At 43.1% G+C, this 57,671-nt stretch carries 51 protein-coding genes and 2 pseudogenes (1 of these 53 running past the window's edge); 48 read left to right on the top strand and 5 right to left on the bottom strand.

The genetic code is table 11. The annotated features are described in order from the left end of the window. From HMPREF1516_RS03830 to HMPREF1516_RS03755, 16 genes are all read left to right on the top strand, one after another. Positions 1 to 659: the 3' portion of a histidine phosphatase family protein gene (locus HMPREF1516_RS03830; RefSeq protein ID WP_000049278.1), read on the top strand. Its footprint begins 34 nt before the window's first position; 659 of the gene's 693 nt are visible here — the last part of the coding sequence; the start codon falls outside the window, past its left edge; the stop codon is at positions 657 to 659. A 159-nt stretch (positions 660 to 818) separates the two neighbouring features. Further along, positions 819 to 3,320: a leucine--tRNA ligase gene (gene leuS / locus HMPREF1516_RS03825; RefSeq protein WP_000011734.1), complete on the top strand. Its 2,502-nt coding sequence runs from the start codon at positions 819 to 821 to the stop codon at positions 3,318 to 3,320. A 173-nt stretch (positions 3,321 to 3,493) separates the two neighbouring features. Further along, entirely contained in the window at positions 3,494 to 3,907 is a 414-nt protein-coding gene (locus HMPREF1516_RS03820; protein WP_000407097.1) for a YjdF family protein, read from the top strand. A 499-nt stretch (positions 3,908 to 4,406) separates the two neighbouring features. Beyond that, on the top strand, positions 4,407 to 5,273 hold the full coding sequence (locus HMPREF1516_RS03815) for an ABC transporter ATP-binding protein (protein WP_000602894.1): 867 nt from the start codon (positions 4,407 to 4,409) through the stop codon (positions 5,271 to 5,273). Further along, positions 5,273 to 6,115, top strand: a complete 843-nt coding sequence (locus tag HMPREF1516_RS03810) for an ABC transporter permease (protein WP_033605850.1) — start codon at positions 5,273 to 5,275, stop codon at positions 6,113 to 6,115. Before HMPREF1516_RS03815 ends, HMPREF1516_RS03810 begins: the two co-directional genes overlap by 1 nt. A gap of 18 nt (positions 6,116 to 6,133) precedes the next feature. Next, positions 6,134 to 6,589: a LytTR family DNA-binding domain-containing protein gene (locus HMPREF1516_RS03805; protein WP_000701940.1), complete on the top strand. Its 456-nt coding sequence runs from the start codon at positions 6,134 to 6,136 to the stop codon at positions 6,587 to 6,589. A 9-nt stretch (positions 6,590 to 6,598) separates the two neighbouring features. Beyond that, positions 6,599 to 7,018 (top strand): DUF3021 domain-containing protein, encoded by a 420-nt coding sequence (locus HMPREF1516_RS03800; RefSeq protein ID WP_000825488.1) that lies wholly within the window; start codon positions 6,599 to 6,601, stop codon positions 7,016 to 7,018. A gap of 94 nt (positions 7,019 to 7,112) precedes the next feature. After that, positions 7,113 to 7,808 (top strand): GNAT family N-acetyltransferase, encoded by a 696-nt coding sequence (locus HMPREF1516_RS03795; protein ID WP_033605849.1) that lies wholly within the window; start codon positions 7,113 to 7,115, stop codon positions 7,806 to 7,808. Positions 7,809 to 7,819: 11 nt separating this feature from the next. Further along, positions 7,820 to 8,236 (top strand): GNAT family N-acetyltransferase, encoded by a 417-nt coding sequence (locus HMPREF1516_RS03790; protein ID WP_033605848.1) that lies wholly within the window; start codon positions 7,820 to 7,822, stop codon positions 8,234 to 8,236. Between the two features lie 488 nt (positions 8,237 to 8,724). After that, entirely contained in the window at positions 8,725 to 9,723 is a 999-nt protein-coding gene (ruvB, locus tag HMPREF1516_RS03785; RefSeq protein ID WP_084647639.1) for a Holliday junction branch migration DNA helicase RuvB, read from the top strand. Beyond that, complete coding sequence (locus HMPREF1516_RS03780; RefSeq protein ID WP_033605847.1) at positions 9,704 to 10,288, top strand: nucleotidyltransferase family protein; 585 nt, start codon at positions 9,704 to 9,706, stop codon at positions 10,286 to 10,288. Before ruvB ends, HMPREF1516_RS03780 begins: the two co-directional genes overlap by 20 nt. Before the next feature lie 209 nt (positions 10,289 to 10,497). Then, the gene (locus HMPREF1516_RS03775; protein WP_033605846.1) at positions 10,498 to 11,256 is read left to right on the top strand and encodes an isoprenyl transferase; all 759 of its coding nucleotides are present in this window, start codon (positions 10,498 to 10,500) and stop codon (positions 11,254 to 11,256) included. 8 nt (positions 11,257 to 11,264) lie between these two features. Next, positions 11,265 to 12,068 carry a phosphatidate cytidylyltransferase gene (locus HMPREF1516_RS03770; protein WP_033605845.1) on the top strand — a complete coding sequence of 268 codons (804 nt, stop codon included), beginning with the start codon at positions 11,265 to 11,267 and terminating at the stop codon, positions 12,066 to 12,068. 15 nt (positions 12,069 to 12,083) lie between these two features. Continuing rightward, positions 12,084 to 13,340: an RIP metalloprotease RseP gene (gene rseP / locus HMPREF1516_RS03765; protein ID WP_033605844.1), complete on the top strand. Its 1,257-nt coding sequence runs from the start codon at positions 12,084 to 12,086 to the stop codon at positions 13,338 to 13,340. Between the two features lie 16 nt (positions 13,341 to 13,356). Beyond that, positions 13,357 to 15,210 (top strand): proline--tRNA ligase, encoded by a 1,854-nt coding sequence (locus HMPREF1516_RS03760; RefSeq protein WP_033605843.1) that lies wholly within the window; start codon positions 13,357 to 13,359, stop codon positions 15,208 to 15,210. Between the two features lie 97 nt (positions 15,211 to 15,307). After that, entirely contained in the window at positions 15,308 to 16,687 is a 1,380-nt protein-coding gene (locus HMPREF1516_RS03755) for a glycoside hydrolase family 1 protein (RefSeq protein WP_033605842.1), read from the top strand. A gap of 38 nt (positions 16,688 to 16,725) precedes the next feature. Here HMPREF1516_RS03755 and HMPREF1516_RS03750 read toward each other — a convergent pair whose 3' ends face one another. Next, a complete protein-coding gene (locus HMPREF1516_RS03750; protein ID WP_000264203.1) occupies positions 16,726 to 17,139 on the bottom strand; it encodes an EamA family transporter in 414 nt (137 codons plus the stop codon). Between the two features lie 215 nt (positions 17,140 to 17,354). Between HMPREF1516_RS03750 and glmS the strand changes: the two genes are divergently transcribed. Both glmS and HMPREF1516_RS03740 read left to right on the top strand, forming a co-directional pair. Further along, positions 17,355 to 19,163 carry a glutamine--fructose-6-phosphate transaminase (isomerizing) gene (gene glmS / locus HMPREF1516_RS03745; protein ID WP_007520760.1) on the top strand — a complete coding sequence of 603 codons (1,809 nt, stop codon included), beginning with the start codon at positions 17,355 to 17,357 and terminating at the stop codon, positions 19,161 to 19,163. Positions 19,164 to 19,333: 170 nt separating this feature from the next. After that, complete coding sequence (locus HMPREF1516_RS03740; RefSeq protein ID WP_232216679.1) at positions 19,334 to 20,326, top strand: LLM class flavin-dependent oxidoreductase; 993 nt, start codon at positions 19,334 to 19,336, stop codon at positions 20,324 to 20,326. A 230-nt stretch (positions 20,327 to 20,556) separates the two neighbouring features. On the opposite strand, the gene HMPREF1516_RS03735 is transcribed toward HMPREF1516_RS03740, so the two are convergent. After that, a complete protein-coding gene (locus HMPREF1516_RS03735) occupies positions 20,557 to 21,414 on the bottom strand; it encodes a 5'-nucleotidase, lipoprotein e(P4) family (RefSeq protein ID WP_033605840.1) in 858 nt (285 codons plus the stop codon). 367 nt (positions 21,415 to 21,781) lie between these two features. Here HMPREF1516_RS03735 and HMPREF1516_RS03730 point away from each other — a divergent pair, with 367 nt between their 5' ends. From HMPREF1516_RS03730 to HMPREF1516_RS03700, 7 genes are read left to right on the top strand one after another with little or no spacing between them, the layout of a single operon-like run. Next, the gene (locus HMPREF1516_RS03730) at positions 21,782 to 22,786 is read left to right on the top strand and encodes a uroporphyrinogen decarboxylase family protein (protein WP_000157315.1); all 1,005 of its coding nucleotides are present in this window, start codon (positions 21,782 to 21,784) and stop codon (positions 22,784 to 22,786) included. 11 nt (positions 22,787 to 22,797) lie between these two features. Continuing rightward, positions 22,798 to 23,001, top strand: a complete 204-nt coding sequence (locus HMPREF1516_RS03725) for a hypothetical protein (protein WP_000837737.1) — start codon at positions 22,798 to 22,800, stop codon at positions 22,999 to 23,001. 2 nt (positions 23,002 to 23,003) lie between these two features. Further along, positions 23,004 to 24,002 carry a uroporphyrinogen decarboxylase family protein gene (locus tag HMPREF1516_RS03720; RefSeq protein WP_033605838.1) on the top strand — a complete coding sequence of 333 codons (999 nt, stop codon included), beginning with the start codon at positions 23,004 to 23,006 and terminating at the stop codon, positions 24,000 to 24,002. 11 nt (positions 24,003 to 24,013) lie between these two features. Continuing rightward, entirely contained in the window at positions 24,014 to 24,892 is an 879-nt protein-coding gene (locus tag HMPREF1516_RS03715; RefSeq protein WP_000037004.1) for a transporter substrate-binding domain-containing protein, read from the top strand. A gap of 32 nt (positions 24,893 to 24,924) precedes the next feature. After that, complete coding sequence (locus HMPREF1516_RS03710; protein WP_000255461.1) at positions 24,925 to 25,617, top strand: amino acid ABC transporter permease; 693 nt, start codon at positions 24,925 to 24,927, stop codon at positions 25,615 to 25,617. Positions 25,618 to 25,620: 3 nt separating this feature from the next. Further along, entirely contained in the window at positions 25,621 to 26,343 is a 723-nt protein-coding gene (locus HMPREF1516_RS03705; RefSeq protein WP_000350567.1) for an amino acid ABC transporter permease, read from the top strand. A 9-nt stretch (positions 26,344 to 26,352) separates the two neighbouring features. Further along, positions 26,353 to 27,117: an amino acid ABC transporter ATP-binding protein gene (locus tag HMPREF1516_RS03700; protein ID WP_000942257.1), complete on the top strand. Its 765-nt coding sequence runs from the start codon at positions 26,353 to 26,355 to the stop codon at positions 27,115 to 27,117. Between the two features lie 202 nt (positions 27,118 to 27,319). On the opposite strand, the gene HMPREF1516_RS03695 is transcribed toward HMPREF1516_RS03700, so the two are convergent. Continuing rightward, positions 27,320 to 31,036 carry a pullulanase gene (locus tag HMPREF1516_RS03695; RefSeq protein ID WP_033605837.1) on the bottom strand — a complete coding sequence of 1,239 codons (3,717 nt, stop codon included), beginning with the start codon at positions 31,034 to 31,036 and terminating at the stop codon, positions 27,320 to 27,322. A 442-nt stretch (positions 31,037 to 31,478) separates the two neighbouring features. Between HMPREF1516_RS03695 and rpoB the strand changes: the two genes are divergently transcribed. The 9 genes from rpoB (at position 31,479) to recA (ending at position 44,696) form a co-directional block, all read left to right on the top strand. Beyond that, positions 31,479 to 35,090 carry a DNA-directed RNA polymerase subunit beta gene (gene rpoB / locus HMPREF1516_RS03690; protein WP_000907158.1) on the top strand — a complete coding sequence of 1,204 codons (3,612 nt, stop codon included), beginning with the start codon at positions 31,479 to 31,481 and terminating at the stop codon, positions 35,088 to 35,090. A gap of 32 nt (positions 35,091 to 35,122) precedes the next feature. Continuing rightward, on the top strand, positions 35,123 to 38,788 hold the full coding sequence (rpoC, locus tag HMPREF1516_RS03685) for a DNA-directed RNA polymerase subunit beta' (RefSeq protein ID WP_033605836.1): 3,666 nt from the start codon (positions 35,123 to 35,125) through the stop codon (positions 38,786 to 38,788). 109 nt (positions 38,789 to 38,897) lie between these two features. Continuing rightward, positions 38,898 to 39,317 carry a nucleoside-diphosphate kinase gene (gene ndk / locus HMPREF1516_RS03680; protein ID WP_000438305.1) on the top strand — a complete coding sequence of 140 codons (420 nt, stop codon included), beginning with the start codon at positions 38,898 to 38,900 and terminating at the stop codon, positions 39,315 to 39,317. A 136-nt stretch (positions 39,318 to 39,453) separates the two neighbouring features. Further along, a complete protein-coding gene (locus HMPREF1516_RS03675; protein WP_084647638.1) occupies positions 39,454 to 40,077 on the top strand; it encodes a hypothetical protein in 624 nt (207 codons plus the stop codon). 85 nt (positions 40,078 to 40,162) lie between these two features. Beyond that, on the top strand, positions 40,163 to 40,606 hold the full coding sequence (gene tsaE, locus HMPREF1516_RS03670) for a tRNA (adenosine(37)-N6)-threonylcarbamoyltransferase complex ATPase subunit type 1 TsaE (protein WP_033605833.1): 444 nt from the start codon (positions 40,163 to 40,165) through the stop codon (positions 40,604 to 40,606). Then, on the top strand, positions 40,596 to 41,117 hold the full coding sequence (locus HMPREF1516_RS03665) for a GNAT family N-acetyltransferase (protein WP_033605832.1): 522 nt from the start codon (positions 40,596 to 40,598) through the stop codon (positions 41,115 to 41,117). Before tsaE ends, HMPREF1516_RS03665 begins: the two co-directional genes overlap by 11 nt. A 4-nt stretch (positions 41,118 to 41,121) precedes the next feature. Continuing rightward, entirely contained in the window at positions 41,122 to 42,162 is a 1,041-nt protein-coding gene (lytR, locus tag HMPREF1516_RS03660; protein WP_000592176.1) for a glycopolymer--peptidoglycan transferase LytR, read from the top strand. 74 nt (positions 42,163 to 42,236) lie between these two features. Next, on the top strand, positions 42,237 to 43,493 hold the full coding sequence (locus tag HMPREF1516_RS03655) for a competence/damage-inducible protein A (RefSeq protein ID WP_033605831.1): 1,257 nt from the start codon (positions 42,237 to 42,239) through the stop codon (positions 43,491 to 43,493). Positions 43,494 to 43,547: 54 nt separating this feature from the next. Continuing rightward, the gene (recA, locus tag HMPREF1516_RS03650; RefSeq protein ID WP_033585774.1) at positions 43,548 to 44,696 is read left to right on the top strand and encodes a recombinase RecA; all 1,149 of its coding nucleotides are present in this window, start codon (positions 43,548 to 43,550) and stop codon (positions 44,694 to 44,696) included. Between the two features lie 119 nt (positions 44,697 to 44,815). On the opposite strand, the gene HMPREF1516_RS03645 is transcribed toward recA, so the two are convergent. Next, complete coding sequence (locus HMPREF1516_RS03645; protein ID WP_000060287.1) at positions 44,816 to 45,370, bottom strand: GNAT family N-acetyltransferase; 555 nt, start codon at positions 45,368 to 45,370, stop codon at positions 44,816 to 44,818. A gap of 109 nt (positions 45,371 to 45,479) precedes the next feature. Here HMPREF1516_RS03645 and HMPREF1516_RS03640 point away from each other — a divergent pair, with 109 nt between their 5' ends. Together HMPREF1516_RS03640 and HMPREF1516_RS03635 are read left to right on the top strand one after the other, a co-directional pair. After that, complete coding sequence (locus HMPREF1516_RS03640) at positions 45,480 to 46,850, top strand: MATE family efflux transporter (protein WP_033605830.1); 1,371 nt, start codon at positions 45,480 to 45,482, stop codon at positions 46,848 to 46,850. Positions 46,851 to 46,945: 95 nt separating this feature from the next. Next, entirely contained in the window at positions 46,946 to 47,662 is a 717-nt protein-coding gene (locus HMPREF1516_RS03635; RefSeq protein ID WP_000532898.1) for a YebC/PmpR family DNA-binding transcriptional regulator, read from the top strand. A gap of 47 nt (positions 47,663 to 47,709) precedes the next feature. On the opposite strand, the gene HMPREF1516_RS03630 is transcribed toward HMPREF1516_RS03635, so the two are convergent. Further along, positions 47,710 to 48,396, bottom strand: coding sequence for a DUF4190 domain-containing protein (locus HMPREF1516_RS03630; RefSeq protein WP_033605829.1), 687 nt, complete (start codon positions 48,394 to 48,396; stop codon positions 47,710 to 47,712). A 193-nt stretch (positions 48,397 to 48,589) separates the two neighbouring features. Between HMPREF1516_RS03630 and HMPREF1516_RS03625 the strand changes: the two genes are divergently transcribed. From HMPREF1516_RS03625 to HMPREF1516_RS03575, 12 genes and pseudogenes are all read left to right on the top strand, one after another. Continuing rightward, complete coding sequence (locus tag HMPREF1516_RS03625; protein ID WP_033605828.1) at positions 48,590 to 49,051, top strand: MarR family winged helix-turn-helix transcriptional regulator; 462 nt, start codon at positions 48,590 to 48,592, stop codon at positions 49,049 to 49,051. Then, a pseudogene (locus HMPREF1516_RS03620) lies at positions 49,035 to 49,394 on the top strand (ABC transporter ATP-binding protein); the annotation flags it as partial. The gene HMPREF1516_RS03625 and the pseudogene HMPREF1516_RS03620, both read left to right, overlap by 17 nt. A 14-nt stretch (positions 49,395 to 49,408) precedes the next feature. Beyond that, positions 49,409 to 49,672, top strand: a pseudogene (locus HMPREF1516_RS09795) (single-stranded DNA-binding protein); the annotation flags it as partial. Positions 49,673 to 49,948: 276 nt separating this feature from the next. Continuing rightward, positions 49,949 to 50,935 (top strand): substrate-binding domain-containing protein, encoded by a 987-nt coding sequence (locus HMPREF1516_RS03615; protein WP_033605827.1) that lies wholly within the window; start codon positions 49,949 to 49,951, stop codon positions 50,933 to 50,935. Continuing rightward, a complete protein-coding gene (locus tag HMPREF1516_RS03610; protein WP_007520713.1) occupies positions 50,935 to 52,251 on the top strand; it encodes a sensor histidine kinase in 1,317 nt (438 codons plus the stop codon). The genes HMPREF1516_RS03615 and HMPREF1516_RS03610 overlap by 1 nt, the downstream gene beginning before the upstream one ends. Further along, positions 52,244 to 52,927 carry a response regulator transcription factor gene (locus HMPREF1516_RS03605; RefSeq protein ID WP_007520712.1) on the top strand — a complete coding sequence of 228 codons (684 nt, stop codon included), beginning with the start codon at positions 52,244 to 52,246 and terminating at the stop codon, positions 52,925 to 52,927. The genes HMPREF1516_RS03610 and HMPREF1516_RS03605 overlap by 8 nt, the downstream gene beginning before the upstream one ends. Then, positions 52,924 to 54,207: an ABC transporter substrate-binding protein gene (locus HMPREF1516_RS03600; RefSeq protein WP_033605826.1), complete on the top strand. Its 1,284-nt coding sequence runs from the start codon at positions 52,924 to 52,926 to the stop codon at positions 54,205 to 54,207. Before HMPREF1516_RS03605 ends, HMPREF1516_RS03600 begins: the two co-directional genes overlap by 4 nt. 220 nt (positions 54,208 to 54,427) lie before the next feature. Beyond that, a complete protein-coding gene (locus HMPREF1516_RS03595) occupies positions 54,428 to 54,865 on the top strand; it encodes a PTS sugar transporter subunit IIA (protein ID WP_033605825.1) in 438 nt (145 codons plus the stop codon). Between the two features lie 43 nt (positions 54,866 to 54,908). Beyond that, on the top strand, positions 54,909 to 55,403 hold the full coding sequence (locus HMPREF1516_RS03590; RefSeq protein ID WP_033605824.1) for a PTS system mannose/fructose/N-acetylgalactosamine-transporter subunit IIB: 495 nt from the start codon (positions 54,909 to 54,911) through the stop codon (positions 55,401 to 55,403). A 27-nt stretch (positions 55,404 to 55,430) separates the two neighbouring features. After that, entirely contained in the window at positions 55,431 to 56,276 is an 846-nt protein-coding gene (locus HMPREF1516_RS03585) for a PTS mannose/fructose/sorbose/N-acetylgalactosamine transporter subunit IIC (protein ID WP_033605823.1), read from the top strand. Then, the gene (locus HMPREF1516_RS03580) at positions 56,260 to 57,114 is read left to right on the top strand and encodes a PTS system mannose/fructose/sorbose family transporter subunit IID (protein ID WP_025172565.1); all 855 of its coding nucleotides are present in this window, start codon (positions 56,260 to 56,262) and stop codon (positions 57,112 to 57,114) included. The genes HMPREF1516_RS03585 and HMPREF1516_RS03580 overlap by 17 nt, the downstream gene beginning before the upstream one ends. Before the next feature lie 90 nt (positions 57,115 to 57,204). After that, positions 57,205 to 57,495, top strand: coding sequence for a hypothetical protein (locus HMPREF1516_RS03575; protein WP_007520704.1), 291 nt, complete (start codon positions 57,205 to 57,207; stop codon positions 57,493 to 57,495). Positions 57,496 to 57,671 lie beyond the last annotated feature (176 nt).

Here is a 57,671-nt window from a genome sequence, read left to right as displayed (position 1 = left end):
GGAAAACGATGTTTAACACGATTGGACGTGCACAAGGATGGAGTGATACGCCTCTAACCGCAGAAGGTGAGTTGGGAATCCATGAACTGGGAATTGGCTTGAGAGAGTCTGGTTTACAATTTGACCGCGCTTATTCCAGTGATTCAGGGCGCACCATTCAAACTATGGGAATTATCCTAGAAGAACTTGGTTTGGAGGGAAAAATCCCTTACCGCATGGACAAGCGCATCAGAGAGTGGTGCTTTGGTAGTTTTGATGGGGCCTATGATGGGGACCTCTTTATGGGCTTGATTCCGAGAATTTTCAATGTAGACCATGTTCATCAGTTGTCCTATGCGGAGCTAGCAGAAGGTCTAGTTGAGGTTGATACTGCAGGCTGGGCTGAAGGTTGGGAAAAACTCAGTGGTCGAATCAAGGAAGGCTTTGAAGCGATTGCCAAAGAAATGGAAGAACAAGGTGGGGGCAATGCTCTCGTCGTAAGCCATGGAATGACCATTGGGACCATTGTTTATTTGATTAATGGTATGCATCCGCATGGCCTCGATAATGGTAGCGTGACGATTCTTGAATATGAGGACGGTCAGTTTAGCGTTGAGGTTGTTGGTGACCGTAGTTATCGAGAGCTAGGACGTGAGAAGATGGAAGAAATAAAAAATTGATAGAAGTTAGCTCCGATTAGGAGCTAATTTTTTTCCTGTTAAATAAGGTGGATTTGCGACTCAGTATTTCTTGTTATCCAAGTCTAAAAGAACATTTCTCGTCTTTCAAATTCCCCTAAAAATGGTATAATAGTAACATCATAAAATTGGAGAGAGACCATGAGTTTTTACAATCATAAAGAAATTGAGCCTAAGTGGCAGGGCTACTGGGCAGAACATCATACATTTAAGACAGGAACAGATGCATCAAAACCGAAGTTTTATGCTCTCGACATGTTCCCATATCCTTCAGGAGCTGGATTGCACGTAGGACACCCAGAAGGTTATACAGCAACCGATATCCTCAGCCGTTACAAACGTGCGCAAGGATACAACGTCCTTCACCCAATGGGATGGGATGCCTTTGGTTTGCCAGCTGAGCAGTACGCTATGGACACAGGAAATGACCCAGCGGAATTCACAGCAGAAAACATTGCTAACTTCAAACGTCAAATCAATGCGCTTGGATTCTCTTACGACTGGGATCGTGAAGTCAACACAACAGATCCAAACTACTATAAGTGGACTCAGTGGATCTTTACTAAGCTTTACGAAAAAGGCTTGGCCTATGAAGCGGAAGTACCAGTAAACTGGGTGGAAGAATTGGGAACAGCCATTGCCAACGAAGAAGTCCTTCCTGACGGAACTTCTGAGCGTGGAGGCTATCCAGTTGTCCGCAAACCAATGCGCCAATGGATGCTCAAAATTACGGCCTATGCAGAGCGCTTGCTTAACGACTTGGATGAGTTGGACTGGCCAGAGTCTATCAAGGATATGCAACGTAACTGGATCGGGAAATCAACTGGTGCCAATGTCACCTTTAAAGTGAAAGGGACTGACAAGGAATTTACCGTCTTTACCACTCGTCCTGATACGCTTTTCGGTGCGACCTTCACCGTTTTGGCTCCTGAGCATGACTTGGTTGACGCTATCACAAGTCCAGAGCAAACTGATGCAGTTGCAGACTACAAACACCAAGCTAGTCTTAAGTCTGACTTGGCTCGTACTGACCTTGCTAAGGAAAAAACTGGTGTTTGGACGGGCGCTTATGCCATTAACCCTGTAAATGGCAAGGAAATTCCAATCTGGATTGCCGACTATGTTCTTGCTAGCTATGGTACAGGTGCGGTAATGGCTGTACCTGCCCATGACCAACGTGACTGGGAATTTGCCAAACAATTTGACCTTCCAATCGTAGAAGTGCTAGAAGGTGGAAATGTAGCAGAAGCTGCTTACACAGAAGATGGTCTTCATGTCAATTCAGACTTCCTAGATGGCCTTAACAAAGAAGACGCTATTGCTAAGATTGTGGCTTGGTTGGAAGAAAAAGGCTGCGGTCAAGAAAAAGTCACCTACCGTCTCCGTGACTGGCTCTTTAGCCGTCAACGTTACTGGGGTGAGCCAATTCCAGTCATTCATTGGGAAGATGGGACTTCAACGGCTGTTCCTGAAAATGAACTCCCACTTGTCTTGCCTGTAACCAAGGACATTCGCCCTTCAGGTACTGGGGAGAGTCCATTGGCTAACTTGACAGACTGGCTTGAAGTAACTCGTGAAGATGGGGTCAAAGGTCGTCGTGAAACCAACACCATGCCACAATGGGCAGGTTCGAGTTGGTACTACCTCCGCTATATCGACCCACATAACACAGAAAAATTGGCTGATGAGGACCTCCTCAAACAATGGTTGCCAGTAGATATCTATGTGGGTGGTGCAGAGCATGCTGTACTTCACTTGCTTTACGCTCGTTTCTGGCACAAATTCCTCTATGACCTCGGTGTTGTTCCGACTAAGGAACCATTCCAAAAACTCTTTAACCAAGGAATGATTTTGGGAACAAGCTACCGTGACCACCGTGGCGCTCTTGTGGCAACTGACAAGGTTGAGAAACGTGACGGTTCCTTCTTCCATGTGGAAACAGGAGAAGAGTTGGAGCAAGCGCCAGCCAAGATGTCTAAATCGCTCAAGAACGTTGTCAACCCAGACGACGTAGTGGAACAATACGGTGCCGATACCCTTCGTGTTTATGAAATGTTCATGGGGCCGCTGGATGCATCTATCGCTTGGAGCGAAGAAGGGTTAGAAGGCAGCCGTAAATTCTTAGACCGTGTTTATCGTTTGATTACAAGTAAAGAAATCACTGCGGAAAACAATGGTGCTCTTGACAAGGTTTACAATGAAACAGTTAAATCTGTCACTGAGCAAATCGAGTCCATGAAATTCAATACAGCCATTGCCCAACTTATGGTCTTTGTCAACGCTGCTAATAAGGAAGACAAACTCTATGTGGACTACGCCAAAGGCTTTATCCAATTGATCGCCCCATTTGCACCTCACTTGGCAGAAGAACTCTGGCAAACTGTTGCAGCAACAGGTGAGTCCATCTCTTACGTGGCTTGGCCAACATGGGACGAAAGCAAATTAGTTGAAGATGAAATCGAAATCGTCGTCCAAATCAAAGGTAAAGTCCGTGCCAAATTGATGGTCGCTAAAGACCTGTCACGTGAAGAATTGCAAGAAATCGCTCTAGCGGATGAAAAAGTTAAAGCGGAGATTGACGGTAAGGAAATCGTGAAGGTGATTGCGGTACCTAACAAACTCGTTAATATCGTTGTGAAATAAGATAGGAATCCTTCAGAGTAGAATCTGGAGGATTTTTAAATTGGATTATGCTATAATAGTCCCAACTAAGATAAAAACACAGTTCTGGTTGGTAGTCCAGACGTAGGTAAGCCTATCAGTAACCTTCCTCCTTGGTTGTCCATTCTTAGGGATAGATTTAAGGAGGTGCTGTCGTGGAAATCGTTTCAATTGGCTTGACAGTGTATTTTGAAGATGGATTTTGGCATGGATTGTTTGCACAAGAGTATGAGGAAACTTATCAAGTTTGTCGTGTGACATTTGGTCAGGAACCAAAAGAGGATGAAATTTTGAGACTTTTACAGACTCAGTTTGCTCGGTTATCTTTTAGTCCAGAGGCGACAGTTAAACAGCATGTGAAGATTAAGAATCCGAAGCGTCTGCAGCGAGCTGTAAAGAAACAGGTGAAGCAGAAAGTTTCTTCTAAGTCACAAGAGCTTTTACAGTTGCAGTATGAGGAACGGAAAAAGCATTCAAAACAACAGTCCAGTCTCCAAAAGCAATTGCTCAAGCAAGAGAAATTTGAACGCAAACAGCAAAAACGTAGAGAGAAGCACAAGGGACACTAGTGACTCTCTCTTTCATAAAATAGAACAGCTCTTCTTGGATAACAAGAGCTGTTTTTGCTTGTATTGAAGATTTCTTTCCTAATAGATAGACTTATCGTTAATGGCAGTTTCAAATTCAGGACCATACTTGCTTACTTTAAATTTAATCCTGCCCCATTCAGCATTTTCATTTTACTAGAAGGGAGTGTGTGCCATGATTTCTGATTCATTTTTTATTGTTTGGTTTAGCGAGAACAATACTATTGACTCTTGGATTTTTCTGCCGGATGTTATAAAACTCCTCTTTTATAGCGCAGGTTTAAAAATATAATGTGTGGTTGTAAGTGTTTTTCAACATCCTCTAGTGATTCGATAGGAGAAAAACGGTTGCAGCCTGCAGCACTTTAACTTAGCCCCCATTATTTTACCACTTGTCCTTTCATTTTAACTACTTATCTCAAAAGTCGATTTTTCTTTCATTCTTTTTGTTAAACTAGTGTGGTAAAGAGGAGGAAAAAATATGATTTTACAAGCTAAGTATTTGACTAAACGGTACGGCAACCATATGGCTGTCGATGATATTCAGTTAGAGTTTGAAAAAGGAAGTTTCAATGCTATTTTGGGACCCAATGGTGCAGGGAAATCAACCACCATTTCCATGTTAATCGGTTTGAAAAAGCCGACACAAGGTCAGATTCGATATGCGTCAAATACGAAAATCGGAGTTGTTTTTCAAGTCAGTGTACTGGATGAGATGTTGACGGTTAGGGAAAATCTCACGATTCGTGCTCAACAGTATAAGGAGATTGCAGCAAGTCGTGTGGATGATTTGATTCATCAACTGGGTTTGACGGCTTTCCAGAAACAACTATATGGGACTTTGTCAGGTGGGCAAAAACGTCGGGTTGATATTGCACGTGCTCTTCTTTCGCGACCAGATATTCTTTTCTTGGATGAACCAACCACAGGTCTTGATATTCAGACGCGCAAATCCATCTGGGATCTACTGTATCGACTACAAAAGGATGAAGGGATGACTATTATCTTAACGACTCATTATCTGGATGAAGCAGATGAAGCGGATCAGATCTATATCGTTGATCATGGGAAAGTGATTGCGCAAGGTTCTGCGACTGCTATTAAAAGTCAGTATGCATCTAATATCCTAAAAATTCGTTTTAAAGAAATGAAGGATTTAGAAAAGCTGCTACAGACTGGAATGACAGTAGAGGAAGAAAATGAGTTGGAATATCTTTTTTATCCAAGGACGTCACAGGAAGCCATTGAATATTTGGCAAAAGTTCGAGAAGAAATTGATTCTTTTGAGTTTCGCCCAGGTACTATGGATGATGCCTTTATTGCACTTACAGGAAGAGAGGTTCGCTAATGCTAGCTTTATTGAAACGGAATTTTATCTTATATTTTCGTAATCGTTCGGGAGTATTTTTCTCATTATTGGGGGCATTGATTTCCTTCCTCCTTTATATCATTTTTTTGCAGAAGAACTTGACGGATGCTTGGTCTCAACTCCCTGATAATACGAACCTTTTAAACAACTGGCTGATGGGTGGGACCTTGGCTGTGACTGGGATGACAACCAGTTTTACGGCTCTTACACAAATGGTACAGGATCGTGAAAATCAAGTAGATCAAGATCTTTTCTTGACAGATTTAGGTAGCTGGGGCTTACAGGCGTCCTATCTAATCAGCAGTATTATCATTTCTTTTGTCATGCAGGTGTTTATGTTTGCTGTTATGAGCCTTTATTTTAAAGAAAGTCCAGTTATCAGTCATTTACCGGAAATCGCTTTGATTATGTTGTTAAGCAGTCTGCTTTCAAGTTTGGTAAATGTTCTCTTGATTTACCGTTTTCAATCTGTAGATAGCCTTGGTAAACTGGCAACGATAGTGGGAACTGCTTCTGGATTTTTAGTAGGAACTTATATCCCTATTGGAGTATTACCTGATTCTGCACAGCTTTTCATGAAATGTACCCCTGCAACTTATATTGCTTCTCTTTATCGACAAGTCTTGATGAAAGAGCGGTTAGAGACCGCATTTTCAGGAAATAACAGTCTGTTACAGGAATTTCAAGAAAAAATGGGAATCCAAATCAACTGGCAAGAACTATTGACAAAGGGAGAAACATACTTTATAGTGGTTATTATCAGTCTCGTCGCTATTCTTCTTTGGCTTTTATTTGTTAAAGTGTTTAGCAAGAGAAAATAAAGATGTATTGGAGAGAAAATGAAGATTCGTTTTGAAATGAAGACAGAGTTTTCAGAAAAAGACCCACACATTTTAATTCAGGCAGCTCAGTTAACCGACCAAGCAAGAGAGGTCATGGAGTATTTAGAACAATTTTCAACGACCAATCAGGTGGTCATTCCTATTCGAACGGATGATCATCTGGTTATGGTGAAAATTGAGGATCTTATTCTAGCAGATATCGATAAAAATTTGTTGACCATTTATACGGTAGATGGGATTTATAAAACTAAGGAAACATTGACAAACTTTCAGAATCGGGTTAACCGACGTAACTTTATACAGATATCACGTCATTCAATTATAAACATTGACCATCTAGAGTCATTATCGGATAGCTTTTCAGGGAACATGATGGCTAAGATGACTCGGGGTATCAAATCGAGTGTGAGTCGGAAATACGTTAAGTCCTTAATGGATTATCTAGGTTTATAGGAGAAAATCATGAAGCGATTGATTGCTTATTTTGTATCGGGAATGCGTACGGCCTCCTTTGTTTATTTGAGTTTGGTGTTATTGGCTCAGTTTTATTCAGGTATTACCTATCCCACACCAACGACAAAAAATATTCTAGCTTTGTTTTTGATGAGCGGAATTATGGGGGTATTGACCTTAATCCTTGAAAGGCTAGAGTTTCTTGCTTATAGTATGCGTGTAGGAGTTCATTTGTTAGCGACAGCTACTATTTTAGTATTGACCTACCTATTTTTTGGCTGGGGTTCAGCCTTGTTGAGTCCCTTGCTTTGGTTCTTTTTCTTATTAATTTATGGACTGATATGGTTGTACCAGATCTGGCAAACTCACAAGCTCACCCAACGAATTAATCAGGCCTTAGAAGATAAAAGAAAGAAAACGAATCACTAATGTAGTGTTGAGGATGAGGTTTGAGGAGAGTGCTAGTTTCCATATAGAGCAAATTATGATATAGTATTTTCAGCGTAAAGCAAGGAGAAAAACGATGCCAGTAAATGAATATGGTCAGATAATTGGTGAGTCAATGGAAGGTTATACTCCAGGAGAATTGCCTTCCATTGATTTCTTAGAAGGGCGCTACGCTCGGATAGAGGCTCTTTCGGTGGAAAAGCATGCGGAGGATTTATTAGCTGTTTATGGTCCAGGTACTCCTCGGGAGATGTGGACCTACCTCTTTCAGGAACCAGTGGCAGATATGGAGGAACTGGTTAGCCTTTTAAATCAGATGTTGGCTCGTAAGGATCGCTTTTACTATGCGATTGTAGACAAGGCAACTGGTAAGGCCTTGGGAACTTTTTCTCTCATGCGCATTGACCAGAATAACCGAGTAATAGAAGTGGGTGCCGTCACTTTTTCTCCAGAGCTCAGGGGAACACGTATAGGGACAGAGGCTCAGTATCTCCTAGCGCGATATGTTTTTGAGGAGCTTAACTATCGTCGCTACGAATGGAAATGTGATTCTCTAAATATCCCATCAAGACGAGCTGCGGAGCGTTTGGGCTTTGTCTATGAAGGAACCTTCCGTCAGGCAGTCGTTTATAAGGGGCGTACGAGGGATACGGATTGGCTCTCTATGATTGATAAGGACTGGCCTCAAGTCAAAGCTCGTTTGGAAGCATGGCTAGCTCCTGAAAATTTTGATAAAAATGGACGGCAGTACAAGAGCTTAAGAGAATTCTGAGAGGTATTGAGATGATGACTATTAGAAGGCAAGAAATTGTCAAGCTAGAGGATGTTTTGCATCTCTATCAGGCAGTTGGATGGACAAATTATACCCATCAACCTCAGATGTTGAAGAAAGCCTTGTCTCACTCATTAGCGATTTATCTGGCACTTGATGGCGATGCCGTGGTGGGCTTGGTCCGTTTGGTCGGAGATGGTTTTTCATCGATTTTTGTCCAGGATTTGATCGTTTTGCCTAGCTATCAGCGCCAAGGGATTGGTAGCGACTTGATGAAAGAGGCTTTAGGTGACTTCAAAGATGCCTATCAAGTCCAACTAGTGACCGAACAGACAGAGAAAACCTTGGGATTTTATCGTTCCTTGGGCTTTGAAACCTTATCTACTTATGATTGTACAGGAATGATTTGGGTAGATCGAAAAAAATAAAATAATTATTTTTTCTTAAGTAAAGTTTAAGCCTTTTCCTGTATTATATAATCATTAAATAAAGACCTCCTAACTTTATTTAATGAAATCCTAAACTTTTCTTTTTCATCATAATCTCCTAAAGAAGTCACCCAATCAGGTGGCTTTTTTATGGCTTGGAGAGGAAAAATCCATTTGAAAAAAATTTTTAAAAAAATGATAAATCAAAGAAAAAATTAAGTTAGCTTTAAGATTCATCTTGTATCATATAATCATTAAATAAAGACCTCCTAATACTCTTCGAAAATCTCACCATACTTCGTTAGAGTCGACTTAGCTAACTATAGTTATGCTTGCGTCTATCTGCCTAGTCTGATTTCGATTTTCATTGAGTACCCTTTATTTAATGAAATCCTAAACTTTTCTTTTTCATAAATAATCTCCCTAAAGAGGCCACCCAATCAGGTGGCTTTTTTGTTTGTGGCTTGGATTTTTGATATAATAGAGCCATGAGTAGAATTTTAGATAATGAAATCATGGGGGATGAGGAGTTGGTAGAACGTACCCTCCGTCCCCAGTATTTACGTGAATATATTGGGCAGGATAAGGTCAAGGACCAGCTGCAAATCTTTATCGAGGCTGCCAAAATGCGGGATGAGGCACTGGACCATGTTCTTTTATTTGGTCCTCCAGGTCTCGGGAAAACAACCATGGCCTTTGTTATTGCCAATGAACTGGGAGTCAATCTCAAGCAAACGTCTGGTCCTGTCATTGAAAAAGCGGGGGATCTGGTAGCGATTTTGAATGATTTGGAACCTGGAGACGTTCTCTTTATTGACGAGATTCATCGCTTGCCCATGTCGGTGGAAGAGGTGCTTTATAGTGCCATGGAGGACTTCTACATTGATATCATGATTGGGGCTGGTGAAGGTAGTCGCAGTGTTCATCTGGACTTGCCACCTTTTACCTTGATTGGTGCGACAACCCGAGCCGGTATGCTTTCAAATCCTCTGCGAGCACGTTTTGGGATTACGGGTCATATGGAATACTATGCCCACGCTGACTTGACAGAGATTGTTGAGCGGACAGCAGATATTTTTGAGATGGAAATCACCCATGAGGCAGCTTCGGAGTTGGCCTTACGCAGTCGAGGAACTCCTCGTATCGCCAATCGTCTCCTCAAGCGCGTGCGCGATTTTGCCCAGATTATGGGGAATGGCTTGATTGATGATGTGATTACGGATAAGGCTTTGACCATGCTGGATGTAGACCGTGAAGGTTTGGACTATGTAGACCAAAAAATCCTTCGCACCATGATTGAGATGTACGGTGGTGGTCCTGTCGGTTTAGGAACTCTTTCTGTTAATATTGCCGAGGAGCGTGAGACAGTCGAAGATATGTACGAACCTTACTTGATTCAGAAAGGTTTCATCATGCGAACTCGTTCTGGACGGGTGGCAACTGCTAAGGCATATGAACATTTAGGTTATGAATACAGTGAAAAATGAACAAGATATTCTAGAGGTTTTTAGAGAAAATCTAGATATGATGACCATTCTGACCATCATCCGTGACCTTGATCTGAAAGATTCGTGGTTGGCAGCAGGTTCTGTCAGGAATTTCATCTGGAATCTCTTGTCAGACAAATCGCCTTTTGACCGTGAGACGGATGTGGATGTGATTTTCTTTGATCCAGATGTTTCTTATGAGGAAACAGTATCCCTAGAGAACAAGCTGAGAGAAGATTTCCCTCAGTATCAGTGGGAGTTGAAAAATCAGGTCTATATGCATCTGCACAGTCCCCACACAGCGCCTTACACGAGTTCTCGTGATGCCATGAGTAAATATCCGGAACGCTGTACGGCGATAGGCCTTCGCTTGCATGACGATGCAACTTTAGAGTTCTTTGCGCCTTATGGTATAGAGGATATTTTAAAGTTTCAAGTTTCCCCTACTCCTCATTTTTTAGAGAATGAGGACCGGATGAAGCTCTATCAAGAACGCCTGTCCAAGAAAAATTGGCAAGAAAAATGGGAAAATCTCACTTTTTCAAAAAACTTAAGAAAAGTTTAAGTTAGGAACGGTATACTAAGTCCATAAGTTAAGAGAAACTTAACTTAAACTCCTAAAACTTTTTCATAATAATCTCCCTATAAAATAAAGTCGCCCAATCAGGCGGCTTATTTTTTGTTACTTACAAGAAATGATAGTAACTTAGCAATAGAAGAAAATAGGGAAGTATGGTATAATAAAACGATAGATTTTTGAATAGGAATAAGATCATGTTTGGATTTTTTAAGAAAGATAAAGCTGCAGAAGTAGAGGTTCCAATACAGGTTCCTAATCATATTGGCATCATCATGGATGGGAATGGTCGCTGGGCTAAAAGACGCATGCAACCACGGGTTTTTGGTCATAAGGCGGGGATGGAAGCCCTTCAAAAGGTGACCAAGGCGGCCAACAAGCTGGGCGTTAAGGTTATTACGGTCTATGCTTTTTCTACGGAAAATTGGACTCGTCCGGATCAGGAAGTCAAGTTTATCATGAACTTACCAGTCGAGTTTTATGATAACTATGTTCCTGAATTGCATGCAAATAATGTTAAAATTCAGATGATTGGGGAGACGGACCGTCTGCCTAAGCCGACTTTTGAAGCTTTGACAAAAGCAGAGGAATTGACTAAGAACAATACGGGTTTGATTCTCAATTTTGCTCTTAACTATGGTGGACGTGCTGAGATTACACAGGCTGTTAAGCTAATTTCTCAGGATGTTTTAGATGCGAAAATCAATCCGGGTGATATCACAGAGGAATTGATTGGCAACTATCTCTTCACCCAACATTTGCCTAAGGATGTGCGAGATCCGGACTTGATTATTCGTACAAGTGGAGAATTACGCTTGAGCAATTTCCTTCCATGGCAGGGGGCGTATAGTGAGCTCTATTTTACGGATACCCTGTGGCCTGATTTTGACGAGGAAGCCTTACAGGAAGCCATTCTTGCCTATAATCGTCGTCATCGCCGATTTGGAGGAGTTTAGGAGAAAATATGACCAAGGATTTACAAGAGAGAACACTGTTTGCTGGACTGGCTCTGCTTATCTTCCTTCCCGTCTTATTTGTTGGAGGGCTCTTGTTGCAGATAGGAATTGGCTTGATAGCTATGCTGGCTGTTCATGAGCTCCTGCACATGAAGGGACTAAAGACCATGACCATTGAGGGCACCTTGACCCTCCTTGCAACCTTTGCTCTCACAGTCCCCTTAGAAAATTACCTAACTTTTTTGCCGGTTGATGGCAATGTAGTTGCCTACAGTGTTTTGATTACAATTATGTTAGGAACGACTGTTTTCAGTAAAAACTATACGATTGAAGATGCTGCCTTTCCAATTGCTGTGAGTTTTTATGTTGGTTTTGGTTTCAATGCCTTACTAGATGCTCGTATAGCTGGATTTGATAAGGTTCTCCTGGCTCTCTTTATCGTTTGGGCGACAGATAGTGCAGCTTATCTGACGGGGGTGAATTTTGGCAAGCATAAGTTAGCCCCGAGAGTTTCTCCTAATAAGAGTATTGAGGGCTTTGTTGGGGGTGTTCTAGGTGCGGTACTGATAACAGTACTCTTCATGCTAGTGGACAGTACAGTTGCTCTTCCCTATGGAATTTATAGGATGAGTCTTTTTGCCACCTTCTTCAGTGTGGCAGGTCAGTTTGGTGACTTGATTGAGAGTGCTATGAAACGCCATTTCGGTGTCAAGGATTCTGGAAAATTTATCCCTGGACATGGCGGTGTATTGGATCGCTTTGACAGCATGTTGGTTGTGTTTCCAATGATGCACTTATTTGGCCTGTTTTAAAGAAAGGAAGATTGAATGATTGGATTGCTAACCTTTATCCTCGTTTTTGGGATTATAGTGGTGGTGCATGAGTTTGGACATTTTTACTTTGCCAAGAAATCAGGCATTCTAGTTCGTGAATTTGCCATTGGTATGGGGCCCAAGATTTTTTCCCATATCGGTAAGGATGGCACTGCTTATACCATTCGGATCCTTCCTCTAGGAGGCTATGTTCGTATGGCAGGCTGGGGTGATGATGCAACGGAAATCAAGACAGGAACTCCAGTCAGTTTAACACTTGCCGACGATGGCAAGGTCAAACGGGTCAACCTCTCAGGGAAGAAACTGGATCAAACGGCTCTTCCTATGCAGGTAACTCAGTTTGACTTTGAAGACAAGCTCTTTATCAAGGGGTTGGTCCTGGAAGAAGAAAAGACTTTTGCAGTGGATCATGATGCGACGGTTGTTGAAGAAGATGGAACCGAAGTGCGCATCGCTCCTTTGGATGTACAGTATCAAAATGCTTCTATCTGGGGCAAGCTCATCACCAACTTTGCAGGTCCTATGAATAACTTTATCTTAGGTGTTGTTGTTTTTTGGATCTTGATCTTTTTGCAGGGCGGTGTTAGAGATACTCAGACAAATCTCTTTCACGTCATGCCAGAGGGAGCTTTGGCTAAGGTGGGTGTAGCTGAGACAGCTCAAATTACTAAGGTCGGCTCGCATGAGGTTAAAAATTGGCAAGACTTGACCCAGGCTGTGGAAGCAGATACCAAGGACAAGACCGCTCCGACCTTGGATGTGACCATTTCTGAAAATGGTAGCGAAAAACAAGTCACTGTGACTCCAGAAGAAAATCAGGGACGTTACATTCTTGGGATTCAACCGGGGGTCAAGTCAGACTTTCTATCCATGTTTGTTGGTGGATTTACAACTGCTGCTGATTCAGGGCTCCGTATCCTTTCGGCTCTGAAAAACTTGATTTTCCATCCAGATTTGAACAAACTCGGTGGTCCCGTTGCCATTTTTAAGGCAAGTAGCGATGCTGCTAAAAATGGTCTTGAGAATGTCCTCTATTTCCTAGCTATGATTTCCATCAATATCGGGATTTTTAACTTGATTCCGATCCCGGCTTTGGATGGTGGAAAGATTGTGCTCAATATCCTAGAGGCTATCCGCCGTAAACCCCTTAAACAAGAAATTGAAACCTATGTCACCATGGCTGGTGTAGTTATCATGGTTGTCTTGATGCTAGCTGTGACCTGGAATGACATTATGCGACTCTTCTTTTAGATAATCGAGGAATATTATGAAACAAAGTAAAATGCTAATCCCTACGCTTCGCGAAATGCCAAGCGATGCTCAAGTTATCAGCCATGCCCTTATGTTGCGTGCTGGTTATGTTCGTCAAGTCTCTGCTGGTGTTTATTCTTACCTACCACTCGCTAACCGTGTGATTGAAAAGGCTAAGAATATCATGCGCCAAGAGTTTGACAAGATTGGTGCGGTGGAGATGTTGGCCCCTGCCCTTCTCAGTGCTGATCTTTGGCGTGAATCTGGTCGTTATGAAACCTATGGTGAAGACCTTTATAAACTGAAAAATCGTGAAAAGTCAGACTTTATCCTAGGTCCGACACACGAAGAAACTTTTACAGCTATTGTTCGTGACTCTGTCAAGTCTTACAAGCAATTGCCACTCAACCTTTACCAAATTCAACCTAAGTACCGTGATGAAAAACGTCCACGTAACGGCCTTCTCCGCACGCGTGAGTTTATCATGAAAGACGGATATAGTTTCCATGCTAATTACGATAGTTTGGATGTGACTTATGACGAGTACAAGGCGGCCTACGAACGTATTTTCACTCGTAGTGGCTTGGACTTCAAGGCCATCATCGGTGACGGTGGCGCTATGGGTGGTAAGGATAGCCAAGAATTTATGGCCATTACACCAGCCCGTACAGACCTCGACCGCTGGGTTGTCTTAGACAAGTCAGTTGCCTCATTTGATGAAATTCCTGCAGAAGTGCAAGAAGAAATCAAGGCAGAATTGCTCAAATGGATGGTTTCTGGTGAAGATACCATTGCCTACTCAAGTGAGTCTAGCTATGCAGCTAACTTAGAAATGGCAACAAACGAGTATAAACCAAGCAACCGTGTCGTTGCGGAAGAAGAAGTGATTCGCGTCGAAACTCCAGGTGTTAAATCCATTGATGAAGTGGCAGCCTTCCTTAACGTGCCAGAAGAGCAAACGATTAAAACTCTCTTCTACATGGCAGATGGAGAACTTGTTGCAGCCCTTCTAGTTGGAAATGACCAACTCAACGAAGTCAAGTTGAAAAACCATTTGGGTGCAGATTTCTTTGATGTTGCGAGCGAAGAAGAAGTCGCAAGTGCTGTTCAAGCCGGCTTTGGTTCGCTTGGCCCAGTTGGTTTGCCAGAAAATGTGAAAATCATTGCAGACCGTAAGGTGCAAGATGTTCGCAATGCTGTTGTGGGGGCTAACGAAGATGGCTACCACTTGACGGGTGTGAACCCAGGTCGTGATTTCACTGCAGAATATGTAGATATCCGCGAAGTTCGTGAGGGTGAAATTTCACCAGACGGACAAGGTGTCCTAAACTTTGCGCGTGGTATCGAGATCGGTCATATTTTCAAACTCGGAACTCGCTACTCAGCAAGCATGGGAGCAGATGTTTTGAACGAAAATGGTCGTGCTGTGCCAATCATCATGGGTTGTTACGGTATTGGTGTTAGTCGTCTCCTCTCAGCCGTTATAGAGCAACACGCTCGCCTCTTTGTTAACAAAACGCCAAAAGGTGAATACCGTTATGCTTGGGGAGTTAACTTCCCTAAAGAATTGGCACCATTTGATGTGCACCTGATCACTGTCAATGTCAAAGACGAAGAAGCGCAAGCCTTAACAGAAAAACTTGAAGCCAACTTGATGGGAGCTGGCTACGAAGTCTTGACAGATGACCGTAACGAACGTGTCGGAGTGAAGTTTAGCGATAGCGACTTAATTGGTCTGCCAATCCGTATCACTGTAGGTAAAAAAGCAGCTGATGGTATCGTAGAAGTCAAGATCAAGGCGACTGGTGACACCATCGAAGTTCATGCAGACAACTTGCTCGAAACCCTTGAAATCCTAAGCAAGAAATAAAACTATAATCAGAAGAAAAACAAGGCAAAAATGTAACTAGTTTTTACCTTGTTTTTTCTGTATAATGGGAAAAATGAGTAAATGAAGAGGTAAAGCTATGCTAAAATTTCCAAAGGATTTTGTCTGGGGTTCCTCCACTTCTGGACCACAGACAGAAGGGCGAGTGCCAGGTGACGGCAAGGGAGATAATCTCTGGGATTATTGGTATCAAGTAGAGCCAAACCGCTACTACAATGGAATTGGACCTGCTAAAACATCGACCTTCTATGAAAACTGGGAAAAGGATATTGAGCTTTTGGTAGAGACTGGGCATACAGCCTTCCGAACTTCTATTCAGTGGTCTCGTATTTTCCCGCAAGGTCGTGGAGAGGTCAATCCGCAAGGGGTGGCTTTCTACCGTCAGGTTTTTGAGGCTATTAAGGCCAAGGGCATTCTCCTCTTAGTCAATCTCTATCACTTTGACCTGCCTTTTGCTCTTCAAGAAGATGGGGATGGTTGGGAAAATAAGGCGACTGTCAAGGCTTATGAAGACTATGCCCGTTTTTGTTTTGAGACATACGGTGACTTGGTGGACCAATGGATTACCTTTAACGAGCCCATTGTTCCTGTGGAATTTGGCTATTTTTACGATGCCCATTATCCACATAAGGTGGATGCAGAAGCAGCGGTTAAGGTTGCCTATCACACACAACTGGCTAGTAGTCTTGCGGTTAAGGCCTGTCATGAGATTTTGCCTGATTCTAAGATTGGGATTGTCCTTAACTTGACACCAGCTTATCCACGTAGCCAGCATCCTGCGGATGTCAAGGCTGCTCGCATTGCCGATCTCTTTCAAGCTCAATCTTTCTTAGACCCGTCTGTACTGGGAGCTTATCCAGAAGAGTTAGTAGAGATTTTAGCAGAGCACGATTTGCTGCCAGAGTACACTGTTGAAGAGTTAGAAGTCATTCGGGAGCACACAGTGGACTTTCTTGGAGTGAACTACTATCAGCCTTTGCGCGTTATGGCGCCACGTTTTGCCAAGCATCCAGACAGTCCCCTCTTGCCAGAACATTTTTACGAGCCTTATATCATGCCGGGCCGTAAGATCAATCCACACCGTGGTTGGGAAATCTACGAGCAAGGGATTTATCATATCGCTCAAAACATCAAGGAAAATTATGGTAATATTGAGTGGATGCTGACCGAAAACGGCATGGGTGTTGAAGGTGAAGATAAATTCCGTGTTAATAGCATGATTCAGGACGACTATCGTATCGATTTTGTCAAAGGACATCTGCGTGAACTTCACCGTGCCATTGAAGACGGAGCCAACTGTAAGGGCTACTTGATTTGGACCTTTATCGACTGTTGGTCATGGCTCAACAGTTATAAAAATCGCTACGGTCTGGTTGAGCTTGACTTGGAAACACAGGAACGTCGCTTGAAGAAATCAGGGCACTGGTTCAAGGAACTCAGCGACCATAATGGATTTTAAGAATAAAAAGAGTGAGATAGCGTTCATCTCACTTTTTATTACAATATCATCACCAAGGTCCCAATCGTAATCAGGATACAGCCAATAATTGTTTTAAACGTCAGGACATCCTGTAGGAAGAAAAAGGCTAGAACGAGGGTAATGACGAGACTGAATTTATCGACAGCAGATACCTCAGTCGCATTGCCCATCTGTAGTGCCTTGTAGTAGCAGAGCCAGGAGGCGCCAGTGGCTAAGCCTGATAAGATGAGAAAGAGCCAACTTTTTCTACTGATGTTGACAATTTCGGTCTGACTATTGGTCAAGAAAACCATGGCCCAGGCCATCAGAATGACGATGACCGTACGAATAGCAGTTGCTAGATTGGATGGAACTCCTTCAATCCCAATCTTGGCTAAAATTGACGTTAAGGCTGCAAAGATAGCTGATAAAAGTGCGAAGAAAAACCACATGGCAAATACCTCCTCCCCTTATTATAAGTAATTGATGCTGACTTGTCAGGTATCAAGTGAAATTCTGATAAAATATCATCTAGAAAAACTATACCAATTTTTATCCTTGACAAGTAAGAAAAACAAGTATATACTGTTTTTGCTGATTCCGTAAAGCGAGAATTAGACTATACCAATTTAAGGAGAAAGCACAGCTGGTCTGTGTCGTATATACTATGTGTGGAATTGTTGGTGTTGTTGGAAACACAAATGCAACTGATATTTTGATTCAAGGGCTTGAAAAGCTCGAATACCGTGGTTATGATTCTGCGGGGATTTTTGTCCTAGGTGGTGCTGAAAATCACCTGGTTAAGGCTGTCGGTCGTATCGCAGAATTGTCTGCCAAGACAGCAGGTGTTGAGGGAACAACTGGTATCGGACATACGCGTTGGGCGACTCACGGGAAACCAACGGAAGACAATGCTCACCCACACCGCTCTGAGACTGGACGTTTTGTCTTGGTCCACAATGGGGTCATTGAAAACTACCTTGAAATCAAGGAAGAATACCTTGCAGGTCACCACTTCAAGGGACAAACCGATACGGAAATCGCTGTTCACTTGATTGGGAAATTTGCGGAACAAGATGGACTCCCAGTTCTTGAAGCTTTCAAAAAAGCTCTTCACATCATCCGTGGTTCTTATGCCTTTGCCTTGATTGACTCTGAAAATCCAGATGTCATCTACGTGGCTAAGAATAAATCACCACTTTTGATTGGTCTTGGACAAGGCTACAACATGGTTTGCTCAGACGCAATGGCTATGATTCGTGAGACCAACCAATACATGGAAATCCATGACCAAGAGTTGGTAATCGTCAAGGCGGATAGTGTCGAAGTTCAAGACTATGATGGCAATCGCCGTGAACGTGCTAGCTATACTGCGGAGCTAGACTTGTCAGATATCGGCAAGGGAACTTACCCTTACTACATGCTCAAGGAAATTGATGAGCAACCAACGGTTATGCGGAAACTCATCCAAGCCTACACAGATGAGGCTGGTCAAGTAGTGGTTGCCCCTACTATCATCAAGGCTGTTCAAGATGCAGACCGCATCTACATCCTTGCAGCTGGGACATCTTACCACGCAGGATTTGCTTCTAAGAAGATGCTGGAAGAGTTGACAGATACACCTGTTGAACTTGGAATCTCATCTGAGTGGGGCTACGGTATGCCACTTCTCAGCAAGAAACCACTCTTCATCTTTATCAGTCAGTCTGGTGAAACAGCTGATAGCCGTCAGGTTTTAGTCAAGGCTAATGAAATGGGCATTCCAAGCTTGACAGTGACAAACGTCCCAGGTTCAACTCTTTCTCGTGAAGCCAACCATACTATGCTTCTTCACGCGGGCCCTGAAATTGCTGTGGCATCAACCAAGGCCTACACAGCACAAATTGCAGCTCTTGCCTTCCTTGCAAAAGCAGTCGGAGAAGCAAACGGCAATGCTAAAGCGCAAGCCTTTGACCTGGTTCATGAGTTGTCAATCGTAGCTCAGTCTATCGAATCAACTCTTTCTGAAAAAGAAACCATTGATGCCAAGGTTCGTGACCTTCTTGAAACCACTCGCAATGCCTTTTACATCGGACGTGGTCAAGACTACTATGTAGCCATGGAAGCAAGTCTCAAACTCAAAGAGATTTCTTACATCCAGTGTGAAGGCTTTGCGGCAGGAGAACTCAAGCACGGAACCATTGCCTTGATTGAAGAAGGGACGCCTGTCTTGGCCCTCTTGTCAGATCCAGTCCTTGCCAACCATACTCGTGGAAATATCCAAGAGGTCGCAGCCCGTGGTGCCAAGGTTCTCACTATCGCAGAAGAAAATGTTGCTAAAGACACAGACGATATCGTCCTTACGACCGTCCACCCTTACCTCTCACCAATCTCAATGGTCGTACCAACGCAATTGGTCGCTTACTTTGCAACCCTCCACCGTGGACTCGATGTGGACAAACCACGTAACCTTGCCAAGTCAGTAACAGTAGAATAAGCCAAGAAAGTCTAGATGATCTAGGCTTTTTCTAATGAGCAAATTTATTGAAAATAAAACTAATTAGTGATAAAATGCCCTAAAACTAAAAGAGATAGCGAGGAAACAGGATGGTAGAATTAGGAATTTCAACATTTGGTGAAACAACAGCCCTGGAGGTGACAGGGTAGATTTACAGTCATGATGAACGCATTCGTCAGTTGGTGGCAGAAATTGAGCTGGCTGATAAGGTTGGTTTGGATGTGTACGGGATTGGGGAGCATCATCGGGAGGACTTTGCGGTATCGGCGCCAGAGATTGTTCTTGCAGCTGGGGCAGTCAATACCAAGAAGATTCGTTTGACTAGTGCGGTCAGCATTCTCTCAAGCATGGACCCGATTCGCTTGTTCCAACAATATGCCACCATCGATGCCTTGTCAAATGGCCGTGCGGAGATTATGGCTGGGCGTGGTTCATTTACCGAATCCTTCCCTCTGTTTGGCTATGACTTGAAAGACTATGAAGCTCTCTTTGATGAAAAGTTAGACCTGCTTCAGCTGGCAAATGAAAGCACCAAAGTGAACTGGCAGGGACAATTGACTCAAAGCATCGCTGGAAAAGAAGTCTATCCTCGTCCTGTTCAGGACAAATTGTCATTGTGGGTGGCGACAGGTGGTCATGTCGAATCAACAGTGAAGATTGCTCAGGCGGGGTTGCCGATTGTCTATGCTATTATCGGTGGCAATCCGCGTTACTTCAAGAAATTGATTCAAGCTTATCGTGAGATTGGTAGGGAGGCCGGTCATGCGGATAAAGACCTAAAAGTGGGTGCTCATTCTTGGGGCTGGATTGCTGAAGATGGCGAGCAGGCGGTGAAAGATTATTTCCATCCGACCAAGCAAGTGGTGGACGCTATTTCCAAGGACCGTCCACACTGGCAGGAGTTGACCTATGAGCAATATTTGGAGCAAGTTGGTCCAAATGGTGCCATGTTTGTGGGAAATCCTGATCAGGTGGCAGAAAAATTGATTCGCATGATTGAGGATTTAGGCTTGGACCGCTTTATGTTGCACCTACCGCTTGGTTCTATGCCACATGATCAAGTTTTGAGAGCTATTGAACTCTTCGGCACGCAAGTGGCACCCAAAATACGTGCTTACTTTGCCATGAAAGAGGGGTTATAAAAAAATTCAATCAGTTGAGTCGATTGGTGATGAACACCCATGGATTCAGCAACAGGTGGAAGTGGTACAAGCGATAGAGCATACTATCTAGTGGAATATATACTAGTTTATACCAAGTACAAGATAAAATAGTAAAAAAGACGATTTCCGCTTGGAAATCGTCTTTTTTTGATATTCTCGCAAATACGATATCTTGTAGTTGGTGTAAACTAGTAGATAGCTCTCTTATTTTATTTATCAAAACCTTGTAAGTTTTTTTGGCGCTCTTCAGTTTGACCCTTGGCATCCAATTTATTACCATTGTAAACAGTGCTTTCCCATGATCCGTACATTGGGTTAGGGAAAATGATGAATTTCTCACCAAACTCTTTTTGTAATTCCTCTAATTTTTGGTCGCGCTCAGTTTCAGAGGTCTTTGAAAACTCTGCAAAGTCCACAAGATTGTCTCCTAGTAGCATGACTAAGTTGGTTTTTTCTTGGACTGCTTGTCTACGACCTTCTTTAGATTTGACGCCTTTTTCTAAGAACATGAGATGATCGCGGCTTTGTACAGGAATTCCTTCATTTTCTAGGTTTTTGATCGTATCATCTATCTGATCTATCGTGCGGTCAGATACATAGTAAATTTGGACACCGTTTTGGTCTGCAAATTGGAGAAAGTCTTTAGCACCTGGTACAGCCTTGGCTGCGGCTTTTTTTACCCAGACATCCCAGTTTTCTGGGGTAAATGCTGTTCCATCTTTGACATTTTGCGCTTGATAAGGGCTATTGTCTAATACAGTTTCGTCCAAGTCCAAAACGATAGAGTAGGGTTTATCTGTCTGTGTTTTTAGTAGTTCTTTCAAACGATCAGTAGCGACATTGTAACCTTGTAGATAGAGTGCCTTGGTTTCAGCTGCTTTTTGATACCAAAGAGTTGACATAGTGTTCTCTCTTGAACGCAACTGATCATAGGTCATGGTAACCTGATTATCAGATGTACTACTTTGTGTTGTCTGTGAATTTGCCGAATTTGTGCCACAGCCAGTCAGTAAAATGACGGAAGCAAGTGTAGAAGCAATTGTAATGGTAACTTTGGATATTTTCATAATCCCATCCTCCTAATAATAGTCTATTAATATTGTAGCGTTTTCATGGGATTTGTGCAAGGAAATATCGAGAGAAAAGAAATTTTTCAGTAGTAATTTGGTATTAGGATAAAATTATGTACTTAATTTGGGAATGAAGATGGATATAAAAAAATTCAATCGCCTTGATAGAAAATCTATATCAGCTTCTTTTTGGAAAATAGATGAAAATAAAGTGAATCTTTGAAAGGCTAGTAACATCAAGCTTTTCAGGGATTTTTTTCTTCATAGATATAAAAATTTCCAATCGAGTTGATAGTCAATATATATTGGGAAAAGGAAAAAAGGAGTGGTAAGATGGTTTCAATCCAAATGGAAGGAGAAAGGTATGGCAAGTAAAAGAGATCTAGTCTTTAGAGCGATTCGAGGCGATGAAGTGGAAAGAGTTCCTGTGGGATTTTGGTTTCATTTTGTAACACTCGAAGAAAAGGGGCAAGGATTAAATAATCCACGTATCTTTCAAAAAAGTGTTGACGGACATCGCAGTTATGTGGAAAGGATTCGCCCTGATTTTGTCAAAATTATGAGCGACGGTTTTTTCCTTTATCCAAGTAATGTCTATAGTCCTAAGATCGCAAGCATTCAGGAGCTGACTTCTATTGAGTCGATTGGTGAGGAACACCCATGGATTCAGCAACAGGTGGAAGTGGTACAAGCGATTCGAGAGACCTTTACCGAAGAGATTGCTTCTTTCTACAATATCTTTTCACCGATCTCCTACCTCAAGCGCTGGTTCCGTACAGAAACTTCTCGAGGAGATAGGGAAGTGGCTGATCTATTGCTTGAAAATCCTGAGCAATTCAAAGCTATTCTAGATGTGATTGCAGGAGATATTGCTATCCTAACTCAGAAAATCATCCAGCAAGGAGGTGTTGACGGGATTTACCTCAGCACTCAGGAAATTCAAGATGAGCGCATCACACCAGCACTCTACCAAACCTATATCGAACCGAGCAATATAGCGATTTTGGAGGTAGCTAATCAGGTTGGTGGGACCAATATCCTCCATATCTGTGGTTTTGAAGGTGCGAGCAATGATGTGACGATATTTAAGGACTATCCAGCTCAAGTGGTCAACTGGGCGACCCACCATGAGGATGTTAGTTTGACACAGGGGCAAGAGTTGTTTCCAGGGAAGGCCGTTTTAGGTGGATTCGAAAATGGCAAGAAAAGCTTGCTTTATCAAGGTTCCAAGGCGGAATTGCAAGATGAAACAAGGCGGTTGTTGGCTGAAGCTGGTAGTAAAGGCGTTCTTCTGGGAGCTGACTGTACTGTTCCAGATGACTTTAACTTAGAGAGGTTGGACTGGATTCGGCAGGCAGCTGTTCTCTAAAAGGAGGAGCTATGAAAAGTAAAAGATGGGGCATCTTCATTGCAGTTGTCGGTTTGCTGGCCTTGGTTGCCATAAGCGTCGTAAAAAATGGGCACTGCAAAAATGGAGAGAGATGTCGTGGAGTTCAGGATTTTTCTAAGTCCAGTCTCCCCTTTCTACGCTCGAATGATATCGCAAGCAGTTTATTAGTTGAAAAAGTAAGAAATGGAGAATAAGAATGTCAGAAAAAAAAGAATGGGTTTTAAAAGCATTTAAAGGTGAAAAGGTTGATCGTGTGCCAGTTGGTTTTTGGCACCATTTCACATCCGAAGACGAATGGCTACACGGTTTCTCAAATCCAGCTATTATCGAGAAGAATATCCAGGGCCATAAGCGCTTTATCCGAGAAGTTCAGCCGGACTTTATCAAACTCATGAGTGATGGCTACTTTGCTTATCCAAATCCAGCGATTGCCAAAGGAAAATCACTTCAAGAATTGGCGACCATTCAACCACTCGGGCCAGATCATGCTTGGATAAAAGAGCAGGTGGACTTGGTTAAGAAAATCAAGCAAGAGTTTACAGAAGATATCGTTGCGATTTACAATATTTTTGCTCCTGTGACCTATCTCAAGTGGCTACTGGGGGAAGTGTCTGGTGGGGATGACCTCATTGCTGATTTTTTGGTGGAAGATCCTAAAGCTCTTAAGAAAGTGTTGGATGTGATTGCAGAGGATATTGCGAGTCTCAGTCGAGCTATCATCGAAGAGGCTGGTGCAGATGGAATCTACCTCAGCGTGCAAAGCATCCAAGATCAACGAGTGTCAGCAGCAGATTATCAAGCCGTCATTGCCCCTAGCGAGATAACAGTTCTGGAAGCAGCTAGTGCTGTTGGTGGCGTCGCTGTTCTTCATATCTGTGGTTACGAGGGAGCGCGAAATGATATTCACCTTTTTGCAGATTATCCAGCCCAAGTCTTTAACTGGGCTGTAGGACCAGAGGGAATCACTCTCAAGGAAGGTCGTGAGATTTTCAAGGGACGTACGGTTCTTGGAGGATTTGAAAATGGCAAAACAGGCTTGCTGTATACTGGTAGCAAGGATGCCATTCAGGCTGAAGCAAAGAAACTAGTTGCAGAAGCTGGGGAACAGGGCTTGGTACTTGGGGCAGATTGTACCATTCCAAGTGATATCGCAGTTGAACGTATCCAGTGGGTGAGAGAAGCGCTTGAAAACTAAAGGAGAAAAAGATGAGTAAAAAAGCATGGATTATCGGTGGTGTAGCAGTTGTTGCAGTAATTGGGGCAACGATTATCGGGAGAAGTTTAGCTGGCGCTCCAGCCAAGGAGGGAGAAACGGCTTCGTCTGCTGAAGTCATAACCTTGAAGGTTGCCCATACACAAAACTATGTACCTTATGACTTTGTCAATGAAAAAGGGGAATCAGATGGTTATGAAGTAGCTGTTTTGAAGGCTGTTGATGAGAAGTTGGCAAACTATCAATTTGAATATACGGGTACCAGTGATGACGACCTCTTGATTGGTCTGGAATCAGGCAAGTATGACATCGGAACCAAGGGAGCTTGGTACACAGAAGAACGAGCTAAAAAGTTTGTCATTCCATCTGAACCAGTGGGAGCGAGCATCATTGGATTTACTGTTAGAAAAGAAGATGAACAGAAATACAAAACCATTGATGACTTTGCTAAGAATAAAGGGAAATTGGTTCCCATCTCTCCACAGAATGCTCAATGGAATGTTATCACCAGCTACAATGAAAAACATCAGGATGCACCGATTGAGCTAACAGCAGCTGAATCCTTTAAAGTAGCAGATGCCTATGCTTGGGTCTTGGAAGGACGTTATGATGCCTTCTTTGATATCAAACTGTCCTTTGAAAAAGCAGTTACTGCAGAAGATGGTCCTTACCACCAATATGCGGATAAACTCAGCTGGTTCCCATACAAGGGCATTCCAACTTATCCCTTGATTCACCGTGATGAAAAGGGTGAGCAATTCGCTAAAGAATACGAAAAAGCAATCAAAGAGTTGAAAGAAGATGGCACGCTTGCTAAGCTATCTCAGCAATACTTTAAAGAAGATGTCTTTAGTTATGTAGACAAAGACTAGACCAGAAATTCTAAGACTAGAAAGGGTTTTGCATGGTTTCTTATGATTTTTCCAAGGTCTTTCAGTTTTTGCCAACCTTATGGCAGGCACTTCCTATGACCTTGTCCATTCTCTTTTTTACCACTCTTCTTGGTTCCCTTTTTGGAGGTCTCTTGGCCTGGGCGCAAGTAGGAGAAGACAAGAGTTTTGCAGCGATTTCCAAAGGCTATATCTTTACCCTTCGTTGTACACCTCCGATTGTCTTGCTTTTTCTAGTCTTTTATGGCTTGCCAGAATTTCTGAAATGGTGGCTTGGTTTGGATATCAACAATTGGTCTAAAACTATTTTTGTTCTCTTGACGATGATTCTCTTGTTTGCGGCTATTGTTGCCGAGGTTTTCAAGGCGGCCTATCAAGCTATTCCAAAGGGGCAGACAGAGGCCGGGCTTAGTATTGGTTTGACTCCAAGTCAGACTTTTTGGAGAATCATTTTTCCCCAAGCTTTTCAAGTTGCTCTTCCCAATATAACGACCGCTGTTCTCAATCTCATGCGGGATGCTGCCTTGGCCTATACGATTGGTTTCGTTGATGTTATGGGGGCAGGCAACCTCTTGATCAGTCGCAATTTAGGGAACTACTCGCTGGAAACCTATACGGCGGTTGCATTTCTTTACTGGGGGATTGCCTTGGTTATTTCTAGCTTGAGTCGTTTGCTTGAGAAGTCTTTGGAAACAAAAGGGAGGTAAAAAATGGATATAGACTATATTGTAAAGACCTTTCTGGAGACCTTGAAGGGTGTGCCAATCACCTTGATTATCATGATTGTGGCTATGGTCCTAAGCTTTTTACCAGCTCTATTTTTAGCCTTGGGGCAGATTTACAAGGTTCGAGGGGTGAGGAGTTTTTCTCTGGTCTATCTGGCTTTTATCCGAGCGACTCCTCCGATTTTATTGATTCTATTCTTTTATAGTTTGTTTCCAAGTTTGCTGAATCAATTTCTCAAAAGCATAGGAAGTGACTTTAATATTTTCAAGCTTGATCCTCTCTACTATGCCTTTATCATTTATAGTTTGATGACAGTCGGGAGTTTATCGGAGATTTTGCGTTCAGCTATCTTGACGGTGGACAAGGGACAACTAGAGGCAGCGCATGCGATTGGGCTGACTACAACCCAGGCCTATCTAAGGATTGTTTTTCCTCAAGCCTTGCGCTCAGCCTTGCCTAACTTGGCCAATCTGGTGATCAATATCGTCAAAGGGACCTCCCTGGTCTTTGTCATGACCATCAAGGACATCACCGCTATTGCCCGTGTGGAAGCATCCTACGGCTACCAGTATTTCGAGTCTTATTTTGTGATCTTTTTGCAGTATATTTTGATCTGTGGTTTGATTCAGTGGGGCTTCTCCCTACTGGAGAAAGGCTATTTGAAAAAAGAAAAGAGTGCAAAAGCATCTAGCGCGCGTTTTGTATAGGAGGACAGGATGTTACAAGTAGAACATATCGCAAAAACATTTGGTGAGAGGCAGGTGCTGGAGGATGTCAATCTCCAGGTTAACCAAGGGGATGTCGTCGTTATCTTAGGACCATCAGGTTCGGGGAAAACGACCTTTCTCCGTTGTCTCAACCACTTAGAAAAAGCTGATAGTGGCCGTTTGACCTTGGCAGGAAAAACCTATGACTTATCCAAATTGAGCAAGAAAGACATTCTAGAAATTCGCCAAAAAACAGCCTTTGTTTTCCAACACTACAATCTATTTGCAAACAAAACTGCTCTGGAAAATATTCTAGAAGGCCTAATCGTAGCTCGTAAAGTTCCCAAGGAAGAAGCGCTCAAACGTGCAGAATCTGCCTTGGAAAAAGTTGGTTTACTGGCCTATAAAGACTACTACCCTTCACAACTATCTGGAGGACAACAACAACGAATAGGAATTGCGCGTGCCATTGCCGTCAAACCCGAGGTCATTTTGTTAGATGAACCAACATCTGCACTAGACCCTGAGTTGGTTGGAGATGTTTTGGATGTCCTGAAACAGTTGGCGGGAGAAGGTGTAACCATGGTAGTCGTCACGCATGAGATGGGATTTGCTAGAGATGTCGCTAACCACGTTATTTTCATGGATGGAGGCCGTATCGTAGAGGAGAACAACCCACACGATTTCTTTAGTCGTCCACAAGAAGAACGAACCAAGCAGTTTCTGGCTCGTATCTTATCAGACGCCACCTATAGTGTAGAATATATGATTTGATAGATAAGTGTATCATAAAAAACAACACCCCATGACTAGAAGATTCTTCTGACCATGGGGTGTTTTCTTTATAGGAGGGCTAGGTTATATTCTTTGAAAATCTCTTTAAACAGGTCAGCTTCGCCTTGTCTACAACCTCAAAGCTGTGCTTTGAGCAGCCTGCGGCTAGCTTTCTAGTTTATTCTTTGATTTTCATTGAGTATTAGTTCTTTTTCTTGTTTTTTATCAACCATCCAAGTCCGAGAAGGGCAAGGATGCTGAATCCAGCAAGGGCAAGAAGGGATTTGTTCTCAGTACCTGTGTTTGGAAGGAGTTTTTGAGAAAGAGTCTCTGTAGTAGTTTCTTGAGTTTCAGGATTGGCTGCTAGGTTTTGAACTTGGCCTTGTTCTGGTTCAACTTCCAAGCTAGAAAGATCAAATTCTGGTTTTTCTTCCACAGCTGGGGCAACGATAGCACCACCTTGAGACAAGCGGAGAACAACGGCAGTGAGAGCGTTCAATTTCAAGCCTTTTCCAGTCCATTCGAGACCTTGAGGGTTGGTAATTCCTACTGGTCCTGCTTGATTTTCATCTGCGAGAACTTCGGCCTTTCTCAAGTGAGCAAAGGCAGTTCCTAGAGTAAATTCGCGAGCCTTATCATCTGCATTTACAAAGACTGCGTAGATATCTCCATTTGGAGCGGTGATTTGGTAGCCAATGACCACGTCTTCCTTTTCAACACCATTTTGGCCTGGGACAGTAATGAGTCGGACGCGCTCCTTGATATCTTGCAGACTCTTGAGTCGGAAGGCATCTGTCGATTGACGAAGGGCGATCAATCCTTTCATGTAGTTACGGCTCTTGACATTTTCAGGATATGCTTTGCCATCAGTTGCTTTGGTCCAATCAAACTTGTTGACAGCATCACTAGAGTCGTAAGAGTCATGGATAAAGTAAGGATAGACAAATGGCTTGCCGTCCTTGTCGCGCAACAAGTGAGACTTGTTTGGGACCTTATCTTCAGGAACAGGAGTCTTATAGGCTGGATCAAGGAATTGTTTGGTACGTCCGTATTCCTGACCAGAGTGGATAAACGGAGTTCCTTGAGCAGTCAAGACCATGAGGTTTCCAAGTCGCAAACGGCGATGGATTTCAGCATAGTTCTCAGCCTTGCTTGGGTCTTTTTTGATAGACTGGGCAATGATATCAAAGAGGGTCAAGTTATCATGGGCTGCGATATACTGGATAACATCTCCAGGGTTGTCTGCTTCAAAGTTGGTTGGTTGGGCAATGAGATTTTTAAAGATGGTATTGATATCGCGTTTGCCACCTGTGATAAAGGCAGGTTGACCTTCGTTTGGATAGCCAGACTTGAGGTTGTTGCGGATGTCGTCTGAAAAGACAGCGACAGTATCTGTTTTCTTCATCCAATCTTGGTCAGCAGGTTGTACAGGCGTATTTTCATCACCAGTATAGGTTCTCCAGCCTTCACCTAGCATGATAAGATTTGGATTGAGGGCGCGTGCAGCTTTGTACGCTTCTTCGATAGAAGCCGCATCGTGGTCACCCATCATATCAAAGCGGAAACCATCTACTTTGTAAGTTTCAACCAGATACTTGATAGAGTCTACCAAGACACGTTTAGACATGTAGTGGGTAGTTCCCAAACGACCGCCACCAAAGCTAGTACGTGGAGTTCCGTCTGCGTCCATAAAGTGATAGTAGTTTGGCTCAATATCCTCAAAAATATCAACGTTGGCAGTATGGTTGTAGACCACGTCCAGGATAGCCCCCATGCCACGTTTGTGGATTTCGTTGATGAGATTTTTGAATTCTGCGATACGTTTTTCTGGATCCTTAGGATCGCTTGAGTACATACCAGTCAAGGAGAAGTAGTTTTGAGGGTCATATCCCCAGTTGTAGTTGCTGTTGCTTGAAGCGTAGGCAGACAAACGTTCATGGTTTTTCAATTCATTGACAAAGTAGTAGGACAAGACGGGAAGGAGTTGGATATGAGTCACACCCAAGTCTTTGAGATAGTCTAGTTTTTCGATAAAGGCTTCAAAGGTACCAAATGGCTTGGTCAAGTCTTTTGCGATGGCAGGATCCGAAGTGAAGTCACGTACATGAGCTTCGTAGATAACGGCATCTTCACGCGATTTGAAGTTACGAATCTTTCCATAGGTCAAATCTTGTGGGCCTAGTTTAGGTGGGTCCACAAAGGCAGCTTTAGCGACCTTATGAGCGGCATCTGTTTTTGCTAGGTCACTGTTCCAAGCCGCTAATGATTTGGCATAAGGGTCAAGAACGAGGACAGTTTTACCTTGGCGCTCGATTTGGTAGTGGTAGTAGTAGCCAGTGTAGTTGCTGATACCGAGACCAGAGTTTGCATCCAGAGTTTGTTTCCAGGTTCCTTTTTCTCCTTTTTCAAGGGCGACAGTTCCGACTATCTTTTCAGGGTCTTTCTTGTCATATACGACAACGGAAACCTTATCAGCACTTGGAGACCAGAGGGTGAGGTCAACACGCTTGCCATCTTCTTTTAGAGTTGCGCCGAGTGGACCATCGTAACTGTAGGATTCATCCTTGAGGCGCCAGCTTGAACGTGTGGTAAAGCGGTCTGAATTGTAGCTGACAGTGTAAGGGTGTTGAGTGTCAGAGAAGTCGCCGATATAGGTCACTTTTTTACCTGCCTCATCCACTTCCACGTCTGTGATAGCTACTTTATTCCCTTGGTAATCAGTGATGCTGGAGTGTTTGAGGATATCGTTTTTCTTAGCTCCAACGAGGGTAGAAAAACTGCTTTCGATACGAGATTTAGCCACGTGTTGGGCACCAGTCATACGGATATCGTGAACGTAGTAGGGGTTGGTGTAGATGGTTTCGTCATCATCCTTGAGGAAAATCTGACTGTGATTTTTTAGATCAGTGAATTTATAATCCTCTTTTCTGATTTTCACATCATCGCCTTTCTTGCTTTCGTCTAGTAATAAAAATCCAAATTCTCTTGCAGCTTCATTGAGTGGGATATCAATGTAACGGCCATATTTTCCAGTTGCGGTAAAGTCAGTACCGTCAGGCCATTCTCCACTGCTTGGGTTTTTGACATCACCCCAATACCAAAGAGATTTTTTGTCATAGTTGCCATCGGTGCGGTAGTAGTTGACACGAATAGTTCCTGCTGGTTGAGGGCGGTAGTTGTATACCTTGTAGTTTTCATCTAGCCAAGCCTCATTCATTTTTGGAGAGAGACGCTCTACTGAACGGTCTCCTGTCAGGTTATCCCCCTTGGTATTGTTGATAAGGAAGCTGACTTTCTTGGCATGCTCATTTTTGAGTTTGACATCTAGGTAATAGCCGTAGTCATCTTGCTTGGCATCCTTGAAGGACTTGGCTCCATTGGGCCAGTTTTCAGACGGCTTTTCAACATCGTCCCAAGTCCAAAGGCCTTGAGAATCTTTGTTTTCTTCAGGGAGTTTTTTTACATGGATGCGGAAGTGGTTGTCTGCGATGGGTTCTTCAGAGGATGTATCAGCTTGTGGTTTTTGATCTGAAGTTGGTGTCGAAGTGCTGGCATTTACTTTCTCTTCCTTGCTGTTAGGTTGGCTTGTAGTAGCATCTGCTGTTTTAGGTGTTTCTGGTGCTGTAGTAGTTTCCGCAGCTGGAGCTTCCTTTTTAGAATCAAGGGAAGCGTTTGCATTCTTTTGTTCAGAAATAGGCGTTTCCTTTTGAGTTTGACTCGTTTCAGTCTCAGTAGGGGCCTTGGTCACAGCGCTGGTATTTTCCTGAGTTTGAGGAAGGTTTTCGTTAGCCGAAATAGTTGGCATTGCAGCAGAAAGCAGGACAATGCTGGCACCAATAAGGACAGAACCAGTTCCGTTCTTCAAGGAACGGATAGCGTAAATCATTTTTTTCTCAGTTTGAGATGGGATCTTTTTCATCACAATTCTCCTTGTGTAGTTGTTCCCTATCAGTATAGCACGAGGTAAACATTAGTGCAAGCGTTTTCCTAATTTTTAAGAGAAAATATAATGCTTCATTCTCTTGAAATTTTAAAATAATATATAGGAAAAGATTGTTTAAAAAATAGTAAAAAAACCTTGAAAAATCTAGCTAAATAAGGTATAATATGAATAATCATTTGTCGTAGGTTTTGTCTGAAATATTGTCCAGACAAGGCTCACAGCAGTTAAATCTTCTGAAAAAGTCAGATTTAGCTGCTCTTTTTGTGCTTTTTTTCAGGTTTTTGAGTGCTTGTAACAAAGATTTAAAGATTCTGAAAATTTATCAAAGGGACATGGTGATAGGGGTTTTAAAAACCATATGACGATTAGAAAAGCCTGATTGATAAGGCTTGGAATTTATTTACAAAGGAGAATCATCTTGGCAGGACATGACGTTCAATACGGGAAACATCGTACCCGTCGTAGTTTTTCAAGAATCAAAGAAGTTCTTGACTTACCAAATTTGATTGAAATTCAAACGGATTCATTCAAAGATTTCCTAGATCACGGTCTTAAGGAAGTGTTTGAAGATGTATTGCCAATTTCAAACTTCACAGACACGATGGAGTTGGAATTTGTTGGCTATGAAATCAAGGAACCAAAATACACGCTCGAAGAAGCTCGTATCCACGATGCTAGCTACTCAGCACCCATTTTTGTAACCTTCCGCTTGATTAATAAAGAAACAGGCGAAATCAAGACTCAAGAAGTCTTCTTTGGTGATTTCCCAATCATGACCGAAATGGGTACTTTCATCATCAATGGTGGTGAACGTATTATCGTTTCTCAGTTGGTCCGCTCACCAGGTGTTTACTTTAACGATAAAGTAGACAAGAATGGTAAAGTGGGTTACGGTTCTACTGTTATCCCTAACCGTGGAGCTTGGTTGGAACTTGAAAGCGACTCAAAAGACATCGCTTATACTCGTATCGACCGTACTCGTAAGATTCCATTTACGACCTTGGTTCGTGCGCTTGGTTTCTCAGGTGATGATGAAATCTTTGATATCTTTGGTGACAGCGAATTGGTTCGCAACACCGTTGAAAAAGATATCCACAAGAATCCAATGGACTCTCGTACAGACGAAGCCTTGAAAGAAATCTACGAACGCCTTCGTCCAGGTGAGCCTAAGACTGCTGAAAGTTCACGTAGCTTGCTTGTAGCTCGTTTCTTTGATCCACGTCGCTACGATTTGGCAGCTGTTGGTCGATACAAGATTAATAAAAAATTGAACATCAAAACACGCTTGCTCAACCAAACCATCGCTGAGCCATTGGTAGATCCTGAAACTGGTGAAATCTTGGTAGAAGCTGGTACCGTTATGACTCGTAGCGTGATCGAAAGTATCGAGAGTCACTTGGATGGCGACTTGAACAAGATCGTTTATATTCCAAACGATGCAGCTGTTCTGACAGAACCAGTTGTCCTTCAAAAATTCAAGGTTGTTGCGCCAACAGACCCAGACCGTGTTGTAACCATCATCGGAAATGCCAATCCAGACGACAAGGTTCGTGTTGTGACTCCTGCGGATATCCTTGCAGAGATGAGCTACTTCCTCAACTTGGCGGAAGGTATCGGACGTGTGGATGATATCGACCACCTTGGAAACCGTCGTATCCGTGCAGTTGGTGAATTGCTTGCCAACCAAGTACGTTTGGGACTTTCTCGTATGGAACGTAATGTCCGTGAGCGTATGTCTGTTCAGGACAATGAAGTTTTGACACCGCAACAAATCATTAACATCCGTCCTGTAACAGCTGCGGTTAAAGAATTCTTTGGTTCATCACAGTTGTCACAGTTCATGGATCAACACAACCCGCTATCAGAACTATCACACAAACGTCGTTTGTCAGCCTTAGGACCTGGTGGGTTGACACGTGATCGCGCTGGATATGAAGTCCGTGACGTACACTACACTCACTATGGTCGTATGTGTCCAATCGAGACACCTGAAGGACCTAACATCGGTTTGATTAATAACTTGTCATCTTACGGACACTTGAACAAATATGGTTTTGTTCAAACACCATACCGTAAGGTTGACCGTGAAACAGGTGTAGTCACAAACGAAATCGTTTGGTTGACAGCCGATGAAGAAGATGAATTTACTGTAGCGCAGGCCAACTCTCGCCTCAATGAAGACGGTACTTTTGCTGAGAAAGTTGTCATGGGACGTCACCAAGGGGTCAACCAAGAGTATCCAGCAGAAGTCGTTGATTACATGGACGTGTCACCAAAACAGGTAGTTGCCGTTGCGACTGCATGTATTCCTTTCTTGGAAAACGATGACTCCAACCGTGCCCTCATGGGTGCCAACATGCAACGTCAGGCTGTGCCATTGATTGATCCAAAAGCACCTTACGTTGGTACTGGTATGGAATACCAAGCAGCTCACGACTCTGGAGCTGCGGTTATTGCTCAGCATGACGGTAAAGTTACCTACGCAGATGCGGACAAGGTAGAAGTTCGCCGTGAAGATGGTTCCCTAGATGTCTACCACGTTCAAAAATTCCGTCGTTCAAACTCAGGCACTGCCTACAACCAACGTACCCTCGTTAAAGTTGGGGATGTCGTTGAAAAAGGCGACTTTATCGCTGACGGACCTTCTATGGAAAAAGGAGAAATGGCGCTTGGACAAAACCCAATCGTTGCCTACATGACTTGGGAAGGTTACAACTTCGAGGATGCCGTTATCATGAGCGAACGCTTGGTGAAAGACGATGTCTACACATCTGTCCACCTCGAAGAATACGAATCAGAAACGCGTGATACAAAGCTTGGGCCTGAAGAAATTACTCGTGAAATTCCAAACGTTGGAGAAGATGCCCTTAAAAACCTTGACGAAATGGGAATTATCCGTATTGGTGCCGAGGTTAAAGAAGGGGACATCCTTGTAGGTAAAGTCACACCTAAGGGTGAAAAGGACCTTTCAGCTGAAGAACGTCTCTTGCACGCTATCTTTGGAGACAAGTCTCGTGAAGTGCGTGATACTTCTCTTCGTGTACCACACGGTGCCGATGGTGTCGTTCGTGATGTCAAGATCTTTACACGTGCAAATGGAGATGAGTTGCAATCAGGCGTTAACATGCTAGTTCGCGTCTACATTGCTCAAAAACGTAAGATCAAGGTCGGAGATAAGATGGCCGGACGTCACGGAAACAAGGGGGTTGTCTCTCGTATCGTTCCTGTAGAAGACATGCCTTACCTTCCAGATGGAACTCCAGTCGATATCATGTTGAACCCACTTGGGGTGCCATCACGTATGAATATCGGTCAGGTTATGGAGCTCCACCTTGGTATGGCAGCACGTACTCTTGGTATCCACATCGCAACACCAGTCTTTGACGGAGCAAGTTCGGAAGACCTTTGGGACACTGTCAAAGAAGCAGGTATGGATAGCGATGCCAAGACTATCCTTTATGATGGACGTACTGGTGAACCATTTGACAACCGTGTATCAGTTGGTGTCATGTACATGATCAAACTCCACCACATGGTTGATGATAAATTGCATGCGCGTTCAGTCGGGCCTTACTCAACCGTTACTCAACAGCCACTTGGAGGTAAAGCTCAGTTTGGTGGACAACGTTTCGGTGAGATGGAGGTTTGGGCTCTTGAAGCCTACGGTGCGTCAAATGTTCTTCAAGAAATCTTGACTTACAAGTCTGACGATATTAACGGACGTTTGAGAGCTTATGAAGCTATCACAAAAGGAAAACCAATTCCAAAACCAGGTGTTCCAGAATCCTTCCGAGTTCTTGTGAAAGAATTGCAATCTCTTGGTCTTGACATGCGTGTCCTTGACGAAGATGACCAAGAAGTGGAACTTCGCGACTTGGATGAAGGAATGGACGAAGATGTCATCCACGTAGATGACCTTGAAAAAGCCCGCGAAAAAGCAGCCCAAGAGGCTAAAGCAGCCTTTGAAGCTGAAGAAGCAGAGAAAGCAACAAAAGCGGAAGCAACAGAAGAAACTGCTGAACAAGAATAAGCAGTTCACTTAGAATAGAAAGGGAAGAAATAGTGGTTGATGTAAATCGTTTTAAAAGTATGCAAATCACCCTAGCTTCTCCAAGCAAAGTCCGTTCATGGTCTTATGGAGAAGTCAAAAAACCTGAAACAATCAATTACCGTACCTTGAAACCAGAACGTGAAGGACTCTTTGACGAAGTCATCTTCGGTCCTACTAAAGACTGGGAATGTGCTTGTGGTAAGTATAAACGCATTCGTTACAGAGGGATTGTTTGTGACCGTTGTGGGGTTGAAGTAACGCGTACAAAAGTTCGTCGTGAGCGTATGGGACACATCGAGTTGAAAGCTCCTGTATCTCACATCTGGTATTTCAAGGGGATTCCAAGCCGTATGGGGTTGACCCTTGATATGAGCCCTCGTGCCCTCGAGGAAGTGATCTACTTTGCGGCTTATGTGGTGATTGATCCTAAGGATACACCACTTGAGCACAAGTCTATCATGACAGAGCGCGAATACCGTGAGCGCTTGCGTGAATATGGTTATGGATCATTCGTTGCCAAGATGGGTGCCGAAGCCATCCAAGACCTTTTGAAACAAGTAGATCTTGAAAAAGAAATTGCTGAACTCAAAGAAGAGTTGAAAACAGCTACTGGACAAAAACGTGTCAAAGCCATCCGTCGTTTGGATGTTTTGGATGCCTTTTACAAGTCTGGAAACAAACCTGAATGGATGGTTCTCAACATCCTTCCAGTTATTCCACCAGATCTTCGTCCAATGTTGCAGTTGGATGGTGGCCGTTTTGCCTCATCTGACTTGAACGACCTTTACCGCCGTGTTATCAACCGTAACAACCGTTTGGCTCGTTTGCTTGAGTTGAATGCACCAGGTATCATCGTTCAGAATGAGAAGCGTATGCTTCAAGAAGCGGTTGACGCGTTGATTGACAATGGTCGTCGTGGTCGTCCGATCACAGGACCAGGTAGCCGTCCATTGAAATCATTGAGCCACATGCTTAAAGGGAAACAAGGACGCTTCCGTCAAAACTTGCTCGGTAAACGTGTTGACTTCTCAGGACGTTCCGTTATCGCCGTTGGTCCAACTCTTAAGATGTACCAATGTGGTGTGCCACGTGAAATGGCTATTGAGCTCTTTAAACCATTCGTCATGCGTGAAATCGTCGCTCGTGATATCGTGCAAAACGTCAAAGCAGCTAAACGCTTGGTGGAACGCGGAGACGAACGTATCTGGGATATCCTTGAAGAAGTAATCAAAGAACACCCAGTGCTTTTGAACCGCGCACCGACCCTTCACCGTTTGGGTATCCAAGCCTTCGAGCCAGTCTTGATTGATGGTAAGGCCCTCCGCTTGCACCCACTTGTCTGTGAAGCCTACAATGCCGACTTTGACGGGGACCAAATGGCCATCCACGTACCGCTTTCAGAAGAAGCTCAAGCAGAAGCTCGTATCTTGATGCTTGCTGCTGAGCACATCTTGAATCCGAAAGATGGTAAACCAGTTGTTACTCCATCTCAGGATATGGTTTTGGGGAACTACTACTTGACCATGGAAGAAGCTGGTCGTGAAGGTGAAGGAATGGTTTTCAAAGACCGTGATGAAGCTGTTATGGCTTACCGTAATGGTTATGTTCACCTCCACTCACGTGTTGGTATCGCGACAGACAGCCTCAACAAACCATGGACAGAAGAGCAAAAACACAAGGTCTTGCTGACAACAGTTGGTAAAATCCTCTTCAACGACATCATGCCAGAGGGTCTGCCTTACTTGCAAGAACCGAATAATGCGAACTTGACAGAAGGACTCCCAGCTAAGTACTTCTTGCCACTAGGTGGCGATATCAAGGAAGCAATTCGCAACCTTGAACTCAATCCTCCATTCAAGAAGAAAAACCTTGGAAATATCATCGCTGAGATTTTCAAACGTTTCCGTACAACAGAAACCTCTGCATTCTTGGACCGATTGAAAGACTTAGGTTACCATCATTCAACACTTGCTGGATTGACAGTGGGGATTGCTGATATCCCAGTGGTTGAAGACAAGGCTGAAATTATTGAAGAATCTCATAAGCGTGTAGAACAAATCACAAAACAGTTCCGTCGTGGTTTGATCACTGATGATGAACGTTACAATGCTGTTACAGCTGAATGGCGTGCAGCTCGTGAGAAATTGGAAAAACGCTTGGTCGATAACCAAGATCCGAAGAACCCAATCGTTATGATGATGGACTCAGGAGCCCGTGGTAACATCTCGAACTTCTCACAACTTGCCGGTATGCGTGGTCTGATGGCTGCTCCGAACGGACGTATCATGGAATTGCCAATTCTTTCAAACTTCCGCGAAGGTTTGTCAGTACTTGAAATGTTCTTCTCAACTCACGGTGCCCGTAAAGGTATGACCGATACGGCCCTTAAGACAGCCGACTCAGGTTACTTGACTCGTCGTTTGGTTGACGTTGCCCAAGACGTTATCATCCGTGAGGACGACTGTGGAACAGACCGTGGTCTCTTGATCCGCTCTATCGCAGAAGGAAAAGAGATGATCGAGTCTCTCGAAGAACGTCTCAATGGTCGTTATACTAAGAAAACTGTTAAACACCCAGAAACTGGCGAAGTCATCATTGGTCCAAATGAGTTAATCACAGAAGACAAGGCGCGCGAGATTGTCAATGCTGGTGTGGAAGAAGTGACTATCCGTTCCGTATTTACATGTAACACTCGTCATGGTGTCTGCCGTCACTGTTACGGTATCAACTTGGCGACTGGTGATGCGGTTGAAGTTGGTGAAGCAGTTGGTACAATCGCTGCCCAATCTATCGGGGAACCTGGTACACAACTTACAATGCGTACCTTCCACACGGGTGGGGTTGCCTCAAATACCGATATCACTCAAGGTCTTCCTCGTGTCCAAGAAATCTTTGAAGCCCGCAATCCAAAAGGGGAAGCGGTCATCACAGAGGTCAAGGGACAAGTTACCGCCATCGAAGAAGACGCGTCAACTCGTACGAAGAAAGTCTTTGTTAAGGGTGAAACTGGCGAAGGTGAATACGTCGTTCCATTTACAGCACGTATGCGTGTTGAAGTTGGAGACCAAGTTTCTCGTGGTGCAGCATTGACAGAGGGTTCTATCCAACCAAAACATCTCCTTGCTGTTCGTGATGTCTTGTCAGTTGAAACCTACCTTCTCGGTGAAGTCCAAAAAGTTTACCGTAGCCAAGGGGTAGAAATCGGTGACAAACACATCGAGGTTATGGTTCGTCAAATGATCCGTAAAGTCCGTGTCATGGATCCAGGTGATACAGATCTTCTCATGGGTACCCTTTTAGACATTAACGATTTTACAGATGCTAATAAAGATGTCCTTATCGCAGGTGGAGTTCCAGCGACTGGTCGCCCAGTTCTTATGGGAATTACCAAAGCCTCACTTGAAACAAACAGTTTCTTGTCAGCGGCTTCCTTCCAGGAAACAACTCGTGTCCTTACAGATGCGGCCATCCGTGGTAAGAAAGACCATCTCCTTGGACTCAAGGAAAATGTTATTATTGGTAAGATCATCCCAGCAGGTACTGGTATGGCTCGCTACCGTAATCTTGAACCACAGGCAATCAATGACGCAGAATATCTGGCTCCTGAACAAGAAGAGGCAGAACTTGCTCCAGTAGATGAAACTGTGGAAATCCAATCTGAAGAAACTGTAGAATAAAAAGTAAACAAGAGAACCTTCGGGTTCTCTTTGCTTTGTTTCAGAAAATTTTCCCACTTTTCCATAAAGTGTGGTAGAATAGAAGAACTAAAATGACAAGGGGATTTATATGGAACAAACATTCTTTATCATTAAGCCAGATGGTGTGAAGAGAGGTCTAGTTGGCGAGGTTTTGAAAAGAATTGAGCGACGTGGTTTCAAACTCGAAAAATTAGAGTTACGTTCAACCGTTTCAGAAGATTTGATTGACCAACACTATCGCGACTTAGTTGAAAAAAGTTTTTATCCTCCTATCCGTCAATTTATGACCTCAGGTCCAATAATTGTGGGAATCATTTCAGGACCCAAGGTAATTGAAAGCTGGCGTGACATGATGGGGGCTACTCGTCCAGAAGAGGCTCTACCAGGAACTATCCGGGGAGATTTTGCTAAGGCGGCAGGAGAAAATCAAGCCATTCAAAACGTGGTACATGGATCAGATTCAGAAGAGTCAGCTAAACGAGAAATCGCCCTCTGGTTTAAGGAATAGATTAGAAGAGAACAGTTCTGTGAATGACGGAACTGTTTTTTGTACCGTTCAGCGTTCTAATGTGACATTTTGGAAGTCATTTATCATTTTCTAATCCTGTCAGAGTATAATTTCTTATACGGAGGAAGAAAAGGAAATGATGAAATCAATTCGTGTTTTATTATTATTAGCTGTCGCTCAAATTTTATTTGGAAGTTGTTTATTGTGGAAAGAATCATTTTTATCCTTAAGAGAAGGAAATGTCTATTTTTTAATTCTCATAGTGGGAGTTTCAGGCTTTTGTGCTGGGATTAATTACTTCCATACCTTGGGTCAGAAAAGTCATAGTATTTTGCGTGTTCAAAAGAAAGTAAGCCTTGTTTATAGCCTTCTTTTAGTAGTCAATCTTCTGGCAACCTGTCTGGTTCTCACAGAAAGCATCCAAACTACTAGCAAATTGCAGCAGGATCTGGTTGACCTCTTTTTGCCTTCATTCTTTTTCTTGCTGGGAGTAGATCTATGGATTTTCTTACCTTTTGATAAATATATTCGGGATGTGGACAACCATCTCAACAAGAAGAGAACGGTTGTGATTTCCGTTTTAGGCACAATTATTTTCTTGAGAAATCCCGTAACAATCTCCTCCGTTCTCCTTTATATTGGTCTCGGTTTTTTATGTGCGCGTTTCCTCTTTCCCAAATCCGTGCAAAGGGAAATTTCATTTTACGGACATGTGATTCGCGATGTTTTATTTGTTATTTGTATTTTTACCTTTTTCTAAGGAAGGCAAGGAGAACTGTAAATTTAGCATAGTAAGTCTATAAAGAAAATTCACACAAAAGGAAACTTTTTGGTATAATAGTAACATGTACACAAAAAATGAAGAAGAGCTTCTAGCTCTCGGAGAAAGATTGGGTCATTTGCTTCAAAAAGACGATGTTCTGATCTTGACGGGAGAGTTGGGTGCGGGTAAAACAACCTTTACAAAAGGCCTTGCCAAGGGTTTGGATATCCGTCAGATGATTAAAAGTCCAACCTATACTATTGTCAGAGAGTATGAAGGGCGTCTGCCGCTTTACCATTTGGATGTCTACCGTATCGAAGGAGATGCTGATTCTATTGACTTGGATGAGTTTCTCTTTGGTGGCGGTGTGACTGTTATTGAGTGGGGGCATCTTTTGGGTGAGGATTTACCAGATGCTTACTTGGAGTTGGAAATTTTGAAAGAAGCTGAGGGTCGTTGCCTTCATTTTACAGCTCATGGCCCTCGGGCTGAACAACTCGTCAAGGAGCTTCAGGATGAAGTATGAGTTGTGCATTCGTGAGGCAGAGATTTCAGATGCTACAGCCTTAATTGCATTTTTAGATTGTGTTGGTCAAGAGACAGACTTCACTAGCCTAGATGAAAATGGTATCATGATGACAGCTTCTGAAATGGCTCTTTTTATCGAAAAGCAAGCTGCATCAGAGAATCAAATTACTCTCCTCGCCTTACTGAATGATGAGATTGCAGGAGTCTTAAATATCACAGCGGATCAACATTTAAGGGTTCGGCATATTGGAGATGTTTTTTTAGCGGTTCGAAAGAAATTCTGGAACCAAGGATTGGCGACTATTCTTCTAGAAGAAGGCATCGAGTGGGCTAAAGCCAGTGGCGTCTTGCGCCGCTTGCAACTCAGTGTACAAAAACGAAATGAGGTTGCTATCCACCTCTATTCAAAAATGGGATTTATCACAGAAGGCTTGCAAGAAAGAGGAGCCTATTTAGCAGAAGGGATATTTTTAGATGTTTGTCTGATGGGCAAATTGATAGATGAATAACGAGATGATCAAAAAATTAATTGGAATGGTGCTAGGTTTTCTGGCAGTAACAGTTGTAGGTGTAGGAATTTATGCCTACACAATCTATCAGCAGGGGACTGCAACCCTGAGTCAAAAAACTTACAAAAAAATCGGTGAAGAAACCAACGTTATCGAAGCAACTGAGCCTTTAACGATTCTCCTAATGGGGGTGGATACGGGAAATTCGGAACGTACAGATCCGTGGGCAGGGAATAGTGATTCCATGATTCTCTTGACGGTTAATCCAAAAACAAAGAAAACCACTATGATGAGTTTGGAACGGGATATTCTGACCAAGATCGAGAGTGGAAATGGCCAAGTTCAGGAAGCCAAACTCAATGCGGCCTATGCCAATGGCGGTGCGGAGCTTGCAATTTCTACTATTCAAAAGATGATGAATATCCACATTGACCGCTATGTAATGGTCAACATGCAAGGCCTTCAACAATTGGTGGATGCAGTTGGTGGAATCACCGTCAACAATACACTTGGTTTTCCAATTTCCATCACTGACCAAGAAGAGTTTAATAAGATTTCCATTGGTGTTGGGGAACAAAACTTGAATGGTGAGGAAGCCTTGGTGTATTCACGGATGCGTTACCAAGATCCTGAAGGAGACTATGGGCGTCAAAAACGTCAACGTGAAGTCATTCAAAAAATCGTAGAGAAGGTTTTGAGTCTGAACAGTGTGAGTCATTATCAAGGCATTCTCAAAGCTTTGAGTGACAACATGCAGACCAATGTGGATTTATCAGCTAAGAGCATTCCACAATTGCTCGGCTATCAAGATTCCTTTAAGAATATCGAAACGCATCAATTGCGTGGGGAAGATGCTGAGCTACAAGGGATTTCTTATCAAATCGTCACTTCAGAACATATGCTCGAAATGCAAAATCTCTTGCGTAGTTCACTAGGTAAAGAGCCAGTGACAGAATTGGAAACCAATGCGGTACTGTACGAAACAGCCTTTGGCCGGACAGCGCCTTCAACCAGTACTAGTATTTCAAACGAAGAGGTAGAATAAAACAAAGAATCAAATCGTGGGAAATTTCCTGCGATTTTTTCAAAAAGAATTCGAATAGATAAGTAGGAGGAAACATGAAAGCAGAAATTATTGCTGTTGGAACAGAAATTTTAACAGGGCAGATCGTCAATACCAATGCTCAATTTTTATCAGAGAAGCTAGCAGAAATCGGGGTAGATGTCTACTTCCAAACAGCTGTCGGAGACAATGAAGCTCGTCTTTTGTCCTTGCTTGAGATTGCGAGTCAACGTAGTAATCTTGTGATTTTGACAGGGGGCTTGGGACCAACTGAGGATGATTTGACCAAACAAACTCTGGCAAAATTTTTAGGAAAAGATCTAGTGTTTGACCCTCAAGCACAAGAGAAACTGGATATTTTCTTTGCTCATAGACCTGACTATGCTCGGACACCGAATAATGAGCGCCAAGCCCAAATTGTAGAAGGGGCAACTCCGCTGTCAAATGAGACAGGTTTAGCAGTAGGAGGAGTGTCGGAAGTGGATGGAGTGACCTACGTAGTCCTTCCAGGACCGCCAAGTGAGTTGAAACCCATGGTCTTAAATCAACTCTTACCCAAGCTGATGACAGGCACCAAACTATATTCCCGAGTGCTTCGTTTCTTTGGAATTGGTGAGAGTCAGTTGGTGACCATTTTGGCGGACTTGATTGACCAGCAAACGGATCCGACCTTGGCTCCTTATGCCAAGACGGGAGAAGTGACTTTGCGCCTGTCTACAAAAGCAGTTAGTCAAGAAAAGGCTGATCAAGTACTAGATATCTTAGAAAATCAAATCTTGGATCGCCAGACTTTTGAGGGAATTTCTCTGCGCGACATCTGTTATGGATATGGGGAAGAAACCAGCCTCGCAAGTGTCGTTGTAGAAGAGCTAAAGAAGAGACAGAAAAGCATTACTGCGGCAGAAAGCTTGACGGCAGGTCTCTTTCAGGCTACTTTAGCAGACTTTTCAGGTGTTTCAGCTATCTTTAATGGAGGGTTTGTCACCTACAGCCTAGAAGAAAAGTCCAAGATGTTGGATATTTCCGAGCAAGAGCTAAAAGAACACGGGGTCGTTTCTGAGTTTACGGCTCGAAAAATGGCAGAGCAGGCACGGCTCAAGACTCAGTCTGATTATGGAGTCAGTCTGACAGGTGTAGCTGGGCCAGATAGCCTAGAGGGGCATCCCGCCGGCACAGTTTTTATTGGACTGGCACATGCAAAAGGGACAGAGGTGATCAAGGCTAATATCGCAGGACGGAGTCGAGCAGATGTACGTCACATCGCGGTTATGCATGCCTTTAACCTAGCTCGTAAGGCTTTATTAAGTGACTAAATTTTGATATAATAGTAGATAGGTCTAAGGACCAGTAGAATATAGGAGAACAGAATGGCGAAAAAACCAAAAAAATTAGATGAAATTTCAAAAAAGTTTGGAGCGGATCGTGAAAAAGCCTTGAACGATGCTCTTAAATTGATTGAGAAAGACTTTGGTAAGGGATCAATCATGCGTTTGGGTGAGCGCGCGGAGCAAAAAGTGCAAGTCATGAGTTCAGGGTCCTTGGCTCTTGACATTGCTCTTGGTTCAGGTGGTTATCCTAAGGGACGCATCATCGAAATCTATGGACCAGAGTCTTCTGGTAAGACAACGGTTGCCCTTCATGCTGTCGCGCAAGCACAGAAAGAAGGTGGTATTGCAGCCTTTATCGATGCGGAACATGCTCTTGACCCAGCCTATGCTGCAGCCCTTGGTGTGAACATTGACGAATTGCTCTTGTCACAACCAGACTCAGGAGAGCAAGGTCTTGAAATTGCTGGAAAATTGATTGACTCAGGTGCAGTTGACCTTGTCGTTATCGACTCAGTTGCGGCCCTTGTACCTCGTGCAGAAATTGATGGTGATATTGGAGATAGCCACGTTGGTTTGCAGGCTCGTATGATGAGCCAGGCCATGCGTAAACTTGGTGCTTCTATCAATAAAACCAAAACAATTGCCATCTTTATCAACCAGTTGCGTGAAAAAGTTGGGGTTATGTTTGGAAATCCAGAAACAACACCTGGTGGACGTGCTCTGAAATTCTACGCTTCAGTCCGTTTGGATGTTCGTGGAAGCACACAAATCAAAGGAACTGGTGACCAAAAAGATACCAATGTCGGTAAAGAAACCAAGATCAAGGTCGTGAAAAACAAGGTGGCTCCACCATTTAAGGAAGCCTTCGTTGAAATCATGTACGGAGAAGGGATTTCTAAGACTGGTGAACTCTTGAAGATCGCAAGTGATCTCGATATCATCCAAAAAGCAGGAGCATGGTACTCTTACAAGGGTGAAAAAATCGGGCAAGGATCGGAGAATGCTAAGAAATACTTGGCAGATCACCCAGAGATTTTTGATGAGATTGACCATCAGGTTCGTGTTCAATATGGTTTGATTGAAGATGAAGAGGGATCCACTCCTACTTCTGTCGCTGAAGATTTGGCACCTAACCAAGAAGTGACGCTTGACCTAGGTGATGGACTTGAAATCGAAATTGAAGATTAAAGATAAAACTAGGGAAAGTTTTCAAAATCATAAAAACGCATAATATCAGGTATTCAGAACCTTGGTATTATGCGTTTTTATCGTGAGAAAACTCTCTAGATTTCTCTTCCTTGAAACAACTAATGATCACTAAAGCGCCTGTATTTGATGTGAAAGTCAAAATAATGTTCATCTTGTAATTTTTGGAAGATGTCGCGATAGGCTTCCTCGTCGAAATGGTCACCGCGGTAGAGAATTTCAAAACTCAAGCCATCATACTCTAGAAAAGCGTTAGCTGTTTTAAAGCCATTTTGTTGATAGAAGCTCATACGAGCTTTTCTTTGTTCCAAGTTATCGCATTCTTCATCCAATCGCTCCACTTCAAGCAACATGGTCCGCTGATAAAAATCAGTTAGTTTGTCGATAATTTCCTTCCCATACCCGTGACTTCTTAAGTGAGGCATGATGGCAAAAAAGCTAATATAGAAAGCCTTTTGGTTGGAGATGGCAAAAGCAAAGCCAACAAATTCTTCTTCGTTATAAAAAGCAAAAAAGTGGGCGTCATCTCGGTCCTGATAGCGCAAAAACTCAGAAAGAGGGACCCGTTCTTCCTCGGGGAAAGCTTCGTTATTTAGCTTTTCAACTTTATCAAGATCTGGGAACACATCGGTTATTAATTGACTGGTCAAACTCATAAATGACCTCCTTTCCTTGATTATAGCAAATTGTCTCTCTGTAAGCAATTGATTTCAGGATTCGTTAAAGAATCTTGTCGGTCCTCTGGAAAGCTGATATAATATCTTTATGAATAAAAAACGAACAGTGGACCTGATTCATGGCTCCATTCTCCCCTCGCTTTTGAGTTTTGCCCTTCCAATTCTGTTGTCCAATATCTTCCAACAACTGTATAATACAGCTGACGTCTTGATTGTAGGGCGGTTCCTTGGACAAGAATCCCTAGCAGCAGTAGGAGCGACAACGGCCGTTTTTGACTTGATTATAGGCTTTACGCTTGGTGTTGGCAATGGCATGGGGATTGTCATTGCTCGCTATTATGGGGCTCGTAATTTTGCTAAGATTAAAGAGGCTGTTGCGGCAACTTGGCTTCTGGGTGCCATCCTGAGTGCTCTTGTCATGCTGATGGGCTTCTTCGGCCTGTATCCACTCTTGCAATATTTAGAGACACCTGTAGAAATCCTTCCTCAATCCTACGAGTATATCTCCATGATTGTTACCTGTGTAGGCGTCAGCTTCGCCTACAATCTTTTTGCAGGCTTACTGCGCTCGATTGGCGATAGCCTTGCGGCTCTTGCTTTTCTTATCTTTTCAGCTATCGTTAATGTGATCTTGGATTTGTATTTTATTACGCAACTGCATCTGGGAGTTCAGTCTGCGGGTCTTGCAACCATTATCTCGCAGGGTTTGTCAGCAATCCTCTGTTATTTTTATATTCGTAAGAGTGTTCCAGAGCTTCTTCCGGGTCTCAAACATTTTAAATGGAATAAGGCTCTCTATGTGGATCTCTTGGAGCAGGGACTAGCCATGGGTCTGATGGGGTCGATCGTCTCTATCGGGAGTGTCATTTTACAATCCTCTGTCAATAGTTTTGGTGCAGTCATTATCAGTGCTCAAACGGCAGCACGGCGAATCATGGCCTTTGCCTTGCTGCCAATGACAGCTATTTCAGCATCAATGACGACTTTTATCTCTCAAAACTTTGGTGCAAAACGTCCCGAACGTATTGTCCAAGGTCTTCGTTTAGGGAGCTATTTGAGTATGTCTTGGGCAGCCTTTGCCTGTATTTTCCTATTTTTTGCCAGTCCTAGCCTAGTCTCTTTCTTGGCGAGTTCGACAGACAGCTATTTGGTAGAAAACGGGACCTTGTACTTACGTATCAGTTCTGTATTTTATCCATTTTTAAGTCTTTTATTGATTTATAGAAATAGCTTGCAGGGACTAGGCCAAAAACTTTTGCCACTTATATCTAGCTTTATAGAATTGTTTGGGAAAATTATTTTCGTAGCTTGGATTATTCCTTGGACAGGCTATACAGGTGTTATTCTCTGTGAACCGCTACTCTGGGTTGTGATGACTGTCCAACTTTACTTCTCCCTTTCCCGACATCCTTGGATAAAAGAAGGCAAGAAAATCGTGGCAGTCGGAGGGAAAGCCTAGCTTGCTTTGCAAAAGAAAATCCATTTCCTCTAGTGAAAATCGAAAAGACTTGTGTTATAATAAGAAAGATTAAAATGTGAAAAAGGAGATTCCTAATGGGACGTAAATGGGCCAATATCGTAGCCAAGAAAACGGCTAAAGATGGAGCTAACTCTAAAGTATATGCAAAATTTGGTGTAGAAATCTATGTAGCAGCTAAAAAAGGGGAACCAGATCCAGAATCAAACACTGCTTTGAAATTCGTTATCGATCGTGCCAAACAAGCGCAAGTGCCGAAACACGTTATTGATAAGGCTATCGATAAGGCAAAAGGAAACACAGACGAAACCTTTACAGAAGGACGTTACGAAGGATTTGGACCAAATGGTTCTATGCTGATTGTGGATACCTTGACTTCAAACGTCAACCGTACAGCTGCGAACGTTCGTGCTGCTTTTGGTAAAAATGGCGGAAACATGGGTGCTTCAGGTTCTGTTTCTTACCTCTTTGACAACAAGGGTGTTATCGTATTTGCTGGTGATGATGCGGATGCTATCTTTGAATTGTTGCTTGAAGCAGATATTGATGTGGATGATGTAGAAGCGGAAGAAGGAACAATCACTGTTTACACAGCTCCAACAGACCTTCATAAGGCTATCGTTGCCCTTCGTGAGTCTGGTATCGAAGAATTCCAAGTTACTGAACTGGAAATGATTCCTCAGTCAGAAGTTGAGTTGTCAGGTGAAGACCTTGAAACCTTTGAAAAACTTTACAGCGTTCTTGAAGATGATGAGGACGTCCAAAAGATCTACACAAATGTCGATGGATTCTAATAAAAAAGCGAACAGACTTGCTAGCTGTTCGCTTTTTATATTTGAGATTAGACTCTGATTCCAGAATCTCTTTGCTGCTGTCTTTCTCCTAGGCCTACAGCTATTTTATGAACTAGTAAGAGTTGACCATCATCCTGTTTTACAAAGGTCAGAGTAACGGTCTTGATTTTATCATCAATGCCAATATAGGTAATTTTCTTGGTGTCGTAGCCCTCAATGATTGAATCAAACTCGGAATCTGGTAGTCCATGCTTTTTGATAATATCCTTGTAGTTGGTACCACCTTTTCCTTTGTTGTCAAGGTCACCTTCGATTAAGGCGTCGAACTCTTTTTGGGTCCAAGTGAAGGAATCCTCTTCCTCCTCTTCAGGGAGTGAATCAATGGTATCATCTGTCAAGTCGCGTTCCATTGAGGAACTGGCTTCTCTATAGGAACGGTTAAACTCTCTGACAAACTCTTTGTAGACATTAGCATACAACATTTGGGTCGTAAGGAAGAGTATAATAGAAGCAATTGACAAGGATGTTCCGATAATGGCCATTGTTTTCCGTTTTTTGAGATTGGCAATAAGTCCGATAATACCTAATATCAAAGCGACAATAGCGATGAAAAACGATAGATAATTAATAAACAGGATCCAAGATCCTAAAAGTGCGATGGATCCAAAAATGGTTGCTAAAATCCCTAAAACTTTTTGTTCTTCTGGTTTCATTTGAAAGTCTTCTCCCTTCATCGAGTGAATGGATTCCTATCCATGGTAGCTAGTGCTTATTATAGAGAAAATATTCTCCAATGTCAATTTAGACTAGAATAGTTCTCTAGGAAACTTTTTTCTTGACATCTCCTCCGAAAGTGATAAAATAGTTCTCACGGAAACTAAATTAGTTCTCCAGAGAACTATATAAAATCATGAGAAGGGAGCAATCATGGACAAATCGTTGTTGATTTTTAAACGTTTTGGGTATCAGATCCACCTGATGTTGCAGAAAGAAGCCAAACGTTGCGGTATTGAATTTATGGGGGGACCGCAAGGACAGGTCCTGCAGTTTTTAGATCGTCGTGAGCATGATCAAGAATTAACGCTTATCAAGGATATTGAGACAGAACTCAATATCACCAAGTCAGTTGCTAGCAACTTGGTCAAGCGTATGGTCCAAAATGGTCTGGTCGAGTTAGAGGCCAATCCAAGTGATAAACGAGCAAAACTTGTTCGTTTGACCGATAAATCACGATCTCAGATGCAAGAAGTTAAGGCGCTTTTTGATCGGATTGCCAGTGGTCTACTGGAAGGAATTTCAAAGGAAAAGCTAGCCGTTTTTGAAGAAGTTCTCGGACAACTACAGGCTAATGTAGAAAGAATAGGAGGAGAGAATGAAGAAACTTGCTAAACGTATTACAGGAAAAGAGTGGGGGATGATCCTACTAGCCATTCTCTTCACCTGCTTTTCGGTTTATCTGGAGTTGGAAGTACCGACCTATATCTCGAAAATCACGAATTTGTTGGGAATTAAAGAAACTAATTTAGATGAGTTATGGCAACCAGTAGGTATGATGGTGGGAATGTCTTTTCTGGCCTTCTTGTCCGCAGTTGCAGTTGGATTTTTTACGTCCAGAGTGGCTGCTTCTTATACTAGTAGGCTAAGAAGTGATATTTTTAACCGAGTTTTAGACTACTCGCAGACAGAGATTAAGAAATTCTCTATTCCCAGTCTTTTAACTCGTACCACCAATCTCAGAGCGGTTAGCGTGAAGCGGATTTTGTAAATGTGGTTGTCTGGGACGCCTAGCTGAGACTTTAGCCAGCTATACAAGTAAGGGCAGCTTGATTTCCCTGAATGGTGAGTTGCGGACTCGTCGCTACGAGAAGGAGGGGCGACTCATTATGTGACAGAGGTGCTCTGTCATAGCTTCCATCTCCTGGAAGTCGCGCCCAGCGTGCTCTGCGTGAAAATGACAGCGGAGGTGATTTGGCAGATTTAGTGTTGGAAGAAGAGGAACTTCCCTTTTAAGCAAGAAGCAAAGAGTGGGAAATGACCTAGCTCTAAAAAATCAGCATTCAGTTTTGTAAGATGCAAGATCTGTTTGACTGAATTCTATTTCTCTCAAGCTTTTAAAAGTTTAATTATGATTGCCGAGGTGGGACCAAGAATCAAAAATCAATGAATTTTTAGATTCTGTCTCGCTTTTTTTATGATAGTCATTTTGGAAAGATTTTGCTTTTTGGCGGTTTTGTAATATAATAATCCTATATGTTTCATAAAGGCGCTTACGGCATAGGGGGGGAAATGGTAGCAGCTAATGTCAAAAAACGGGTTCAGCATTATCAGAAGAAGGCTCTCTGGCCGCTTTTCATTCTGCTTATTTTTGCTTTGTTTTTTGTTTATTTCAAGGGCGTTATGCCAGGTGAGAAGCAGGTCAAGATTGGGGCAACCTACATGACCATGAATAATGATTTTTATAAGACATTAAATGCGGAGCTGGAGAAGAAAACCAACCAGCAGGGCAGCCGGCTTTACGTGCGGGATCCTGAGTTGGATGAGGGCAAGCAGAGCCAGCAGATTGACTTTTTTGTCCGAGAAAAGGTTGATGTCATTGTTATCAATCCGGTAAAAAGCAATAGTCCAAGCATTATTTCCTCTCTTCAAAAGGCCAAGAAATCTGGGATTAAAATCATCGTAGTGGATGCGCCTATCAGTCAGGATGTAAAAGTGGATACGACTATTGTGTCGGATAACTACCAAGCAGGCGTCCTGATTGCCCAGGACATGATGAAGCGCTTGCCTTCTGCTAATATTCTCCTTCTAGAGCACCGCAATGCCGTCTCTGCCATGGACCGGATTCAGGGATTTATTGATACGATTGAAAAACAGCCTAGCTACAAGATTATTTCCCAGAAAGAAACATTGGGTCAGACAGAGGAAAGCATGCCGCAAGTAAAAAGTGCCTTAGACGAAGGTTTGGACTTTAATGTAGTCATGGCGCTCAATGATCGGGCAGCTATCGGCGCCTTAGCAGCTATTAAAAATCAAGGTCTTGATAAGAAAATCTCCATCTACGGCGTGGATGGATCGCCTGATATCAAAAACTTTTTGACTACGACTAGTGATATAGAGGGAACCGTGGCTCAATCGCCCATTCAGATGGGACGCAAGGTGGCGCAAGTAATTGAGCTGATGCAGGAGGGGAAATCCTACGACAGCCAATACCTGATTCCTGTTCATCTGGTTAATAGAGATAATATCAGTCAATACACAGTTACAGGGTGGCAATAATGAGACCTCAAAAAAGTATCTTTTACAGCAAAATAGCCCTAATGGTCATCAATCTGCTTGCCATTGTCTATAATGCATCCATCTATCTCTTTGCGACCAACTATGTAGCGGCTAAGGGCTTCAGTCACTCGCTTTTGGAGCGTTTGGATGCCATTCCGGGCTCTCCTAGCCTAATCTTCTGGGTATCTATTAGTCTGTATGCCTGTCTGCTTTTAGTCATGTACTATCGGGAGCGTCACCCCAATCAGCTGTCCGTCTATGACAAGGTGACCATTATTGAAATCCTGCTCATGCTGGTCATCTTTTCCGTCTTGCACTCGTCCTACAATGGCTTGATTCTCTTGGTGTTTGCGGATATTTTCTATGGCTCTAAGGAGTTCAATGCTTCCAAGGACAAAAAGTACTGGTTTTCTTTCATTATTTTGAGCTTTGGCATGCTGCTCTTGTCCAACTATAACCTCATGTCGCTCTTTATCAATCTGCCGTCTTTGGATACCTATATTCGTTTTTATCCTGAGTCTGTACGCTTTCTGCTCTTATTTGGCAAGAACTTTCTCTACTCGCTTAATATTGTCGTTTTTATGATTTCCTTGCTATTCTATATCTTGTCGGCTATTACGGAGCGCCATCGTATTGAGGAAGAGCTTCGCATGGCTTTTCAAGCCAATCGCGAGCTGAACTCTTACCTGGCTTTGTCTGAGAAAATAGCAGAAGATCGAGAGCGGAAGCGGATTGCCAGAGAGATTCACGATACATTGGGCCATGCCCTGACAGGAATTTCAGCGGGTATTGATGCGGTCAAGGTATTGGTTGATATTGATACCAATCGGGCTAAGGAGCAGCTTAATAATGTCTCAGTCGTCGTTCGAGATGGTATCCGTGACGTCCGAGGCTCGCTCAATAAGATGCGCCCGGGAGCTCTGGAAAATAACACTTTGAAGGAAGCTCTGATTAAGATTACCCGTGAGTATGAAGCCATCTCCAACTTGGAGATTCATCTCCTCTACAAATGGGATAATATTGACTTGGATATTGCCAAGGAAGACATTGTCTTCCGAGTGATCCAGGAGTCGATTACCAACTCTGTCCGCCATGGGCATGCCAAGACTATCTGGATTGAGCTACTAGAGGAAGAAGAAGCTTATGTAATGACCATTCAGGATGATGGTGTTGGCTTTGATGAACTCCACTATGGCTATGGCCTCAAGCAGATGCAGGAGCGCCTAATGATTATTGGCGGAAGCGTCCGCTTTGAAAATCAGGACGGTTTCTACACGCATATCGAAATTCCAAAAATAGGAGGAAGACATGATTAAGGTTTTAATAGCAGACGATCAGGCCTTGATTCGCGAGTCTCTGCAAATCATTCTGTCTGCCCACGCAGATATTGAGGTAGTCGGGACGGTCGGAGACGGCAAGGAAGTGATGGAAAAGCTTCATCGGGTGCGCCCAGATGTGATTTTGATGGATATTCGCATGCCAGTCATGGACGGTGTTCTCTGTACCAAGGCTGTCAAGGAGCAGTATCCAGATGTCAAGATTATCATCCTAACGACCTTTGACGATGATGAATTTATCTTCTCAGCTCTCAAATACGGTGCTTCTGGTTATATTCTTAAAGGGGTTTCGACAGAAGAGCTTCATGAAGCTATTCAAACAGTCTATCGAGGCGGAGCTATGATCAATCCCAATATTGCCACCAAGGTCTTCAAAATCTTTTCACAGATGGCCCAGTCCAACTTTGCCATCACAGTGACAGAGGAAAATGTGGAGGACATGAACCGGACGGAGTGGAAGATTATCCAGCAGATTGGCTTTGGGATTTCGAATAAGGAAATTGCAGCCAAACTCTTTCTATCAGAAGGGACAGTCCGTAATTATCTGTCGGGTATCCTAGCCAAGCTCAACCTGCGTGACCGGACCCAACTGGCTATCTGGGCCGTACAGACTGGAGTCACCCAGAGAGATTTTAGTAAGGAAAGCGACAAATGAAGTGGAGATTGAGAAATTTGTCCCTGCTGGTTGTCTTGATTATATCTGTTGCTCTGGCTTTTGTATTTTGGGATTCAGCTCAGGAAAAAGTCCTGCGTATCGGGATCTATGCTGGCTCTAGCTGGGATGTGCCTAACAGCCGCGAAAACAAGGTCTTGGACAGCCTGATTAAAAAATTTGAAAAGACGCATCCTCATGTCAAGGTCGTCTACGAAAGCGGTATTCCCAAGGATGATTATGCTGACTGGCTGGCAGAGGAAGTCTTGAAAGGCAAGCAGCCAGATCTCTTTATGGTACCAGAAAACGACTTTAGTATGTTGGCTTCGACTGGCGCGCTTAAATCCTTGGATACCCTCCTAACGGATGATGAGCGAAAGGCTTTTTATCCAGTGGCTTATGAGGCTGGGCAATATCAGGGAGTCAGCTATGCCCTTCCAGTTGAGAGCAATCCTATTATGATGTGTGTCAATAAAGACCTGCTTGAAAAAGAAGGAATTAGCATTCCTGAGTCGGGCTGGACCCTGGTGGATTTCTATGAGATTTGCAAGAAAGTAACCAAGGATACCAATGGCGATGGTGTGGTGGATCAGTACGGTATAACAGATTACACTTGGCAGCAGGCTCTGGTAGCTTACGGCGGCCATCTTATCGATAAATCCGGTATCAATGTAGACAGCGCAGAGATGCACCAAGCCTTGACCTTTATGAGCAAGCTAGATATGCTCAGCCAACACTATAAGGTGACTTCTAATGACTTTGATGAGGGACGGGTGGCCTTCTATCCTATGAGTCTGGCCCAGTATCGGACCTACAAGCCTTACCCTTACCATGTTGCCAAATATTCCAGCTTTTCTTGGACCTGTATCCCGATGCCGACAGCCAATAGTCAGGTGATGGGAACACAGGTCAAGACCTCGCTTTTTGCCATGTCTTCCAATACCAAGCAAGAGAAGCTGGCTTGGGAATTTATGCTCTTGCTGTCACAGGATAAAGAAAGCCAGCAGGCTTTGTTTGAAAAATCGCAGGGGACCTCAGTCTTACCATCTATGGTGAAAAGTCAACAGGCCAGAGAAATCTTACAGGCAGATGATTTTGGCCTGGATTCCTTGACTTCTGAGAGGTTAGACCACATGATGAATCGCTCCATCATTGACATCAGTCTTGAAGTAGACCGTCATACCATGGACAGGATGGACTATCTGATTCAAAATGCTATGCAGAATCAAGAGATTGACAGTGCCTTGCCGAGCATTCAAAGAGAAATAGAAAGCGGAAAATAATCTGCTTTCTTTTTTATTTCTAATTAAGTCAGAAAAAAGCACAGCTGCCTAGACCAATATGACAAATGTCATATTTTTCCTAACAAATGTCATCTGGGCAAAATGACATTTGACAATATGAAATCGGTTTCAAAATTTGTAAAATAAAATCATCAATAAATCCTTCATCATTTAAAGCCTTACTTGGCTAAGAGCTAGAAGGAAAAAGGAGGCAGGAAAGATGAAATACCTTGTACTGGTCAGCCATGGGGGACTGGCTGCAGGCGTGCAGAGTTCCTTAAAGATGTTTGCCGGAGACAAGACGGATCAGGTCATTGCGGTTGGTCTTCAGGAAGGCGAGTCAGTTGATGATTTTGCAGTTAATTTTACTCAGGCCTTGGCTGGCTTAAGCGCTGATGACAGTGTCTTAGTTCTGGCTGATATTGTAGGAGGCAGTCCTCTGACGACAGCAGCTAGTGTCTTAGCTGACATGTGTAAGCTCGACTCAGCAGTTATCTTGGGTGGTTTGAACCTGACCATGGGATTGACTGGTTTGGTTATGAAAGACATATTAGACGGAAAAGAGCTAGCTCAGGCTATCCTTTCCGAGGCTACAGCTGCTTTGCAGGAATTTGAAGTCGTAAGTGATGCAGCTGACGAAGATGAAGACGACATTTAGTACTTCCGCCATACATTCTAAAAGATAAAAGGAGATTTTAAAGATGACAGTATCATTTGTACGGATTGACGACCGCATGATCCACGGTCAAACAGTCACTCGCTGGGCCAAGGAATACCCTTGTGATGGCTTGATTGCAGTAAATAATGCTGCAGCAGGAAACAAGGTTTTGATTCAGGCCTACAAGGGAGCTTCTGACAAGAAGACTTTTGTTTGGACCAAGGAAGCTTTCAAGGAAAAATCAGGCAAGGTCATAGAGTCAGACAGCCGCTATTTCCTCATTACGAAAAATCCTGTGGACATGAAAGAAATCCTAGTGGACCAAGGCTTTGTACCTGGTGATGTTAAGGAAATCATCATTGGCCCTGCTAATGACCGTCCTGGAGCTATTAAGCTGGGGAATAACCAGTCCATTACCCAGGAAGAGGCAGAAGCGATTGAGGCGATCGAAAAAGCAGGCTACAAAGTCAAATTCCAGCTTCTACCAGATGTTTCCATCGGTTATTGGAGCGATTTCAAGTCTAAATTTGGTTTTTAATTATAATAATAAAAAGGAGAGTCTATTATGACAATTTCTTGGCTGCAAGCCGCTTTACTGGGTCTTTTCGCTAGTTTAGCTTCTATGCCTGGTATGGGTGGTTCTAGTATTGGTAACTACACTTTGGGACGTCCTCTGGTCGGGGGCTTGATTAGCGGGCTGATTCTCGGAGACTTACAAACAGGGATTATGGTTGGGGTAGCCCTTCAGGTTCTCTACATCGCTCTAGTAACACCAGGTGGTACAGTTTCTGCTGATGTGCGGGCGATTTCTTACATTGGGATTCCTCTCGCAATCTTATTTGTTCATTCTAAAGGAATCACGTCTGAATCTGCTATCGCTGCAGCAGCTGCACCAATCGGAGCAGCAGTTGGTACTATCGGTACAGTTCTCTTCTATGGAACAGCCACTACAAACCTGATATGGCAGCACATTGGTTGGGAAGCCGTTGAAAAAGGCGAATTTAAAAAGCTTTACGCTGTTGACTGGGTTTATCCTTGGATTTCCCACTTTGTCTTCTCTTTCCTTCCAACAATGCTTATCACTAAGTTTGGCCCCGATATGGTTGAGCTGATGAAGACTCACCTGCCAATGGATGGCTTCATCATGAAATCCCTCTTTACAGTCGGAGCTCTTCTCCCATGTGTAGGTATTGCCATTCTCTTGAAACAAATCGTTACCAAGGCTGCTGACTTTATCCCATTCTTTGTGGGCTTCACCTTGGCTAAGTCACTTGGTCTTAATTTGGTTGCCAGTGCAGTTGTTTCATTGATTTTTGCAGTAATTTACTATGAATTGGAAGTAATCAAATCAGCTCGTGTGACCGCGCCGGCTGGTGGGGCTGACTTTGATGACGATGAGGAGGATATCTAAGATGGCTGAAAGAAAGAAAATAACTAAAAAGACTTTAGCGAAATCATTCCACCATTGGTACTATGGTCATTTGACTTGCTTCTCCCAAGAGCACATGCAGACTTTTGGTTACTTGACCTCTATGCTACCAATTGTGGAAGAACTCTACAAAGACAAAGCAGAGCAGAAAGAAGCTATGCAGACCTATACAGCTTTCTTCAACACAGAACCTCAGCTCGGAGCTTTGGTAGTGGGGATTACAGCTGGTTTGGAAGAAGCGCGTGCCAATGGTGATGCAGTTGATGGAGAAACTATTAATGGTATGCGTGCTGGTCTCATGGGGCCTATCGCAGGTATCGGTGACTCTTTGGTTGTCGGAACTTTAATTCCAGTTCTGCTGGGGATTGCCCTTGGCCTCTCGAAAGGTGGAAATCCTATCGGGGCTCTCTTCTATATCCTTGTTTGGAATGTTCTCATCTATGGCGGGATGCGCTTTGCCTACTTCAAAGGCTATGAATTAGGGGACAAGGCGGTAGAATTCCTTGTAGGACCTAAAGGACAGGCCCTTCGTAAGGCAATCAGTGTCATTGGTGGTATGGTTATCGGGGCAGTTGCTGCAACTTGGGTATCTGTAACGACTTCATTTGAGCTGAAAAATGCGGATGGCGAAGCCTTCTTGAAGCTACAAGAAAAGATTGACGGTGTTTATCCAGGTCTCTTAACAGCTGGCTTTATCACCCTTTGCTGGTGGCTGATGGCCAAGAAAAAAGTATCACCAAACCTTGTTATGCTCCTCTTGGTTGTCATTGCTTTGATTGGTGTAGCACTGGGCATCTTTGATCCTCAACTGAAATACTAATTCCTACTCAAGTTTCAGACTGGCAGTAAGTCCGATATGCTGCTAGTCTAGTATCAATTTGTTTGACTAAAATAAAGAATGGAGAAAATCATGACAGAACAAGAATTGATTCAAGGTTATGAAACAGAAATTCACTACCAGAAGCATATGATTGAAAATCTAGGACGCTGGTTTAGTCTCTTCTTTGTCATTGCCAGTATCGGTCTTGTTCTGATTTACTTCTTTCATGAGACTAATCTATTAGCACTGATTGCAGGAATTGTCCTAGCCCTTCTGGGTGTCTTAGCCATGCTCTTGTTTGGTTATGGCATCTACAGAGGCAGGCTCAATCTGCAAAAGGTGATCAATGATTTTGAAGCAAAACTAAAACTTGCAAGATAGACATTTAATCTAGAAAACATAATCCTAAGTGAGAAGCTCACTTGGGATTTTTTATCAGAAAATAGTTCTCTAGGAAACTTTTTTCTTGACATATTCTCTGTAAGTGGTAAAATAGTTCTCATGAAAACTAAATTAGTTCTCCAGAGAACTATATAAAATCATGAGAAGGGAGCAAT

The sequence above is a fragment of the Streptococcus sp. CM6 genome, from assembly GCF_000526095.1.
In the GTDB taxonomy this organism is placed as follows: domain Bacteria; phylum Bacillota; class Bacilli; order Lactobacillales; family Streptococcaceae; genus Streptococcus; species Streptococcus oralis_BW.
This window is presented reverse-complemented; position numbering and strand designations above follow the sequence as displayed.

What these genes read in the sequence shown, in the direction of transcription:
- leuS (WP_000011734.1), top strand. Translation starts at nt 819, where the DNA reads ATGAGTTTTTACAATCATAAAGAAATTGAGCCTAAGTGGCAGGGCTAC.
- HMPREF1516_RS03815 (WP_000602894.1), top strand. Translation starts at nt 4,407, where the DNA reads ATGATTTTACAAGCTAAGTATTTGACTAAACGGTACGGCAACCATATG.
- HMPREF1516_RS03810 (WP_033605850.1), top strand. Translation starts at nt 5,273, where the DNA reads ATGCTAGCTTTATTGAAACGGAATTTTATCTTATATTTTCGTAATCGT.
- HMPREF1516_RS03805 (WP_000701940.1), top strand. Translation starts at nt 6,134, where the DNA reads ATGAAGATTCGTTTTGAAATGAAGACAGAGTTTTCAGAAAAAGACCCA.
- HMPREF1516_RS03800 (WP_000825488.1), top strand. Translation starts at nt 6,599, where the DNA reads ATGAAGCGATTGATTGCTTATTTTGTATCGGGAATGCGTACGGCCTCC.
- HMPREF1516_RS03795 (WP_033605849.1), top strand. Translation starts at nt 7,113, where the DNA reads ATGCCAGTAAATGAATATGGTCAGATAATTGGTGAGTCAATGGAAGGT.
- HMPREF1516_RS03790 (WP_033605848.1), top strand. Translation starts at nt 7,820, where the DNA reads ATGATGACTATTAGAAGGCAAGAAATTGTCAAGCTAGAGGATGTTTTG.
- ruvB (WP_084647639.1), top strand. Translation starts at nt 8,725, where the DNA reads ATGAGTAGAATTTTAGATAATGAAATCATGGGGGATGAGGAGTTGGTA.
- HMPREF1516_RS03780 (WP_033605847.1), top strand. Translation starts at nt 9,704, where the DNA reads ATGAATACAGTGAAAAATGAACAAGATATTCTAGAGGTTTTTAGAGAA.
- HMPREF1516_RS03775 (WP_033605846.1), top strand. Translation starts at nt 10,498, where the DNA reads ATGTTTGGATTTTTTAAGAAAGATAAAGCTGCAGAAGTAGAGGTTCCA.
- HMPREF1516_RS03770 (WP_033605845.1), top strand. Translation starts at nt 11,265, where the DNA reads ATGACCAAGGATTTACAAGAGAGAACACTGTTTGCTGGACTGGCTCTG.
- rseP (WP_033605844.1), top strand. Translation starts at nt 12,084, where the DNA reads ATGATTGGATTGCTAACCTTTATCCTCGTTTTTGGGATTATAGTGGTG.
- HMPREF1516_RS03760 (WP_033605843.1), top strand. Translation starts at nt 13,357, where the DNA reads ATGAAACAAAGTAAAATGCTAATCCCTACGCTTCGCGAAATGCCAAGC.
- HMPREF1516_RS03755 (WP_033605842.1), top strand. Translation starts at nt 15,308, where the DNA reads ATGCTAAAATTTCCAAAGGATTTTGTCTGGGGTTCCTCCACTTCTGGA.
- HMPREF1516_RS03750 (WP_000264203.1), bottom strand. Translation starts at nt 17,139, where the DNA reads ATGTGGTTTTTCTTCGCACTTTTATCAGCTATCTTTGCAGCCTTAACG.
- glmS (WP_007520760.1), top strand. Translation starts at nt 17,355, where the DNA reads ATGTGTGGAATTGTTGGTGTTGTTGGAAACACAAATGCAACTGATATT.
- HMPREF1516_RS03735 (WP_033605840.1), bottom strand. Translation starts at nt 21,414, where the DNA reads ATGAAAATATCCAAAGTTACCATTACAATTGCTTCTACACTTGCTTCC.
- HMPREF1516_RS03730 (WP_000157315.1), top strand. Translation starts at nt 21,782, where the DNA reads ATGGCAAGTAAAAGAGATCTAGTCTTTAGAGCGATTCGAGGCGATGAA.
- HMPREF1516_RS03725 (WP_000837737.1), top strand. Translation starts at nt 22,798, where the DNA reads ATGAAAAGTAAAAGATGGGGCATCTTCATTGCAGTTGTCGGTTTGCTG.
- HMPREF1516_RS03720 (WP_033605838.1), top strand. Translation starts at nt 23,004, where the DNA reads ATGTCAGAAAAAAAAGAATGGGTTTTAAAAGCATTTAAAGGTGAAAAG.
- HMPREF1516_RS03715 (WP_000037004.1), top strand. Translation starts at nt 24,014, where the DNA reads ATGAGTAAAAAAGCATGGATTATCGGTGGTGTAGCAGTTGTTGCAGTA.
- HMPREF1516_RS03710 (WP_000255461.1), top strand. Translation starts at nt 24,925, where the DNA reads ATGGTTTCTTATGATTTTTCCAAGGTCTTTCAGTTTTTGCCAACCTTA.
- HMPREF1516_RS03705 (WP_000350567.1), top strand. Translation starts at nt 25,621, where the DNA reads ATGGATATAGACTATATTGTAAAGACCTTTCTGGAGACCTTGAAGGGT.
- HMPREF1516_RS03700 (WP_000942257.1), top strand. Translation starts at nt 26,353, where the DNA reads ATGTTACAAGTAGAACATATCGCAAAAACATTTGGTGAGAGGCAGGTG.
- HMPREF1516_RS03695 (WP_033605837.1), bottom strand. Translation starts at nt 31,036, where the DNA reads ATGAAAAAGATCCCATCTCAAACTGAGAAAAAAATGATTTACGCTATC.
- ndk (WP_000438305.1), top strand. Translation starts at nt 38,898, where the DNA reads ATGGAACAAACATTCTTTATCATTAAGCCAGATGGTGTGAAGAGAGGT.
- HMPREF1516_RS03675 (WP_084647638.1), top strand. Translation starts at nt 39,454, where the DNA reads ATGATGAAATCAATTCGTGTTTTATTATTATTAGCTGTCGCTCAAATT.
- tsaE (WP_033605833.1), top strand. Translation starts at nt 40,163, where the DNA reads ATGTACACAAAAAATGAAGAAGAGCTTCTAGCTCTCGGAGAAAGATTG.
- HMPREF1516_RS03665 (WP_033605832.1), top strand. Translation starts at nt 40,596, where the DNA reads ATGAAGTATGAGTTGTGCATTCGTGAGGCAGAGATTTCAGATGCTACA.
- lytR (WP_000592176.1), top strand. Translation starts at nt 41,122, where the DNA reads ATGATCAAAAAATTAATTGGAATGGTGCTAGGTTTTCTGGCAGTAACA.
- HMPREF1516_RS03655 (WP_033605831.1), top strand. Translation starts at nt 42,237, where the DNA reads ATGAAAGCAGAAATTATTGCTGTTGGAACAGAAATTTTAACAGGGCAG.
- recA (WP_033585774.1), top strand. Translation starts at nt 43,548, where the DNA reads ATGGCGAAAAAACCAAAAAAATTAGATGAAATTTCAAAAAAGTTTGGA.
- HMPREF1516_RS03645 (WP_000060287.1), bottom strand. Translation starts at nt 45,370, where the DNA reads ATGAGTTTGACCAGTCAATTAATAACCGATGTGTTCCCAGATCTTGAT.
- HMPREF1516_RS03640 (WP_033605830.1), top strand. Translation starts at nt 45,480, where the DNA reads ATGAATAAAAAACGAACAGTGGACCTGATTCATGGCTCCATTCTCCCC.
- HMPREF1516_RS03635 (WP_000532898.1), top strand. Translation starts at nt 46,946, where the DNA reads ATGGGACGTAAATGGGCCAATATCGTAGCCAAGAAAACGGCTAAAGAT.
- HMPREF1516_RS03630 (WP_033605829.1), bottom strand. Translation starts at nt 48,396, where the DNA reads ATGAAGGGAGAAGACTTTCAAATGAAACCAGAAGAACAAAAAGTTTTA.
- HMPREF1516_RS03625 (WP_033605828.1), top strand. Translation starts at nt 48,590, where the DNA reads ATGGACAAATCGTTGTTGATTTTTAAACGTTTTGGGTATCAGATCCAC.
- HMPREF1516_RS03615 (WP_033605827.1), top strand. Translation starts at nt 49,949, where the DNA reads ATGGTAGCAGCTAATGTCAAAAAACGGGTTCAGCATTATCAGAAGAAG.
- HMPREF1516_RS03610 (WP_007520713.1), top strand. Translation starts at nt 50,935, where the DNA reads ATGAGACCTCAAAAAAGTATCTTTTACAGCAAAATAGCCCTAATGGTC.
- HMPREF1516_RS03605 (WP_007520712.1), top strand. Translation starts at nt 52,244, where the DNA reads ATGATTAAGGTTTTAATAGCAGACGATCAGGCCTTGATTCGCGAGTCT.
- HMPREF1516_RS03600 (WP_033605826.1), top strand. Translation starts at nt 52,924, where the DNA reads ATGAAGTGGAGATTGAGAAATTTGTCCCTGCTGGTTGTCTTGATTATA.
- HMPREF1516_RS03595 (WP_033605825.1), top strand. Translation starts at nt 54,428, where the DNA reads ATGAAATACCTTGTACTGGTCAGCCATGGGGGACTGGCTGCAGGCGTG.
- HMPREF1516_RS03590 (WP_033605824.1), top strand. Translation starts at nt 54,909, where the DNA reads ATGACAGTATCATTTGTACGGATTGACGACCGCATGATCCACGGTCAA.
- HMPREF1516_RS03585 (WP_033605823.1), top strand. Translation starts at nt 55,431, where the DNA reads ATGACAATTTCTTGGCTGCAAGCCGCTTTACTGGGTCTTTTCGCTAGT.
- HMPREF1516_RS03580 (WP_025172565.1), top strand. Translation starts at nt 56,260, where the DNA reads ATGAGGAGGATATCTAAGATGGCTGAAAGAAAGAAAATAACTAAAAAG.
- HMPREF1516_RS03575 (WP_007520704.1), top strand. Translation starts at nt 57,205, where the DNA reads ATGACAGAACAAGAATTGATTCAAGGTTATGAAACAGAAATTCACTAC.